Origin of the sequence: Cupriavidus sp. CuC1, from assembly GCF_044627735.1 — a bacterium.
In the GTDB taxonomy this organism is placed as follows: domain Bacteria; phylum Pseudomonadota; class Gammaproteobacteria; order Burkholderiales; family Burkholderiaceae; genus Cupriavidus; species Cupriavidus ulmosensis.
Map to the genome: position 1 here is coordinate 1 of NZ_JBIUHC010000067.1, position 55513 is coordinate 55513.

Here is a 55513-nt window from a genome sequence, read left to right on the forward strand (position 1 = left end):
GACCCTCTTGTAGTGGAGCGTTTTGCACTCCGCCCCAATTAAATCAAAGACTTACACTTCTAACTGTCGAACTCGGGAGGCCGCGCATTCAGATGCTGCCCGGCTTTGCGCTCGGGCACTTCGGTGCCTCGCTGGCGGAATTCAATCGGCGCTATCCGGCCATCCAGCTCGATGTGATCGTCAATGATCGAGTTGTCGATCCCATAGAAGAGGGTTTCGATGTTGCATTTCAGATCATCGCGCCTATTTCCGAATCGCTGATCGAGCGGCGTTTGTTCCCTGTGCGGCGCCTCTTTTGCGCCGCGCCTTCGTATCTGGACAATCACGGCACGCCGCAGCACGGGACGCAACGTTGGTCGGGCACTCGATCGGCGGTGGCGAGATCGCGCGCTACGTCAGTCGTCATGGCGGCGGACGTGTCGCGAAGGTGATTCTGATCGGCTCGGTAGCCCCCACGACCGCTGGCGTGCCCATGGAAATATTTGACGGAATCCGGAAGGCACTGGCCGACAATCGCGGGCAGTTCTTCAAAGATCTCGCTGGCCCGTTCCTTGGTATCAATCGTCCGAACGCCAGTGTTCCCCAAGGCACTGTTGACGCATTCTGGTTGCAGGGCATGTCTGGCGGCATCGTGGGGCAGATCGACTGCATTCGGGCATTCTCCGAGGTCGACTATACCGGGGACATGAAGAGGATTTCTGTGCCGACACTGATTCTCCACGGCGACGACGACCAGAATGTGCCAATCGAGATCTCCGCGCAGCAGTCAGTGAAGCTCATTCCGAACGCAACGCTGAAGGTGTACCCGGGCGGCTCGCATGGCATCGTCATGACCCATGTTCATGAGATCAATGCCGATATCCTCGGTTTCCTGAAGACCTGATCGCTTCCGATACGGGCGAGCGGCTCGAAGGAGACGGGCGCCTGGTTCCGGTTGTGGATAGCGTTTCCTTTGGCCCGCGCAGCGGATGCACATCGTCGACTGGAGTCGGCGGCCAATGTCGGCAGGATCATTCTGACGATGGACTCGGTAATCAATGGATCCCAAGCACGCGCCAGGTCAGGTGCAAGGGGATATCAGCGGGGGAGGGCTTCCCCCCGCTGACCGTACGATCAAGTGATTAGCGTCTGTGCGACAATCGCCGCCACCGCTACGCTTGAGGTGCTGATCGCCAGCCAGCATCCAAGCAGCAGGGCGCCATTGACCACGCTTCGAGCTGGTTTCATGTTGTGTGCTCCCGGGATTGACTGACGGTGCGCCTGAATCAGCGTTCGATGACCGGCGCGTGCACGGGCGCCAGCGATTCGTGCGGGGTTGCCGTGCGTTGCGCGGCCTTGTGGACCATCGTGTAGGCGTAGTCGACGCCCATGCCATAGGCGCCCGAGTGCTCCTTGGCCACGGCCATTACCTCGTCGTACGTTTCGCGGTTCTTCCAGTCGCGTTGCCACTCCAGCATGACCTGTTGCCAGGTCACGGGCACCACGCCTGCCTGGACCATGCGCTGCATGGCGTAGTCATGCGCTTCCTTGGTCGTGCCGCCCGAAGCGTCGGCCACCATGTAGATCTCGTAGTCACCTTCCAGCATCGCGCACAGCGCGAACGTGGTGTTGCAGACCTCGGTCCACAGGCCGGCCACCACCACTTTCTTGCGGCCATTGGCGGCCAGCGCGTCGCGCACCTTCTGGTCGTCCCAGGAGTTCATTGAGGTACGCTCCAGCGTTTGTTTGCCGGGGAAGACGTCGAGCAGTTCGGGGTAGGTGTAGCCCGAGAACGATTCAGACTCGACCGTGGTGATGGTGGTCGGCACCTCGAAGATCTTCGCCGCCTTGGCCAGGCCCACGACGTTGTTCTTCATGGTCTGGCGGTCCATCGACTGCACACCGAAGGCCATCTGGGGCTGGTGGTCGATGATGATCAATTGGCTGTTGCGCGGGGTCAGGACTTCAAGCTTGGCGTTCGACATGGTGCTCTCTCGGATGAAAATAATTCAATGATTTTGCGTTTGGAAATGGCAGCGCTTTGTTTGCTCGGTGGCGTTGTCGCGCTGTCCATGTGCAGAACTATAGCGATCGGAAGTGCGCGACAAGCCAGTCATGATTGTCAGTGTTGTTCAAAAAAATTGATGTTTCGGAGGTGAGGATGCGGGCGGGAGACTGGCATGAAGCATGGCCGCTGCCAGGCGCTGCGTGACAAGGACCATCTGCATGATCCGTGCTCCCGCCGCCCACCGCGCTCAGACAAGTGCCGGATAATCGGTGTAGCCAACGGTTGTTCCGCCGAAGAACGTGGCCGGATTCGGCGTGTTGAGCGCAGCCGAGGTCCTGATTCGATGAGGCAGGTCGGGATTGGCGATGAACGGCCGTCCGAATGCGATGATGTCGGCACGCCCGTCGGCAATCGCCTTTTCCGCGGATGCGCCGTCGTAGCCGCCCGCCAGCATCAGCACACCCCGGAATGCCGCACGCATCGTGCGGATCATGCTGTCCCAGCGCGGATCGGCGACTTCGTCCTTGACCGTGCCGACCATCGCGGGCTCCACCAGGTGCAGATACGCCAACGACCTGTCGCTGAGACGAAGCGCGATGTAGCCGAACGTGGCTTCTGGGGTGTCATCGCCCATACCCATGAAGCGGCCCATCGGCGTAAGCCGTACGGCCACGCGATCGGCGCCAATCTCCGCCGTCACGGCGTCGACTACCTCGAGCAGCAGGCGCGCGCGGTTCTCGATGCTGCCGCCGTAGGCGTCGGAGCGATGGTTGCTTTCCGAGTTGATGAATTGATCCAGCAGGTAGCCATTCCCCGCATGTATCTCCACGCCGTCCATGCCCGCGTCGATGGCATTGCGCGCGGCCTGACGGTAGTCCTGCACGATCTGCGCGATGCCCTCGACGGTCAGTGCCTGCGGCGTCGGGATTTCGCCCCACACGCCGTTGCCGTCCGCGTCGACAATGAACGTCTTGCCGGGCACCGGCAGCGCGCTGGGCGCTACCGGCAGCGCGCCGCCGGGCTGGAACGATGGGTGGGAGACGCGACCCACGTGCCATAGTTGCAGGAAGATCCTGCCGCCTTCGGCGTGCACGGCGTCGGCCACGGCGCGCCAGCCATCGATCTGCTCCGTCGTATGGATGCCGGGCGTCCACGCATAGCCCTGACCTTGTTGGGAGATCTGTGTGGCCTCGGTAATGATCAGCGCGGCCGAGGCGCGTTGCCGGTAGTACTCCACGTTCATGGCGGTGGGCACATTGCCCGGCTGGCCTGCGCGCGACCGTGTCAGCGGCGCCATGCCCACCCGGTGGTTCAGATGCAATTGCCCGATCTTGATGGGAGCAAACAGTTGGGATGTCATGACAAGGACTCCTGTTGACGGATTTCGATAAGGAACGGTCTTAGCGTCGGGAAGCCAGCGCCAGGGCTCCCAGCGATACCAGGGCGAGACCACTGCCAGTCGCGACGACGCCGGCCCAGCCCATATGCGTGTAGAGCGCGCTGGCAACCGCCGACCCCACCGCACCACCGGCAAAGATGGCCGTCATGTACAGGGCGTTCAGACGGCCGCGGCTGTTGGCATCGAGTGCGTAGATCGCACGTTGACCCAGCACCATGTTCATCTGCACGGCAAAGTCGAGCACGATGCCGGTCAGTGCGAGCAGATACAGACCGCCAGCGCCACCGACAATTCCCGGGATAAAACTAACGGCTGCCGCGATCATCGCAACGTATGAGGCGATGCGTGTGTGCCCCGCGTCAGCCAGCCGGCCAGCGATCGGAGCCGCCACCGCGCCGAGTGCCCCGACCAGCGCGAAGATGCCGATCTGCGATTGCGACAGGCCGTAGTGGCTCGTCAGCTCCATCGGCACTGCAGTCCAGAACAGGCTGAATGCGGCGAACAGCAGCCCCTGGTACAGCGCCCTCTGACGCAGTACCGGGTAGCGCGTGAACAGATGCCACAACGAGGCCAGCAGGTTGGCGTAGGTAGTGCGATGCTCCGGCACCCGGCGCGGCAGCGTCGTGGTGATGATCGCCACCGTGGCCAGCGTCATGGCGGAGGCGATGTAGAACACCGCGCGCCACCCGAAGTACTGGGCCAGCATGCTCGACAGGGGGCGCGACAGCAGGATGCCGGACAGCAGGCCGCCCATGATCGTTCCTACGGTACGCCCGCGGAGCGATTCGGGTGCAAGGTGTGCCGCGAGCGGAATCAGGATCTGCACGCTGACCGAGCTCAGGCCCAGCAGCAGCGACACCAGCAGGAACACGCCTGGCTGCGACGAGGTGGCGGCTCCCGCGAGACTGATGGCTGCGGCTACGCCGCTGATCGTCAGCAGGCGACGGTTTTCGAGGAGGTCGGCCAGCGGCACCAGGAAGAACAGGCCGACGGCATAGCCGATCTGGGTCAGCGACACGATCACGCTGGCGCTTTGCGCGGACAGGCCAACGGCCGGTGCAATGAGCTCGATGATCGGCTGGGCGTAGTAGAGGTTGGCGACCAGCACGCCGGCGCACAGCGAGAACAGCGCGATCAACGCACTGGACATCGGCGCCGCGGCATGGCCGACCTTGTTGAAGACGGGGGAGCTTGTGGTTTCCATGGCTATGGCTTTGGGTGTCAGGTTGCGATGTCCGAAGCTTAGGCGCTGGAAAGCGCAAGTTGAATCACAACGGGATGCAAGTCAGCGTTGCATGCCACGCAACGCCTCCGCCCCGATTAGGCTTGATTTTCGATCGATAAATGCAGCACTCGCCACGCCGCAGGTCTCTCGCTTTACCATTCCATGTGGGTGGGATGGCGACAGGCCATCGACGAACTGAACGCCGTGGCGCCCGACACGCCCGACGCCCAATCCGCTGGGCGGCGAGATCGTTCCAGAAGAACTCGACGCGCCGTTTCATGCGCGAGGTGAACCGCCTGGGCGTGACGGGCGTGATCGATGCCGGCGCCGGCTACCAGAACTACCCTGAGGACTACAGCGTCATCGAAGCACTGCACAAGGAAGGTCATCTCACGGTGCGCCTGGCCTACAAAAAAGGTTCATCCGACTTTCGTGTGGGTCAGCGCAGCCGGATGTAGGTTGAGACCACCGCAGTGGAAGTAGACGGCGATCTTGAAGTGGTCCGGATTGCGTGCGCGCGGCTTCGACAAGCCGGTCATTTTCATAACGGGCTTTGCCGAAGAGGGATCCGAGGAACGTGCCATGGCAGCCGGCGCGGCTTGCTTTCTAAAAAAGCCGTTTCAGGATACAGACATCATCCGGTGCATCGAGCAGGCCTTGCAGGTACGCCAGGGCGAGTCTGCCCCTTAGGCAGGCATAGAGGCAGGCCGAACTGGTGTCGACGGCCTGGGCATCGGCATCGACCTTCCGTGGCTCGGACAAGCGGGGCGGGGCCAACGGTGCCCGCATCCGTCTGGCGCCGCAAAAGGCATGGGCTGCCAACCAGCCTTCGCAATTGGCGAACGTGCCGAAGGTCCTGGAAGGCATCCAGTCCGAATTCAACGACGCCCAGTCGGGGAGCAGGAAGATCTCCTTGGCGGATCTGATCGTGCTGGCCGGTGGCACGGGCATCGAGCTCGCGGCGGAACGGGCTGGCCATCGGGTGACGGTGCCTTTCTCGCCGGGACGCATGGACGCGTCGCAGGAACAGACCGACGTGCAATCCTTCGATGCGCTCGAGCCGGTTGCCGATGGATTCCGCAACTACCTCAAGGGGAAGAACAGCATTCCTGCCGAGGCACTACTGATCGACAAGGCGCAATTGCTGACGCTGACCGCGCCCGAGGTGACAGCTCTCATCGGTGGGTTGCGCGTCCTGAACGTTCACGCGGGGGAGGGGGCTCACGGGGTCCTGACTGATCGGCCGGAAACATTGACCAATGACTTCTATCGAAACCTGCTCGACATGCGGACGCAATGGAGGCCCTTTTCGCCTTCCGGCGAGGTGTTCGAGGGATATGACCGCAAGACCGGTGAGCGGAAATGGACAGGTACGCGCGTCGATCCGATCTTCGGTTCGCATGCACAGCTTCGTGCGCCTGCTGAAGTTTACGCAAGCGACGATGCCGCGGAGAAGTTCATTCGTGATTTTGTCGCGGCATGGGTCAAAGTGATGAATCTTGATCGGTTCGACTTGGCTTGACGATTGGAAGATTCGTCATCCCTGTCACTCGCGCAGGCGCTCTAATTGTGCGCGGGTGGCAGGGTGAACTGAAAGACGGAGCCGAAAGGCGCATTCGCGCTTGCCCACAGTCGGCCTACGTGCGCTTCGACGATCATTCGGCAGATCGTGAGACCCATGCCCAGGCCTTCCGTCTTCGTTGTATAAAAGCCGTCGAAGATTCGGTCCTCAGCCTGTGGTTTCAGCCCGATGCCTGTATCGTGAACCGAGACCAGGGCGGCTCCGGCCGCGTCGCACCGGGACTGAATCAGCAGCACCCGGGGGCGATCGGTCACGTCCTTCATCGCCTCGATGCCGTTCATCAAGAGGTTTAGCAATACTTGCTGCAACTGCACCCGATCTCCCACGACCTGCGGGAGCTCGGCGGCCAGATCGGTCTGGACCAGGATTTGATGACGGATCACCTCGCAGTGGACGAGGGTTCTGGTCTCTTCGATGAGTCGGTTCAAGTCCAGCGCCACACTGACAGCGGTCGTCTTCCTGAACAGTGCACGCATCCCCCCGATCACCGAGCCGGCGCGATGCCCGGCCTGGACAATGCTCTCCACCGCATCGTGCACTTCCCCAAGATCGGGAGGCTGGCGGGCGAGCCAGCGCAGAGCCGAATTGGCGTTGGTGATGATGGTGGCCAGTGGCTGGTTGACCTCGTGGGCGATCGATGCTGTCAGTGCGTTCAACGTTGTTACCCGCGTGACGTGAGCAAGCTGGGCCTGCGCATGATGCAGAGCTTCTTCGGCGCGCTTGCGTTCAGTCAGGTTGAGCACGAAGGAGACACCCTGATCCTCGCTCTCTTCGAAGCTTGCGGACCCAATCAGCACGGGTACGCGGCTGCCATCCTTGCGGTAGAACTACTTCTCGAACGGCGGCGGCACGCTCCCGGTCAGCCTGAACTCCTGCGCCAGCCTGGTGTCGCGCTCATGCCATTCCGGAGGCGTCAGGTCCGCCCAATTGAGCCTGGCCGATACGAGATGGTCGCGGTGGTAGCCAAGCATGTGAAGGAACGCGTCGTTGGCCTCAAGAATGCGGCCGTCGAGGTGCCAGATGAAGATGCCTATGAAGTTGGCGTCCAACAGGCGTTGGAACTTCGCTTCGCGTTGTGCGAGATCGCGATACAGATGGGCGTTTTCGATCGCGGTTGCAGCTTGCGATGCGAGCAGCTTCAGTACCGCGGTCCGGGCCGGCGCAAAAACGCGCGGGGCAAGGTTGTTCTCGAGGTAGAGTACGCCAATCAGCTTGGCCTGAGTCAGCAATGGCAGGCACAGGATCGAACGGGCGTGTCGCCGCTGGATGTATGGATCGTCAGCGAACGCGTTCTGGGTAGTCGCATTGTCAAGGATGATGTTTTCTCGGGCGCGCAGCACATAGTGAAGCATCGATACAGGCAGCACCGCCGCGGAAACGCTCTCGTCGAGCAGTTGAACGGTGACTGCATCGCCGCGGGTTGTGGCTTCGGCAACGACGCGCAGATCGGTTCTTCGGGAAAGGACCAGCACTCCGCGCTCGGCGCCTGCCTGTTCAAGCGCCCTGCGCATGAGCGTGTCGAGCAGTTTGTCCAGCACCACTTCGCCCGAGATCGCCTGGGACACGGCAATTACCGTAGCAAGGTCCAGGCGTTCCAGCGGCAGGCCAATCGTCGCAGTCGGCGCAGGCGCGCTCTCTTCGCCGCAAAGGTGTGGATGGAGCCCGTCAAGTTGCCGAACCTTGCCGTCGGCGCCCCAACGTAGATAGCCGTGGCGGGCATCCTGCAGGTAGACCCTGGCGATCTTCTCAAAGCCCCGCACAGCGTAGAAGCGCGCTGCCAGTTCGTTAGCGAGCGCCTCGTTATGGATGAAATCACTGTCTCGCGCGCTGCGGATCGCCTGTTCGTAGAGGTTCATCGCATCGGTTTCGCGATCTTCGAGGCGTGCGAGCTCGGCACCCACCAATGCGGCGCGGGTCTGGAAATTCTCCGGACAATGTTCCGCCCAGAGCAGGAGTTGGCGATGGTGCTCGCTGATGATCCTTATATGCCGGATCCTTTCTGGCTCCGCGAGCGGGATGTCGTGAGCGGCGCGCGCCAGCGCGGCGTAGAAGTGGTACTCCGCTTGCTCGAAGAACGATGGACACGTCCACAGCAGCTGCTCCGCCCGATCTGCCGCCGCCAATGCGGTTGCATAATCGCCTGCAAGATAGCGAGCCTGCAGCTTGCGGACCCAGTACCAGCAGGTGGCGAGCGTGGGACCCGGAGGCTCATCAAGATATCGCTCGTATGACTCCTCATGGAAGCCGGCATCATTCAATGTACCGAAGACCGGAGTTCGTCCGCGCAGCGAGCGGGCCAACTGGAGCTGGGGCGTGACCCTGTCCACAGCCAGGCTGAACCTCGCCTTGTACGCAAAGTCGATCATGGCCTCGGCTTCGCGCTGCACCTCGGCGAGCGGCTCGCCAATGGCGAGCATCTGGGTAATGTGATTGTTGCGCGCGAAGGACGCATAGGTGAGGTCGCCGAGCTTGCTCGCCACGTCGAAAGCACGTTGCACCAGGCTGCGCGCGGTCCGAATCGGACGAGTCCACTGCATGACGTGGCCCCCGAACGCCTGGTAGACGCGGGCCTTGAAGCGGTCCAGTCCGTGCTGCTCCACCAGGTCCACGCCTAAACGGCCGAAGCGGAATGCGGCATCGTAGTCGCCGGATTGCGGTCCCAGGAGCAGGCCGAGCCAGGCATAGTTCAGGCACGATGCGTCGCAGTTGCCATGTTCAAGACTGAGGTTGGTCATCCGGCCGATGATGAGGGAGCCCAGGTCAACGTTCGTGTACCAGGCTGGCAGCATGAGCGCCGTCAGGACATCCATCGTGCCCCTGGAGACCTCATCCGTCATCAGTGGCAGGTCGCGCAGCGCCTCGATGGGGCGGTTGCCAATCAGCTGCCACATCTGGCCGTATTCACGCAGCACGTCTTCCTTGCTCGGTTGTGCCGGACAGTGGATATCGGCACGGCGCAGGTAGTCGAGGCCCACGTCGACGGCGCGCGCGCGTTGGCCGCAGGCCAGGAACAGCTCCAGTTGAAGCTGGGTGACGTGAGCCAGGTCAGGAAGGCTGCGGGCTCGATCCGCGAGGTCGGCAAGGCGCGCTTGCGCCACGGGCAAGGCGCCGGTCAGGAACTCACATTCGGCGCGGTGGAGATCGAGCGCAAAAGCCAGCTCGGGTCGGCGCTTCCAGGCGTCTCCCCGCAGGAGGGCAGCTCCGGCGGCAAGGCAGCTCAGCGCCGAGGCGTAGGCTGTTGCTGCCTTGGCGCGTTCGCCAGCGAGCAGGTTCAGCTCGGCCACTTGCTCGCGCTCGCTGGTAGTGTGAATCAGGGCGGCGCCGCGATTGAGTTGGCCGACGATCTCGAAGATGCGGTCCGGGACTGCCTCTGGCGGCGTGCCCGCGGCCAGTCGCCGGCCGATTTCAAGGTGTGCCGCCGGCCGCGCACCCTCGGGGATCAGCCGGTAGGCGGCCTCCTGGATGCGGTCGTGCTGGAAGCGGCAAGTACCCTCCTGGCGCACCACGAGCCCAGCGTGAATCGCCGGCCAAAGCGCTTCCTCAAGGAGAGTCTGGTCTCCTCCATGAACTATCGTCAGCAGCGCGGTCGCGGCCTCGTTGCCAAGACAGGCCAACAGTTGCAGTGCATCCCGTGTCCCCTCTGGAAGGCGCCCCAGTTTGCTGAGCATGAGGTCTGCCACATTTTCGGTGAACCCCTTGGCCAGAAATCTGCTCAAGGTCCCAGGACCAGCCCGCGACCCGTTGATCGAAGGCGAGCAACTCCTCGTCCGCCAGGGCCGTGAGGAACTGTACGGCGAAGAACGGATTGCCAGCGGTCTTGGCCTGTACGAGACCAGCCAGGGCAGCAACGCGCGCCGGCGGGCAGCGTAGGGCATCGGCGATTAGCCGGCCGACGTCGGTCACCCCAAGCGGGGCAAGCTTGATGTCACGCACCTGCCCACCGGCCTGGCGTATGGCCGACAATCGCTGTAGCAACGGATGGCTGGGCTTTACCTCATTGCTACGATAGGCGCCGACGAGCAGCAGATGGCGCATCTCTGATTGAGTCGCGAGGTATGCGAGCAGATCGAGCGTTCCCGTATCCAGCCACTGCAGATCGTCGAGAAAGAGCACCAGGGGGTGCTCGGCCCGGGCAAAGACGCCGAGCAGGCACTGGAATACCTGATGGAGGCGATGTTGCGTGTCCCTTGGCGGCAAGGCTGCTACAGGCGGCTGCGGCCCCAGGATCAACTCGAGTTCTGGAATGAGGGGCGCCAGTAGTGCGCCATTCGGCCCCAGCGCCGTGTCCAGTGCCTGGCGCCATGGCTCGAGCTCTGCCTCGCTCTTGCCCAGCAGTGGGAGAATCAGGTTCTGCAGCACCTGTGCCAGCGTGGCATAGGGGATGTCTCGCTTGAATTGATCGAACTTGCCCGATGCAAAAAGTCCACAACGGGATACCACGGCCTGGCGCAATTCATGTACGACCGAAGTCTTGCCGATCCCGGAATACCCCGAAACCAGCACAAGCTCCGGCGCGCTGTCTGCCATTACCCGATCATAGGCAGCAAGTAACGCCTGTATTTCGCGCTCACGTCCATGGAGCCGCGACGGGGTCATCGGCCGCTCGGGCACGTCATGCGCGCCAAGCGGGAACGCATCAATGCGGCTCCGGTTCTCCCATTCAACCTGACAGCGCCGCAGGTCAGCTTCCAGCCCTGCCGCCGTCTGGTAGCGTTCCTCTGCTGGTTTGGCAAGCAGCCTCAGCACCAGGTCGGAGAGCAACTCCGGGATACCCGGTATCCGCTGCACTGGCGGCATCGGTTGCCGGGCCAGGTGGCAGTGCACCAGGCCCATCGGGTCGTCGGTAGCGAATGGCAATACGCCAGTCAGCATTTGATAAAGGGTGACGCCGAATGCATAAAGGTCGCTGCGGGCATCGATCGGCCGGTTCATGCGCCCGGTTTGCTCGGGGGCCATATAGGCCAGCGTGCCGGTAATCTCCTCGGCCGGACCTGGTGCGTGGCGCTCGCGTGCCAGGCGCGAGGCAAGGCCGAAGCCGGTGAGCCGGGCCGACCCAAGGTTATCGTTCACCAGGATGTGGGCTGGCTGAGGTCCTTGTGAATCAGGCGTCGCCGATGGAGCTGGCTCAGGGCCGCGGCGATGCTGATGGCCAGGCGCAGGAAGCGGCCCAACTCCATGGGAGAACCCAGCAGCCCGGCTAGCGGCTCGCCACCAAGGTCCTCGAGCAGCAGTGCTGTGTGACCGTTTTCGCACACAAGCTCCAGCGGTCGGGCCGCCCATGTCCCATCCAACTCCTCCTTCAGCCCATATTCGTGCGTGAGGCGGGAGAGATTGGAGGAAGTCGGGCGCTCGGTAGCGGGCCAGACCCGCCAGAACAGGCGTTTGCTGGCCGTCGAGTTCGATGATCCAGCGGCCGAGAACGCGGTCGCTATCCTTCCACAGGACCCGGGAACGGACATCCCCCTCGGCGCAGAAACGGAACGATGGCTTCATCTGCCGTGCCCCACCTTTAGTTCGGTAGCAGATGCGGGCATGCCGCCACGGTGCGCCGGATAGCCTGCGGCAGAAGGTTTGCTTTCGAGGCGGGCGGCGCTGAATAGATGGTTGCAGACGGAATGGATGTGGCACTCTCGTGCGGCTCGTGCCCCCATGCTTCCAGCAATGGCGAGGACCCGGGCGAACGTCGCTAGCATCGCAGTCATGCTTGGCCCTCCCCTTGGCATGCGTGACGCGCGCCAGCCGAATCTACTCAGTGCCGGAGGAACGCCGCGTCAACGGCAATGTACGTGGGGTGCCAGCCCGCTGGCTTGAATTTCTGTGCTCTTCCTTGTTCTATTGTGCGCAAGACAGCGGTAATGGAGCCCAGAGGGGAAAATCAGGGCACCAGGTCCTGCTGCGTGCGTCGCCAGTTACCCGGTGTCAGGCCAAGACTCTTGGAGAAGCTGCGCGTGAGATGACTTTGATCGGCAAAGCCACATGAAGCGGCGACACCTGCGATCGGAAGCTCCGTGGTGCTAAGGAGCGCCGCCGCGCGCTCGAGGCGACGCTCCAGCAGCCATTCATGCGGCGTCTTGCCAGTACTCTGGCGAAACGCCCGCGAAAAATGGCTTCGGGACAATTGACAGGCATCGGCGACTTCGGCAATGGACACGGTGCTGTCGTCCAGCCGTGCGGCGAGATACTCTTGCGCCCGCGCCAGTATGCGGGAAGAAAGCCGGCCCATTGGGCGAATGCGCCCGGGGTTGACAGCTCCATAATACTCGACCAGATGTGTTCCGATCGCGTGTCCGAGTTGATCGATAAACAATCGGCTTGCACCGTGAGCGCCTTCGAGAGCCGGCAGGAGTGCCTGGGCGAGATGCGCCAGCACAGGGTCGCGCAGCGCCGCGGCGTGACGCAACTCGATACTTGCGGGGCAGCCCAATTCCAGGGCTGTCCGCTCGATGAACAGGGAGGGGAGTTCGATCAGTACGAAATCGAAGGTGCCGGAGAGATCGGCCTTGTAGTCATCCTGGAAGTTGCGCAAGTAAATGGAGCCTGCTTCAAACGCATGCGTGCTTGCGCGATTCTGATGGAAGATGCGTCGGCGATGCCCATCCATCAGCGACACGCCTGCCAGAAATCCACGTCCGGAAGCTGGCGTCACCACCTGACTTACGTGCTCGACCGCCGAGCTTTTGCGAAAAAAGCAAAGATCTCCGGCAGCGAGCGCCTGATCGTGGAGCAATGCTTGCGCCATGCAGCCCAATGAGTCGCGCTGTATGGCCCGCTCGGCAGATTCTTGGTTGGAAATGGGCAATCGCATGCGGAGAGTCCAGGTCATTGCACCAAGTCAGACACGACAAGGCGTCTGGCTTTACTAACAATGCATCGATGCCGGCTGGCTATCGATTTGCGGGTCGTCAGCAATCAGGAAACGCTCTGGACGTGGATACTATCACCGGCATGCTTGTTCTGCATACATTGTCACCGGGGCGATGCGGCAGGGCGGGCAGGCATCCGGGCCGCAGCGTACAAGGATGTCTGTACCCAACTGGGGTAATTCGGGTTTGACGCAATTTATTGGTGTGGCTTGCGGGATTCCGGCAACAATTCTGCCAATCGGCGCAAATCTGGGAAGTAACCGAGCGTGTGCAGCGTCATCGCGACGAAATCCAATCACCCAATTGGCATCTGCAGGGCTGATCAATGACAGCCCTGGCTGCTGTATGCAGAAATCTGGCGCTTTGGTGTAGAACGCCCTAAGCCCTGCGACCCGGCAGGGAGTCTGCCAAGGCTGCGGGGGATGTCAGCGGGGGAGGGCTTCCCCCCCCCCCCGCTAACCGTACGATCATGCGATCAGCGTCCTGGCGACGATCCTGGGAGTGACTGACGGTGCACCTGGTTCGGCGCTCGATGACCGGCGCATGCACCGGTGCAAGCGATGCATGCGGCGCGGCAGTGCATTGCGCAGGCCCAGCAGGCGGCGTCGCATCAGGAACGGCAACAACTAGAATTAAGTTCGGAACTCCCGCCCGCAAGGGCACTCCCCGGCCGAGGAAAATCATGACAAGAATTCTCGCGGCAGCGATTCTCAGCGCACTGACTCTTGGCGTGCTGGGCTGTGCAAGTCATGTTGTAAGCGCCGAACAATCGCAACGATTCTCGAGCGATCCGTATAACTATGAGCTGAGCAAAAATCTCTAGCGTGCGGCCCTGAAGGCCGCACCTGCTTGCTCTTCGCGGGTCCTTGCGGTCTGCGGGGGGGATTTGCTTGCCAAAAAGTGCCGGGCGCCGCCCCAGAGCCGGAGTCGAGATTGGCCGTTCACCAACCGGTGTCACACTGCTTGCGAAAAACGCAACTAACGTCTTCGCTGGGCTTCTTGCGTGCCCCAGCGCCTTTCCGGACTTGACTGCAATTGGCGGGACGATTGGGTTAATACTTCCTTTCTTCTTGCTCGTACCCTTGCAGCGCGGCAATTGACCGCGCGAACTACCACACCGCTGCGCACGGTGGATGGGACAAGGAGAGAGCATGAAGAAGCTGGGAGCATTTTTGTTGGCGGCAGCAGCTGTCACGCCGGGTTTGGCAAGCGCACAGAGCGGAGTCACACTCTATGGCGTGGCCGATCAGTACATTGAGTACGTCAAGTCTGGCGGTAAGCACGCCGCGCGCGTGGAGGACGGCGGCCTTTACCAATCCCGCTGGGGCTTGCGTGGCAAGGAGGATCTGGGTTCCGGCGTGTCTGCCGTGTTTACGCTGGAGACCGGGCTCGCGTTGGACTCGGGTACCGTGCAACAAGGTGGCCGGCTGTTTGGCCGGCAGGCCTGGGTAGGCCTGAGCAGCACGCAGTGGGGGGCGGTGACATTGGGCCGGCAGAATACCCCTATCTACTACATCGAGGGGCAGGCGTCAGCCTTTGGCTTCTCGCCGTATGGCCCGCTTGGGCGTTTGCAGAACAGCGGCCCCGCGGGCAGTAGCCTTACTGCCCGCGCCGACAATTCCATCCGGTATGAGAGCCCCGACCTGGCGGGCTTTCAAGCTAGTCTGATTTATTCGCTCGGGGCCGAGCGCACGGCGCCACCGCGCGACGCTGACTGGCTGAAGGCGGTGGGACTTACCTATGGCAGAGGGCCGCTCTGGCTCGGCCTGGCCTATGAGAGCGGCGTCGCGGATGCCGATCGGGACGAGCGTGCAATCGGGGGAACGTATGAGTTCCCGTGGTTGAAAGTATTCGTAAACGGGCGTCAGGCAACACGTTGGAATCCGGGGCAGGCTACGATCAAGGACCGCGGCTACCATGTCGGCGTTTCCGTACCTGTGGGTCCAAGCGGGCTGGTGCTGCTGGCGTATGGCATGCAGCGCACGGTTGGTACGTCGAACCGGGGCGACCAGGCATCCCTGGGCTACCAACATAATCTGTCCAAGCGCACGACACTATACGCAAATGCCAGCAAGATCTGGAACAAGGGTCAGGCCAACTACACGTTCTCAAACTTCCCCAATGACGTTTCACCCGCTGGTGCATCCAACCCGCAGGGCGTGATGTTTGGCATGCGCCAACTGTTCTGATGCAAAGATTGGACGATCTGATAAAACACTGTTCGCAGCTGGGGCGATAGTTTGCCCTGGCGTGGCCGACTGGGCGATACCTCCTGCAGCCGCCCATTCGGCCTTTGCGAGTTCTTATGCTGGTCGGCTGCTCCCTTCTGCAGCCTTGCCCGTTGGGGAAGACGAACGATGCGATACCTAGTGCTGGTGGCGGCTGCATTGCAGCTGTGCGGCTCCCTTCCGGCTTGCGCAGAGCAAGCAGTACAAGGAAAGGGACTTGGCCTGGAAACAGCCAGTCATCTCGTTAGTGCCGCGGCGCAGTTCGCCGGGCAGAAGAAGACACCCGTCAGCATTGTCGTCGTGGATGCCGCAGGCCACTTCGTGACTGGCGTGCGGATGGACGGAGCCCCGTTTGCGACATTCGATGTCGCTCGCGGCAAGGCGTTGGCGACAGCGGCCACCGGCGGAGCATCTGGTGCCGAACTGGCCCAGCGCTATCGAGCCAATCCTATTGTCTTCGGGCAGATGAGTTCCCTCGTCTATGGTGGTCCTCTTTTTCCGTCGCAAGGCTCGCTCGGGATCTATATCGGCGGTCAATTGGCTGGTGCTGTTGGCGTCAGCGGGGGGCCGTCAGACATGGACGAGGAGGCGGGCAGGCGTGGCATCGCCGCGATCGGTGCAACGGAAACCCCATAGGGGCAGACGTTGCGAATCCCGTCTTCGGGTAAGTCGCCGGCCGTTCAGTGGCCGGCGCTTCTCGCCTCAGATCCTGCCAGCCAAACCGGCAAGAAAGCCCTCGACTCGCGTGGCCAAATCGACTGGCGCTTCGTTCATGGGGTAGTGACCCGCATTACCAATGACCTCGATTTCCGCATTCAGAAACAACCTGCCGTAGGTCTCTTCCATTAACGCCGCGGTCAGCGACGGATCATGTTCCCCGACCAGCACCAGTGTGGGAATTTCGATGCCCGCAATTCGCCCCGACAGGTCGGTGTCTGCCCATGCCTGAAAGTAGGCGGCAAACGCCGCGACCTCGGAGTGCTCGATGGAATCCTGTGCCATTCGCGCGAGCCATGCCCGCCCAAGCCGGTTACCCGTGGTGGTATCGATGATCCCGATTCTGGCTTCCACGCTGCGGGCGGCGCTCTCGAACAGCGTTCGCGTGGAAGCATCGAACTCGACAGGTGTCGGTGGAACAGGTGTGATACCCACCATTGCCGTAATGCGCTCGGGGGCAAGGACGGAGACGGCCTGCATGGCCTTCCCACCCATCGAATGGCCGAGCAATGCGAAGCGGTCCCATCCAAGCCCATCTGCAAGGGCCAACGTGTCCTTGGCAATTTCGCCAATGCTGAAGGTGCCTTCACGATCGCGACGGGATCCATAGCCCCGATAGTCGATGAAAGCATAGGTGAAGGTCTCCACATCGATTTCACCTGGAAAGTTTCCCCAGCTTCGCGCATGACCAAACCAGCCATGCAAGGCGATGACATGTATGGGTCCATGGCCAACTAAAACGAGGTCTTTCGTATCCATTTATCTTCCCTTTCTTGATGGACGGATCTCAATCCTGCACCAGGAGTCGTTGCATGCGATCGCACCCGACGCATTTTGCGGAGGATTCGGTAAATGTCCGGGACAGCCTGCCAGGCAAAAATGATGGACTTCCTGGTAAATGGCTAGTCGGTAAGGAAAACGCCATTCCGTCGGATCGGTAAAGTAGGGAGCAAGACGTAACCGGTGCGTACTGGCATCACGAAATCAAGGAGACATGATCATATGTTGAGTCTTAATACCCCGGCGCTTCGGGTGGCATCAGCCAGGCTAGCCATACTTGCAAGTCTGGCCGCCGCAATGCTCGGAGTCCTGCCTGGCAGTGAGAGCGCGGCATCAGCGGCCGAACCTGCGTCGGCAAGCTGGAAGCCTGCAAAGCCCGTTACCTTCATCGTTCCCTTCCCTCCAGCCGGCATCAATGACGTGCTGGCCAGAACGCTGGCGCAGCGGTTGTCGAATGTGCTCGGCCAACCCGTCGTGGTTGAGAACAGGCCCGGCGCAAGTGGAAACATCGGTGCCGAGGCAATCGTGCGAGCCGCACCAGACGGGCAGACGATTGGAATTCTCAACAGCATTCATGCGGTCAACGCCGCCTTCTACAGGAAGCTTCCATATAACGTCACGCGTGATCTGACACCCGTGGCCCCGCTTGGGGAATCTCCGCTGGTACTGGTGACCAATCCACACACGCCATACAAGTCTGTTCCCGAGCTGATTGCGTTTGCCAAGGCAAATCCAGGCAAGGTGAATTACGGAGGACCCACGAGCTACCCGCTCGAGATGATCAAGACGATGGCTGGCGTGGACATCACCAATATTCCGTACAAGGGTAGCGGTCCAACCATCAATGACATGATTGCAGGCCACATTGATCTGGCAACCGGCCCGTTGCTGGAGTACATGCCGCATGTGAAGTCCGGCAAGTTGCGGCTGCTCGCAGTCGGGACACCAAGTCGCCTGAAGTCCATGCCTGATGTGCCGACGATTGCCGAAGCCATCCCGGGTTACGACATCACGGTCTGGTATGGATTGTTCGCGCCCAAGGGTACTCCCGCGCCGGTCATAGAACGGTTGCGCGACGCAACCAGGAACGTCATGAATGATCCTGAAGTTCGCAAATACATGGCTGAACTGAGTGTGGACATCACTTTCAGCCAGTCTGGCTCCAACGCCTTATCCAGTCGCTTGTCCAGCGAGACCGAGCGCGCCAGGGGAATTGTCGCCAAAACGGGCGCCTATCTGAATTGAGCCAGTCAATCTTCCGAGGGGACATCATTGTGAGACGCCGTCCGACACGCCGAACCCACGCTGCCTTGATCGCGGCCTTGCTTGTGCTCATCTCACAGGCCCGGGGTGAACCTGAATCCGGAGCACGGGACCTGTCGGATGCACGGCGTGTTGCAGAGATATGTGCGGCGTGCCACGGCGTCGGCGGTCAAAGCAACCAAGGGGCGTATCCCAGCCTCGCGGGACAGAATGCGGACTATCTGCTTAAGCAGATGCGGCAATTCAAGGGGACCGCTGGTGAGAAGCCGCTACGTAACAACGAAGTGATGCGCGCAGTGATGGAACCCTTTAATGACAATGAAATGCAGAATCTCGCCCGCTATTTCAGTCATCGGCCGCCAGCACGAAGCCAACCAGTCTCAGCGGACCTTGTCGAGCCTGGTCGCGTGATCTATTGGAAGGGTAATCCAGCAAATGGATTGCCGGCGTGTGTCTCTTGCCATCGGCCCGGCGGTGAGGGTATTGCTCCCGATTTTCCGAGGATCGGTGGTCAGCAATCCGAGTACGTGGAGAAGCAGCTGCATGCATGGAGGACGGGCTTGCGAGGCGGACCGGGGAAGTTGATGAGCCTGATCGTGCCATTGATGAGCGATGGAGAGATCGAGGCTGTTGCTCAGTACGTCGCGCAACTTCAATGAGCCGGAAAGCCGGCGATCAGGTGAAAACCAGAGATTCAGATTCTCAGAAGGAGGAGCACAAAAGATGTTGATCGACAGAAGGCAACTACTGAAGGCGGCAGCCGTCGCAGGAATCGGTGTGGGATCGGCAAAGACAATGGCCCAGGCATCCGTCACAGCGCCGCCCGAGGGAAATGCGTTGGCGGACAATGCGGTTGGTTCCCCACTTCCGGTACGCAAGCCAGGCAGGATTCATCGTATCGTTTCGACATCGGAGACCGTGAGAGTCGGCATACTGGATCCGAAGGTCGCGCCAGTAGCAACAGTCGAATCGGGTGATCTGGTCGCATACCCGAATACCTGGGTGAACTGGGCCAATGGCGCCAGGTACGGCATGAGCTTTGAGGAGCGGGAACCCGTGCGCAAGCGGTTTCCGCAAGGACCCTACTCGAACATTGGTCCGGTCGAAGTCAAGGGGGCCATGCCTGGAGACGTGATTGAATGTCACATGGTCCGGTTGCGCCCGATTGGGTGGGGCTGGAACTCGGCGCCCAAAGGGGTAGGCGCGCTGCCGAACGACTTTAGCAAACCATACCTGCGCTACTTTGAGTTTGACGAGTCGCGCAAGTACACAGAATTCGCGCCGGGCATTCGTATCAGGCTCGCCCCGTTTCAAGGCGTCATGGCAGTCCAGCCCGCTTCAGACGAGCCCGTCAGCGGTATCCTCAGCGGACCGTATGGCGGCAACCTGGTGTTGCGAGAACTCGTCGAGGGAACCTCGTTGTTTTTGCCGGTGCAGCGCCCGGGCGGGATGGTCTGGACAGGAGACTCTCATGCGGCGCAAGGCGATGGCGTAGTCAATCAGACTGCGATTGAAACCGCGATGGAGGACATGCAGATCCAATACTTTCTGCACAAGCGAAATGCCCTCGCCCTGCCAATGGCAGAGACGCCTTCACATTGGATTGCGTTGGGATTCGGCAAGAACCTGGATGATGCCCTGACGGCGTGTTTGCGACACATGATCAGCTGGTTGAGCGAAGCTTCCGGCATGGACACGCAGGATGTCTACTCGCTCGCCAGTATCGCCGCGAACTTCCGGATTACCCAGTATTCGAACCAGACGGCTAGCAATTACACTTCCATCCCGGCCAAGACCGTGCATGGGATGCTTCCGAAATCCGTGTTCGAACCCCGAATCAGGCAGAAGATCTCGGATTCACTGCGATCCTGACAGCCTGTTGCAGATGGCTGGCGTGCACTACTGCCCGGACTGCACGCCAGCGACAATGCCCGTACGACGGAATTCCGACGGGCTGATCCCCAGATGCTGGACGAAGAAGCGCGTGAAGTGGCTTTGTGCGCTAAAGCCCAGCTGGTGCGAAACTTCGCCGATGCTCGTGTGACGCTCTGTCAGCAGCCGGGTGGCAAGGCCCACGCGAACCCAGTCGAGGTACTGCTGGGGCGAGATCCCCATGCAAGCCTTGAACTGATCAAACAGACGGCTTCGCGACATGCCCACTGCATTCGCCACGGTTTCTACATTCGGGTTCTCCCATGCATGGTTCCGAATGAACTCCGCCGCGCGTTTGATTCGATAGTCAAGCGGCTTTGATGTGGCCAGGATCTCGGTCATGGAACGAAGCTTGGCATATCGTGCCGAGATTGCTCTTACCAGTTGGGCCACGGCCTCCTCGCAGCTTGTGGTCGCATTGGTTTCACCGTGCGTGAGGCAGCCGCTGAGCGCGGCGAGTGCCGTCGCTATCTCGCCATCCACTCCAGCGGCGAGCTCCCTGAACTGCAGACCGGTTGCTGCGTTCTCAATATCCAGGGTGGTTCCAAGCCAGCCGGGGTCGAGCAGGAGCGCCAGCAGGAGGGACCGTTCGGGGCCTTGATCCAGTTTGGCGTGTGTCGACCATGGATTGATCAGCAGTGCGCGGTCGTCAGACACCGTGACCGTGCTGTCGTCCACCTTGAAGAGAGCGTCCGAGCCGCCCAGCTTGAAAATCAGATGAAACTCGGCGTGAGCGTGTGCGACAAGCGCCTCTTCGATCAGATGAAGCGTGGCGCGTCCGAAACTGCCATGAACGATGCGAATGAGCCGGTCCTTGGCCATTGATGTGTCTCCTGAATCCTCGTTGGTGTGCCTTCGCCATCTTGGGACGATTGGGTAACCGGGGGGATGCTTTGGTTATGCTGATAATTTAGTGTGCGTTTAAAGTTTAACCGTCGAAGCGATTCCTGGGCAAGACGGAAATAGTAAGGCTGTTAAATAGATAGAGCATTACGGATTGTGCGGTATTTAAAAATGCGTTATTAATTGGAGGAACTATGTTTCAGTATTTTCCCGGCAACTATATGTGGTCGCTCTCGGTGCTGCGCTGCATGGCGGGCGGTGGCATCTTTGGAGAGATAGATTGGGTCTGCCGCAATCTGCACGAAGCTTCGAAAGCCGGTGCCGCGGGTGATACCGAGGCGTGGCACAAGGCGTGGCACACGCTTTCCGAACAAGTCGAAGGCGTAGCGCGGGATGCGGCGGGCAAGGGGCACTCGGTCACCGCGCGGGAGGCTTATTTCCGCGCCGCGCAGTACTACCAATGGACGGAAGCGTTCCTGGATCCGGACGATGCACGTGCGCCAATTTATTATGGCAAGCATCTTGATTGTTTCAGGGAATTTGCCGAGCTTAGTTCCCCGCAGGTCGAGATTCTTGATATTCCGTTCGAGAATTCGGCTATCACGGCATACTTCGTCAAAGCCCAGAACGTGACCGGTCGGGCGCCCACGGTGTTGTTGCACGACGGCCTCGACGGCACCAAGGAGGAAATGTTCTACGTTGCACGTGCGCTCGCTGCGCGCGGCATCAATTGCCTTGGCTTTGACGGCCCGGGTCAGGGCGCCACCCTTCGGGTGAAGGGTCTCGTAGCGCGGCATGACTCCGAAGTGGCCCTGTCGGCAGTGGTCGACCATGTATCGGGCAGGGACGATGTGGACGCGGATCGCATCGGGTTGATGGCGGCCTCGATGGGAGGCTACTACGCTCCGCGCGCCGTTTGCTTCGAGAAGCGGATCAAGGCTTGCGTGGCATGGGCGGCCATCTATGACTACTACGCTTGCTGGCAGCGCCGTGTCGGATATGAAAAGGGCGCCGGCATCCAGCAACTCGATGCCAATGCCGCGCTGGGCACCACCGGCAAGCATTTCCTCCGGATCATGGGCGTGCAGACCTGGGACCAGGCCTTCGAGAAGCTTGAGAAGTTCCGCCTGAAGGGGGTCGCCTCCAACATTACTTGCGACTTCCTGATCGTTCATGGCGAACACGACCGGCAAACGCCACTCATCGAGGCGCAGGAATTGTTCGCCGAGGCGAGCTCCCGCCACAAGGAGCTGCGCGTCTATACCGAAGCAGAAGGCGGCGCCGCGCATGTCCAGCTCGACCGGCCAGAACCTGCCCTGAGCTTGATCTGCGACTGGTTTGTCGAGCGGCTTTGAGCGCGATCCGCGCTTCGGCACCCCTCGCCTAGCAAGCCTCACGAGCCGGCATACAGGCCATGTATGCCGGCTCCAAGCGCCCGGAGCGGACCGCACGCACCTGCGATGCCAATGCGCGGCGGGGCTGGCGGGTGGCCACGGATGCGCTATGTATGAGGACTTACCCATGAGGCGGTTACCTTAGTATTGCAAACGTTTGCAAAGAGGCCATGATACCTTCGGATTCGCTGGAGTGTTCTGGGGTAAGCACTAGTTGCGGGCACATTTGTGGATCCGTCGACACTGCGCCGACCAGCTTCCGAAGCGTTGTCCCGGCGCATTGGCGAGATCGGCTGCAACTCTCCGGCCACAGAGGTGCTGCATCGGCCACGTTTGGCGCGGGCAGGTGACCCCGGCAGCCATTCACACATTCCCGGCTTTGGCGGCCGCGGCCTGCAACACCCTGGTGAAATTCAGGTGGTTGACCGCCGCTCACGCGATGCTTGCCAATGACGACCGAAGGCACCGAGTGGATGCCGTCCGGCTGTGCCTGCAGTTCCTGCGCTACGACCTCCGCTTCGTCCGCCGTGCCGCTCAGGTATTCGCGTACCTGTTCCAAGGCATGCGACGAGCGGCAGGGGAGTTCTGCGTCTCCATGACCATCGCCTTTCAAGCGACGGGAGGTCAAGTCTGCGCTCCTCTGCATGGTCGCTGTCCGACCCTAAAGGCTCTAAAGGGACATTCCGCTTTCTGAACAGCGGACATTAGTAGAGGTTATTTACAACTGCGGAATCGAGGACAGCACCTTCGTCATGCGGGTATGCGGACCACTCACGCCGACGTAGTTAGCGTTCCGATTCGCACACGAATCTCGCGTAAAGCCGATTGAAAGAGGGGGTGGCATAGTTCGGGAAATTCCCGCTGCAGCGGGTGCCAATAAAATTCAAACATGTGGCCGCCGTCGTCGCTAGTCTCGAAGGTCCACTCGTCACGCAATTTCGCCCCTGACTCGCACAGTTGGAAAGACCAGATTTGTTCCTGATAGGAAGCGTTCCAAAGACCGAGATCTGAAACCACGTGAGCGTCGCAAATCCCTGACTCTTCACAGAGCTCGCGAATTGCCGCCTCCGGCGGAGACTCACCCTGCTCAATGGTGCCCTTTACCAACTGGTAGCCTGCGGCGGGATGCTTGAATGCGAGGATATGTACGATACCGTGACGACTGCGCAAAACAATCGGGCACGCTTTTGTTGCGGTCATGTGGCTCCTTGAATAGATTCCTTAAGAAAACTTGCTGTGTCAACGCCGATCGCCAAACAGGGCAGACCTTGAACCGGTACTGGACACGATATCTTCGTAGGTACTCGCCGTGAGAGTCTTCTCTAACAGGTCGGGGTGAGATTGAAGAAATCCGGAAAGCTTGGCTGGATAGCTGCTCGTAAATCGAATCAGTTCCATGGTATTTGGAATCAGCTCGCGCGCATGGTGTACTTCATGCTGACCCGCGGTGAGGCCTTCGTCGACCGGGGCCAGCAGCACTACGAAGAACAGCAGCGCCAACGCGCCATCGCCGCGCTCCGGCGTCGCGCGACTGCCCTCGGTTTCCAGATCCCCCCAGCCGCTCAGCTAGCTTGAAAAACCGTGCTGCCCTAATTGTTTCTCATGAGTAGCGACGCCGCCTACCGATGTTGCGGCCCGTTACCTTCAACGTGACAGCGCCCCGACGAGATCTAGTGTGCCATCGATCAGAACGCAGACGTCGTTGGGATCGTCGTAGCCGCTGTCCGTATTTCCATGTCGATTGCATTGCGATACGCAAACAACGCCGGCGCACCTCCGGTATGCAGGAACAACACCGGGCCATCGCCGGTAAAGCGCCGGCGCGCGACACCATCGAGCAGGCCGGCCATCGCCTTCCCCGTATAAACGGGATCGAGCAACACCCCTTCGGTACCGGCCAGGATGCGGATGGCCTCCAGCCCAGCCTGGTTGGGTTCACCATAGCGAGGCGCGAAGTACTCGTCCCACAGCTCGACTTTCAGCCCTGCCGGCACCTCGACATCGAGCAGCGCAGCAGTACCTTCGATCAGCCCAGCCACCTTCGGCGTTTGCGCCGCGACGCTGCGCGACACGGTAACGCCGACGACCGGTGTATCCGGCATCGCGTGTGCGAGCGCTAACGCAAGCCCGCCATGGGTTCCGGCACTGCCGGACGCTAGCACGACCGCCGAGAATGCAAGACCCATCGCTTCGGCTTGCTGGGCCAACTCCAGGCCGGCACGTACATACCCCAATGCCCCCAGCGGATTGGACCCGCCGATTGGAATGACATAGGGCCTGTGCCCCTCGCTACGCAGCCGTTCCGCAAGGGCTTGCAACTGTGCGTCGGCGTTATCGAGACTCGCAACTGGCTCGGCCTGCGCGTCGAACAGATCGAGCAGCAGGCGGTTGCCGCTGTGCAGGTAGTCGCCGTCTGCCGTGCCGGTCGGGTTTTCCAGCAAAGCGCTGCAGCGTAGCCCAAGACGGGCCGCCAGCGCGGCCGTCTGCCGGACATGGTTCGACTGTATGGCTCCGGCCGTTACCAGCGTATCGGCGCCCTGGCGCAAGGCGTCAGCCGCCAGGAACTCAAGCTTGCGCAGTTTGTTTCCGCCAAACGCAAGTGGCGTGGTGTCATCCCGCTTGATGTAGATATCGCGCCCGAGCATCCCGGACAGGCGATCAAGCTTTTGCAGGGGCGTGGCCGCGCCGACCAGATCGAGGCGGGAAAAGGAGGCAAGGTGATCCGAGATCTTCATGATTTCGACTTTGGGGGAGGTGGACCAAGACGGGGCGGCGGCGGGCGTTGTCAGCGGGGACCTTGATCGCCTTCGACTTCCCCCGCCTTCATGCAAGGTGGTGTGAGTCAATGCAGAATCTTTGCGAGGAATTCCTTCGCCCGGGCCGACTTCGGGTCGCCGAAGAAGGCTTCCTTGCCGGTATCTTCGACAATGGCGCCGTCATCCATGAAAATCACGCGGCTGGCGACCTTTTTCGCGAACCCCATTTCATGGGTGACGCAGATCATCGTCATGCCCTCGCGTGCGAGTTCGACCATGACGTCCAGCACCTCATTGATCATTTCGGGATCAAGCGCCGATGTCGGTTCGTCGAACAGCATGGCGATCGGATCCATCGACAGCGCGCGCGCAATCGCAACGCGTTGTTGTTGCCCGCCCGAAAGCTGCCCGGGGTATTTCCGCGCATGCGCTTTCAGGCCGACGCGCTCGAGCAGCCGCATTCCGTTCTCCTGTGCCTCCTCTTTGCGGCGTTTCAACACTTTGACCTGCGCTAGGGACAGGTTGTCGAGAATGGACAGATGCGGGAACAGCTCAAAATGCTGAAACACCATGCCAACCCGCGCACGCAACTGGGCGAGCTCGATCTTCGGATCGCCGACCATCACACCGTCCACACTGATCCGGCCCTGCTGAAACGGCTCGAGGCCGTTGACCGTTTTTATCAGCGTGGATTTTCCTGATCCGGAAGGGCCGCAGATGACCACGACCTCGCCTTTTTCTACCTGGGTGCTGCACGCATCAAGCACCTTGAACTGACCGTACCACTTCGATACGCCTTCGAGCGCGATCATTGTTTTGTCTCCTACTTGCAGATTGCTTTCTTCGGGGTTCCGACCCGTTAAATCAACGCGTCACTGGCAGTGTCAGACGCGCCTCGAGGCGACGCTGCACCCATGACAATCCGGTGCTGAACAGCCAGTAGATCGCTGCTACCGACAGATACAAGGGAAGCGGCTGGAACGTTGATGCGATGATTTCCTGGGACGACCTGAGCAACTCTGTCACGGTGATGACGGACACCAGCGACGTATCCTTGATCAGGCTGATTAGCGTGTTGCCGAGGCTTGGCACGGCAAGCCGCAAGGCCTGCGGGCAGACGATGTAACGCAGCGTCTGCAGATGGCTCAGCCCGAGGCTGTGCGCTGCGCTCCATTGCCCTCTGCCGATACCGAGAATCGCGCCGCGCATGCTTTCCGACAGGTACGCGCCGGCATTGGCCGTGAGGGTAAGAATGCCGGCGCTGGTGGGATCCAGGGAAATGCCGAGGTCTGGCAGGCCATAGTAGACGACAAACATCTGCACCAGCAGCGGAGTGCCGCGCATGACACTGACATAGGTGCGGGCAATGCCGCCAAGGATTGGACTGGTGCTGATACCCATGATGGCGACCACGATCCCGACCAGCAGGCCGAACACCATCGACGCCAAGGCAAATTTCACGGTGATCGCCGCTCCGTGCAGGAGTACAGGCGATGCATGAATAACTAGATCAAGAGATTCCATGATTCAATCCGTAGCAGTGGCCGCGTGGCCGGCCGGGCCCATGCCTGCAGCGATGGAGCGAGCCGGCCGGCGTGGCAGCGATTACTGGGCGATGGGTCTGCTGGCGTCGGTAGCCAACCACTCGATGGACAGCTTGCGCAATGTGCCATCCTGCTGCAACGCGTTCAGTGCGTCGTCAATGGCTTTGGCAAACTTGGGATTGCCCTTGCGGAACGGGATGCCCATCTCAAGCTTCGTGCCAGCGAGCAGCGCGCCGGTGCGTAGCGGCATCTTGGAGTTCTTGATCAGGTACGGCAGCATCAGGCGGTCATTGAGGGCGGCATCGATGCGCCCGGCCGCTAGGTCACGCAGGTTTTCCGACGTACCCGGATAGGTTTGCACCAGGATACCCGGCACAGATTTCGCCAGTTCGGCATAATTGCTGCCCAGGGTGACGCCGACGGATTTTCCCTTCAGTTCTTCAAGCGAATTGAACTCGCGCTTGTCATTGCTGCGCTGAAGTACCTGGACCGCGGAATAGACGTATGGCTGGGTAAAATCCAGAGCCTGGCGGCGCGCCGGCGTGATGCCCACCTGGTTGACGATGACGTCGAACTTGCCGGCTTGCAGGCCGGCAATGATGCCACTCCACTCGGTGGTGATGAACTGGACCTTGAGCCCCATCTTGTCGGCCACGGCTTTGGCCACGGCCACGTCAAAGCCGTCGAGCTGACCGTCGCCATTGCGATAGCCAAAGGGTGGGTAAGTGCCCTCCATGCCGACTTTCAGGACACCGCTGACTTTGACCGAATCCAGCAGATCTTCAGCGTGCACGGCGGGCGCCGTGACATTGAGGAGGGTCGCGATGCACGCGCTTTGCAACAGCAACTTCAGGGATTTCATGCCTTGTCTCCAATGTAGGAATCGATATTTTTTTGAAGGGCAACGCTATTGCCCGACAAGTCGGTGGAACGCGGCTTCCAGATCGGCGATCAAATCCTCCTTGGCCTCAAGGCCCACGTGCAATCGAAATGCCTGGCCGGCATACGGCCAGGCGGCTGCGGGGCGCTCCTCCTTGGGATCGAAGGGCATCACCAGACTCTCGAATCCGCCCCAGGAAAAGCCCAGGCGGAACAGCTTCAGGTCGTCGATGAAGGCGCGGAACGCCTCACGCCCATATCCGGGCTTGAGTACGACGCTGAACAATCCTGAAGCCCCCGTGAAATCCCGACGCCAGAGTGCGTGGCCCGGCGCACCAGGGAGCCCAGGGTGCAACACCTGGGCCACCTCCGGGCGGCCCGCCAGCCAATCGGCAATGGCCAGTCCGCTACGCTGATGCCGCTCAAGGCGCACGGCCATCGTCCGCAAGCCTCGCTGCGCGAGATAAACGTCGTCCGGGCCTGCGTGCTGACCAGTGGCGAAGACATAGTCGCGCACCGTGTTCCATGACTCACGGTTGGTCGTGATCACACCCATCAAAGCGTCCGAATGCCCAACGATGTATTTCGTCCCCGCATGCACGGAGACATCCACGCCGTGCTCGAATGGCTTGAAGAACAAGGGCGTGGCCCACGTGTTGTCGATGACGACGACCGCGCCATGCCGGTGCGCGACCTTCGCAATGGCAGGAATGTCCTGCATTTCGAACGTCTGCGAACCCGGTGACTCGGCGAACACGAGGGTCGTGGCCGGACGGAACAAGGCCGCGATGTCGGACCCAAGCGTGGGGTCGTAGAACGTCGCCGACACGTTGCAGCGGCCCAGTACCGTTTCGACATAGTGGCGCGTCGGGCCATAGACGCTGTCGCTCACCAGGATGTGATCGCCGGCTTTGACGAACGCCATGATCGCGCTCGTACACGCCGCCAGGCCCGACGGCACCAGCAGCGAACGGTGCCCGCCTTCGAGTTGCGCCAAGGCATTCTGCAACGCGAAGGTGGTCGGCGTGCCTTTGCGGCCGTACCACATGACATCCGTGTCGGCGCCCGACATGGCGCGCCCGCGCGCTTCCATGTCGTCGAGATTGCGAAACGTCACGGTTGACGCATGGAAAACCGGCGGATTGACGACGCCGCCGAAATCGTCCGGATCGATGACGCCGTGCGAGAGGTAGGTATGGGGGGACATCCGGATTACCCTCGCCTGGCGCTGTTGACCATGTCGCCCAAGCGCTCCAGTCCCATGCGGAGATTAGACTCGGGCGGGCCGAACGAGAAGCGCACCCAGCTTGCGTCGATATACTCGGTCGCTCGCTGCTTGCCCGGATTGACGTCGAAGAACCTGCCGGGCACGGTCATGACCTTGCGCTTGAGACCCTCGGTAAAGAAGGTGTCCGCGGTGTTCAGCGGTGCGGGCAGCCGATGCACTCGGCCCCACAGATAGAACGTGCCGTTGCCGGGGCAGGGGATTTCGACACCCATTTCGGTCAGCGCGTCGAGCATGATGCGGCGCTTCCTGGCGAATATTTCCCGCAATGCGGACGTCTCCTGATCCGCACGGTCGCGTTGCAGCGCCTGCACGGCAAGCCGTTGCACGATCGTCGGCGGGCCGCCGTCGATGGCGCTTGCCGCACGGCTGATCATGTCGATCACGTCGGTCGGCCCCACTACCCAGCCTACGCGCAGGCCGGGGTAACGATGATTCTTCGTCAGGCCGTCGACGATGACGACCGGGTCCGTCTCCACGTTCTCGACGAACTCGGCGGCAGACACCGGCTGGTCCGCGGGGGCGTGGTCATCTTCGAACACGAAGTGCGAATAGAATTCGTCGAGCAGCATCCAGCAGCCCGTGTCGCGCGCCACCGCCACATACTGCGCCAGCGCTTCACCACGCACCACGGCGCCCGTGGGGTTGTTGGGATTGCTCCACAGCAGCGCATCCAGTTCTTCCCTGGCGATCAATCCCTCGAGCGCCGGCGCCGGGATGGCAAAGCCGTCTTCGGGCCCCACCGGCAGCGTGACCGGCGTGAAGCGGTGGCGGTGGTAAGCGATCAGATCTTCGTAGGCGGTGTAGTCGGGCACGACATGGCCCAGACGAATTTCTCCAAGGGTGGCGAGCAGGCGCGACAGCGCAAGCCGCCCACCGGACGCGATCGCGACATTGTCCTTCGTGTACTGCGATGCCTTGCCGCGACGATAGCGACGGTTGTAATCGTCCGCGACCGCCTGACGCAGGGCATCGATGCCGCCGACCGGCCCGTAGGCGCAATCGGCCACGTCGAACTGCAGCGAAGCCAGCCGTTCCGGCGCGCCTGCCATGGGCCCGATTTCAGGCTGCCCCTGGCCGAGGTTGCACCAGTCGGGATGACCGTTCCGGAAGCCGAGCTTGACGGCTTCGTGAACGACGTGGATCACGCCCATATAGGGGACCGGGCGTAGCAGGGAAGACACTAGTGAGCTTGTCATGTTGTTGTCGAAGGGGGGGATTGCTTATCGGTGACGCGACGCCATCGAAGCGAACAGCAGCGACGCGCCAAACGAAAACGGTGACGACATATGCCACGGATAGCGCTCGCCTACCGATGCGGGATGCGCCTTGAAGAGCCGGAATATTGTTCTCATGGTGGGGGCGTGATCTGGTATTGCGCGTCGTCTGGTCCTGAATTGGAAAGCCGGTTTCGCGCTGTTTGTGAGAGAAATCATAGTGTTAGACTCCCGCAAAATGCTTCCAAAAACTCCCACGATCGCGCTTCTAATTAGAAGAATTTTCTACTGGGATGGAGCCATGAAGAAATGCAGGCCCCGGCGTACTTTCCAGATATCGCTGCGCATCGAGCGCGGCCATGCAGCCCGTGCCGGCGCTGGTGATCGCCTGCCGATAGATGTGGTCCTGCACGTCGCCAGCCGCGAACACGCCCGGCACACTCGTGCCCGTGGCGTTGCCGCAGAGGCCGCCGTTGGTGATGATGTAGCCGTTCACCATCTCGAGCTGGCCCTTGAAGAGGTCGGTGTTCGGCTTGTGGCCGATGGCGATGAAGACGCCTTGCAGTGCGAGTTCGCTGGTCTCGCCGGTTTGCGCATGCCTGATGCGAAGGCCGGTCACACCGGCCCCATCGCCATTCACTTCGTCGAGCACGTGGTTCCATTTGATCTCGACAATACCTTGCTTCGCCTTCTCAAGCAGACGATCGACCAGGATCGGCTCGGCGCGGAACTTGTCGCGGCGATGGATCACCGTGACCTTCTTCGCGATGCCAGCCAGATACAGTGCTTCCTCGACTGCCGTATTGCCGCCGCCAACCACGGCCACATGCTGCTGCTGGTAGAAGAAGCCATCGCAGGTCGCGCAGGCGGACACGCCGCGGCCCATGAAGGATTCCTCGGACGGCAGGCCGAGATACTGCGCGGATGCGCCGGTCGCGATGATCAGTGCGTCGCAGGTGTACTCGCCGGATTTACCGATCAGGCGGATCGGCTTCCCGTCGAGCTTTGCCGTGTGGATGTGGTCGAACACGATCTCGGTGTTGAAGCGCTCCGCGTGGTCGAGAAAGCGCTGCATCAGCTCTGGGCCCTGCACCCCCGTTGCGTCCGCCGGCCAGTTTTCGACATCGGTCGTGGTCATCAGCTGGCCGCCTTGCGCCAGGCCAGTGACGAGCACCGGCGACAAGTTGGCGCGCGCTGCATAGACGGAGGCGGTATATCCGGCAGGGCCGGAACCGAGAATCAGGACCTTGGCATGCTTGGGCGAAGACATTGGAGAATCCGTAGCTTATTCAAGAGACTTCAGGCGATTGCCTGAAGCGATTACCGAACAGGGTCGAAGTCGAGGCCCGCCACGCATGGGTACCGCAATGTTGCGGTAGACGATGCCACCGATCGCAATGGTTGCGATGGCGCGCCGGGGCTGCATGGAAGGGCCTCTTCACGCATGAACCGGGTTGGGCTGTAGTCAGGAGGCGGGACGCGCCACACCGTACTGCGACGACAGGTATCGACGGATATGGTCGGGCGAATCGATAAAGCGCGTCTGACCGTGTACGTGAATCGCCACACCGTCATCGACCGGCGCGCGCCCGGGGCCGAGCACCAGGACGGGGGCGGACTGGTTCGCCTCGCCGATCAGTTCGACAATTGCCATGCGAGGGCGGGGCGCATCGATGTATTCGACATCAACTTCATTGCGCAACTGCGGGAAGAAACCGAGCAGGCCTTCAACGGCAACGGAGTCTCCACAATAGAACGGACCTTCCGAGCCTGAAAAAAAGCCGGGGCGAAGCATGAATAGTTTGTCTTTCACTTTCACTCTCTCTGCGGGTTGAAATTGCTGGCGGACGCGCGTCGCTTGCCGTACCGCGAACCACCGACCACAGGATATGCGGTGCAAATTGAACCCACTAGTGGCGCGAACGACAATTTGCGTAAAGATCGTGCCAACTTGAGGGGAGCGGTGGCGATCAGGACCGCAGCACACGCAACAGACACGGGGGAGAGTCTTGCGAGACGTGGAGCAGATGGGGCAAAATCAATCGCTAGTGGCATCAAAGCCAATTTCCGTCCCTATCATGCCAAAGACCAAATCACAATCGTCTGTCAACGCAGGACTGGTTGTCGTCGTCGTGTATGACGGCCTGAGCCTCTTTGAATATGGCTGCGCCGTTGAAGTGTTCGGTCTGCCAAGACCTGAAATGGGCGAGAGCTGGTATCGCTTCATGACCTGTTCCGCCGAATCCGGGAGGTTGCGCGGTTCGGGTGGCATCCAGGTACAGGCTGACGGTGGCCTCGAACTCCTGGCCAAAGCGAAGACCATCATCATCCCGGGGTGGCGCGGTATCGAAGCGGACGTCCCGCCGGAACTTTGCCGCGCGTTGAGGAAGGCGAACAAACGCGGGGCGCGCGTCATGTCAATCTGCACGGGCGCCTTTGTCTTGGCAGCAGCAGGGTTGCTCGACGGAAAGCGTGCGACTACGCACTGGCGTCATGCCGCAGCACTCGCGGCGCGATATCCGGAAGTCCACGTGGAAGCGGACGTGCTCTACGTCGATGCCGGCGATGTCCTCACGTCTGCCGGCAGTGCGGCGGGAATCGACTTGTGCCTCCACCTGATTCGCCGGGACCTTGGCCCGCGCGCAGCCAACCAGGTCGCACGCCGACTAGTCATGCCACCCCACCGCGAAGGCGGGCAGGCCCAATATATCGACGAGCCGGTCTCAAAGCGTAGCGGCTCTTCGCTGGCACCCTTGGTGGACGCGGTGCGCGCAACATTGGACGAGGGCTGGTCGATTGTCAGAATGGCAAAGCAAACGGCGATGAGTGCCCGAACCTTTCAGCGGCACTTTGTCAGTACGATGGGGATGCCGCCAGGGGAGTGGCTGCTTTCCGAGCGCCTGGGCCGGGCCAGGGCATTGCTCGAAGAGACCGGCTTATCCGTGGATGAAATCGCGGTGCAAGTCGGTTTTGGTGCTGCAGCCACCTTGCGCAATCATTTCAGGACTCGGCTTGGAACCAGTCCGGGTTACTACAGGCGACGGTTCAGCGCATCCGAGGCACACTGATTACCTATCCGAGTTGTAGCGAGAGATCGTGAGCGGAGCGCAGCACGATTGTCCTCGCCAACCGCGGCTTTCAAACAATTTCTATAGGGCAATCACGCAGTTGCGACCCTCGTCTTTCGCACGGTAAAGCCGCTCGTCGGCCGCGCGAAAGATCGCGTCGATCGTGTTGCCGTCGCGCCCAAATTGGGACACCCCAATGCTGACCGTGATGCCAACACTACGCCCAATCTCGCTGTCAAAGACAGCGTTCTCTATGGCTGACCGAATTCGCTCGCCAATTGAAAGGCCTACATCAAGCGGGGCCTTGGGAAGCAAGACCATGAATTCCTCTCCCCCAACTCGCGCTACGCCGTCATAGGGGCGAATCGCTTCGAGGCATTTGTGCACGAACCCTTGTAGTACCTCATCGCCAACTTGATGCCCGTAGTGGTCATTGATTGATTTGAAATGGTCCAGATCGAGCGCAAGGACGGAGAACGGCGCCCCGTCCCGCTTTGCGCGCGCAATCTCAGTTTCGACAAGCTTGATGAATTGGCGTCGGTTCACTGCGCCAGTGAGCGGATCAGTGGCGGCCAGATACTCCAACTTTTGATTCGTTCTTTGCAGTTCTTGAAGCGCACCTTCTGTTCGTGCCATGGCAACCGCCAGGCGAGCCATCATTTCCTCCTGACTGTAGATCGTCGCGAACGAGCGCGTTGTGTGAAACGCCTGGATGATCCCATAGCTCAGAAAGAAGAAGCCGCCGGCAAAGATCGCGTGGGCAAGCCACCACATGTGATTCCAGGGGCGACCGAGGATAAATGCGAGCGAAGATAGCGCGAACGCAGTAATCGAAATGCCAAAAATCAGCATGAGTGGCGAGCGGATTCGGCGAATCAGCAGGACCACGACGTTCAAGACGGAACAGACTAGCGCGCCCCCTTCCATCGACAGTCGCACCCACAGGCTGCCCGCAATGGCTGTATTTGCCAAGTAGGCGACCGCTATGTCAATCAAAAGAAACGCACCAATCCACTTGCACCAGTACTTTAAGTTCGAGCGTTTCTCGACGGCATCTGGCGATCGTCCGAATGAAATCAGGCCGATAAATAACAGTATGGACATGACGAGACGTGAAGCTGGTCCATAGAGCAGGAAAAGCCAGATATTGTGGTGAGCCAAGCCGGTGAACGCCCCATGCAGAGTGTAGATCAGCACAAAGCCGAGAAAGCCCAAGGTCATCCAGCGCAACAAGGATTCCCCCGAGGACATGTAACAGCGCCATGTCACATACGTGACGAACAGGCCCTCGAGTGTTGCTGCAGCGATTGCGACTTCGTGAAACAGGTGGTTTTCGAACTTCAGCGTAGGATCTTGAAAGAAGAAAAGGTAGGCAACCAGACAGGCTGGAGCTAGTGCAAATATGAGGACGAGAAACCGTGCGTAGGTCTTGGTCACCAAGCGGATAGTTGCGCCTTGTTCATCGATTGTTGCGCTCACGTTCATGGACCTTCTCCAGGGAGGATCGGCTGGTCTTGTATGGCTCATGGCGATCCGCCTCCAGGGAGCGGTACGCGCATGCTTGACAATATATACTTGCAATTCCTCGGTGACCGAGCGTTAAATTAACGTAACATCAGATATTAACGAAGCCTCATCTCTATTACGCTTCCAAAGGAATGCCAAGGCTTGCTCAAAAAGCCAGCGTCAGTCGACGCTCCTGTCTCGACGTAGAGATCCTGAGCCATTCCAGTGTCGTCTACCGCTGTCGTCCATGAATGACTATTATGCTTCTTGCTGCACAGTCCCGTGACGTGATTGAGACGTGTCATCGAAATCCCAGCGAGGAGGTCCCGAATGACAACTGCAGGCTCAGAACGGTTTCAGATCTTGGCGCTGTCAGGCGGAGGCTTTCGCGGCCTGTATACGGCCAAGTTGCTGGCTGACTTCGAAGACGAGATTGGCGCGCCAATCGCCACTCGGTTCGATCTTGTAACGGGCACATCGATCGGTGGCATTTTGGCATTGGCCATCGCGATGGAAATCCCTGCGCAGCGCATTGTCGAACTTCTCGCCAACCATGGGGGAACGATTTTCAAGCGACGCTGGTCCCTGGCGGGAATATGGCGCGCACCATTTTCTTCCGCGCCGTTACAGTCGCTGCTTTGCGACAGCAAGATATTTGGCGACCAGGTCCTCGGAGCCTGCAGGCATCCGGTCATCATACCGGTAATCAATTACTCGACTGGCAGGCCGCAGATCTTCAAGACCCCGCATCACCCGGATTTCAAGCGAGATCATAAATGCCGGCTGGTAGATGTGGCCATGGCGACAAGCGCCGCGCCCGCATACTTCCCACGATATACGTTCAACAACAATCAATACGTTGACGGTGGTCTTTACGCCAATGCGCCTGGCATGCTGGCGGTTCACGAAGCGCAGTCTGCCTTGGGTCAATCGACCGACCGCATTCACGTGATGGCAGTCGGTACCATGTCATCGAAATTCACCGTCAACCCACGTCGAAACCGCGAGGGTGGGACATATGACTGGGGAGGCGTCAATCCGGCAAATATGCCAAAGAGAGTGTTTGGATTGTCGATATCGGTGCAGGAGGCGCTGAGCGATTTTATGCTTGCGCATCTGCTCTCCAAGCGCTATTTCCTCGTCGATGACGATCTCACCGACCAGCGCGCGCGTGCGGTCGCGCTTGATAGGGCTGACGGCGCTGCGAAGGAAGTATTGCTTGGCGCCGCGACTGAACGCTCCAAGATCTGCATCGGAAACGAAGATTGCCGATCCTTCCTCACCCATATAGCTCGCCTACCAATGTTCTACTACGGAGAACGTACCAATCAAACCACCTTGGCCGGGTGACAGCGGTGAGCCGGAAACGAGCAGGACGCCGCTGAGGTGGCATCCCATTTGATGACTTGAATGGTGGGCGAGGGTGACATTGCTCGGCGCGGGTCGATGGTTGATCTGCGCTACAGCCGTTCGCTCACTTCATGGGCAGCCAGCAACTGTGAAATCTCGGACAGTCCCATTGCCTCGGCCATCTCGCGTGGGGTTTCGCAGTCGTCGATGCGCGTCCGGCTAGTTGCATCCGCACCAGCCGCCAGCAGCATCTTTACCGCAGGAAAATTGCGCACGCTCACAGCCATGTGCAGCGCGCTATAGTCGTTGATGCCACGCTGCGCAGGATCGGCGCCAAAGGCCAGCGGCAGCCTGAGCACCTCGATCACATCCGTTCGTGCGGGTGCGCCTGGCCGGGCGAGACTACATGAAAGCGCCGCAATCAGCGGCGGAAAACCCGCGTGATCCACCGGCCGCGGATCCGCCCCAATCTCGAGCAAGGTGCGGATAAGGGGCAGCGGGCTATGGTAGATCGCGCACTCCATGCAAGGCCCAATCCCCCCGCGGCATGGGTCCGTTGGGAATGCAGGCGGGATCATCAACCGCCGCCCCCATCTGACATAGTGAGGTCTGTCAAGGGATCGAGTCGAGCTATTCTCGGGGCGAGGCATTGCTGCAGCGACGAGGAATTCATCTGCAGCGTAACGCTATATCGCATTGGTTGAGCGAGTTTGAGTTTCGCCGCCAATGCGATGCTCAGATACGTGTGTCGTTCCACTCACGGTAACGCCGCGTCAATTTGCGCGTCCGGATCTGGTCGATCACGAGACTGTAGACCGGCGAGTAACAGCGCCGCGGGTGCCCGCCTGCGGCGATTGCGCGCAAGCGACGCTTGACGAGCGCCATCGTCGCGAGTCCGGCAGCTGCCTTGTCCTGCCATCGGACCTGGACGATCGATGCGTCTACAGCCTGACCGTCGCGCCAGCGATTCGGTAGGTCCGGTACGGACGCCAGCGCGCTCGCCATCCCGGCGACGTCGACACCTTCGTGCAGTACCGCTTCCGCGATCGACTGCCGGCGAATGCCGCCCGTCGTCATCACCGGCATCGCCGCGATGGCGGCAACGTCGCGGGCGAACGTCAGGAAATACGCTTCGCGGGCCAGCGTGCGGCCGTCCGCGGTGCGGCCTTGCATCGCCGGGCTCTCGTAGCTTCCGCCGGACAGCTCGACGAGGTCAACGGCCTGGTCGTTGAGCCACAGCACGATTTGCCGGGCTTCGTCCTCGGAGAATCCGCCCCGCTGGAAGTCGGCGGAGTTGAGTTTGACCGCGACGCAGAATCCGGACCGAACTCGCGCACGTACCGCACGCACGACGGACAGCAGAAGTCTGGCCCGGTTTTCCAGCGAGCCGCCCCATTCGTCGTTGCGCCGATTGGTCAGCGGCGACAGGAACTGCGAAATCAGGTAGCCGTGTGCCGCGTGGATCTGCACCCCGTCGAATCCGGCCGTTTCGGCCGCCGCGGCCGTGTCGGCGAAGCGCTCGATGACCTCGTGTATCTTGGCCGTCGTCATCGCGCGCGGTTCGGCGAACAATTTGCTGTGCCGGCCGAGGTCGAGCGCAACGGCGGACGGTGCCCACGCCTGGTGACCCAGCGCTGCAAGAACCTGGCGGCCCGGATGATTGATCTGCATCCATATCCGGGCGCCATGCTGGCGAGCGGCGGCCGCCCACCGCTTGAACGGTTCGAGTGGCGTGTTCCGTTCCAGCACGACGCCGCCGGGACCAGTCAGCGCTCTTCCGTCGATCATCACGTTCCCGGTGATCAGCAGTCCCGCACCGCCGGCACCCCAGGCGGCGTAGAGACGCCACAGTGCCGCGCCGGGTAATTGACCTGCGTCGGCGAGGTTTTCCTCCATCGCGGCTTTCGCGATGCGGTTGGGCAGGGCGCTGCCGTTGGGCAGCGTCAGCGGAGTGAAAAGCGTAGTTGTCATCGGATAACCTGTTCGGCGGGTACGATGCGCCTATACTAACTTTCAAGCCTACTTTAAGGTCAAGCACGATGAAGATCGGCGAACTCGCGGCGCGCACCGGGATGACGACGTCCGCGATCCGCTTTTACGAACAGAGCGGGCTGTTTCCCAAGGCAGGCCGTGGCCCGAATGGCTACCGTATCTACGACGACGCCGCAGCGGAACGGCTGAGGCAGATTCAACTGGCGCGGCGGCTCGGTTTCTCGCTTGAGGAGATGCGCGCCGCGGTCGAGGCAATGAAAGGCTTCTCCAAGGAGGGGCTGCTGGAGCGAATCGACCAACGCTTGCGCGAGATCGACGAACTTCGCGCGAAGCTGGACGGGCAGTGCGCGGAACTGCACCAGATACGCGACGCGCTTCAGGCCGAATGGGCGGCGGGGCGGTGCTTCAAGGTCGACCAATTCGAATCGTCGGCGCCTGTCGCAGCGAAGAGCCGTCGCTCGAAGCGAACGGCTCCGACACATGATTTTGCCGGGCGGAAGCGGCCGGCGAGCCACGCTTAAATGCCCGAAGCGCTTGTGAGTAACTTTTAAGGCATTTTCAAGTGTTCAGGGCGCCCTCAGGGCTGAAAGGCTAAGCCCGCGAGTCCGCGGGCTTTTTTCATACCTGTTGATTTTGATGGTAGCGATGGTAGTTGAGAGTACAATTTGTACAAAACGTACAAATTGGAGGTGTCCATGCGAACCGTAACAGCGAGCGAAGCCAAGCAGGCCCTTGCTAGTGTGATCGAAGCGGCAGCTCGCGAGCCGATCGTGATTCAGCGACAGAAGCGAGACGTTGCCGTGGTCATGTCCATGCAGGAATATCAGCGCTTGACGCAGCTGAATGTGGCAGAGTTCCAAAGGTTTTGCGATGTGGTCGGGGCCTCGGCTGCCGCGGCAGGCATGACGGAGGAGAAACTGGCGGAGCTGCTGGCCAGTGATGAGTGATCGCCGATTGGTACTGGATACCAACGCGCTGATCAGGCGATTGCTCGCTCCCACTGGCGTGGCGGCAAAGGCGGTGGACCATGCGCTGGCATCAGGCGTTTTGTTGTTGTCCGGGGAGACGCTGGGCGAGTTGGCTGAAGTCCTGGCCAGGCCCAAGTTCGACCGCTATGTCTCTATCGCGGATCGCCAGCATTTCCTGCGGTTGCTGGGAGGGGTTGCGCGAATTGTCCCGATCAGCCATCGGGTCGCGGCATGCCGCGACCCCAAGGATGACAAGTTCCTCCACGTAGCGCTCAACGGCGAGGCCGAAGTCATCGTAACGGGGGATGCGGATTTGCTGGTCCTGCATCCTTTCCATGGCGTCGATATCGTGAGTCCGGCAGTGTTTCTCCTGCGGCCGTAAAAAATGCAGGAGCGGCGGTGCTATACATTGGCGACGAGCTCACCTGCGTGTTCGTCGAGCACGGTTCGAGGACGTTAGCAGGTCGGGCAAATGTCCGTACTGAAGATAGCCGAGCACGGCCAAGAGACTTCCATTACACCTCGCGAGCAGTAATTTTCCAGGGTGGTTCGCACTTTTGCGAACCTATTCCGCATTACCTATACTCATTCGAGAAGAACCACTTTAGCGTCACATCTAGCGCCAAAAAGCGCATTTCGAGTGCCCGGGGGGAAGGCTGCCAACAGTGCTCTCAGACGAGATGCCTGCCGGCACTGTTCAGGGGCGCGCAATGCGTTGGCGGTCCTCGCATTTGTCCGTGTTACGCCTGCGTTCCATTGCGATGGGACGGGGCGAGGCTTTGTCGCTTCACGTCATGCCGGCACGGGCGCAATCCCGCGACAGCGTTTCGGCTGCTGAACAGAGGATCGTTCCCACGCTTGCGCGTAAGACAAGAAAGACAAGGGTCAGCATCGGCCGCGACAAGCCCTGCGATATCGATGGCTTTAAAAAAGCCACCCGGCAACCATAAGGGAGACCGGGATGAGACGCATCATCATCACGCATCTATCCGGCTCGAAGGCCCATCAAATCGAGCAATTCGAGGTAGACCGGTTCGATAAACTGATTCTGGGTCGCGATCCGACCGCCACCGTCGTCTTTGATCCGCAACGCGACGATCTGGTGAGCCGTCAGCATGCTGCCATTCAAATCAAGAAAGACGATCCGGCCCGCTACATGCTGGTCGACCTGGGCAGCAGCAACGGCACATTCCTTAACGGCCGCAGGGTCGATGATGAGACGCTACTGGAGCCGGGTGACACCATCGAACTGGGCGAAGGCGGACCGCGTCTGGCGTTCGATCTGGAACCTCGGCCCGTTCCTGCTCCCGCACCGACACGCTTGAGCGCGAAAGCGTTAGCTGAAACGCGCATGGGCTCTCCCACGGCTGTGCCTGCCTCCGCCGTTCCCGCGACAGGGCGGGCCAGCGCGCACACGGGGGCAATGCAGGAAACCCGGGGCGGCCAGCCGCCGGCGGACACAGTCCGCGCGGAGCCGACTCCGGCCACGGATGATCGCGTGGGCAAAGAGACCGTGCTGCGGATGATGAATCAGGAAAGGCGCTCCACCGGGCGCAGGCTGATCATCGGCGCGGGCGTCGCAGCCGTGCTTGCAGCCATCGTCGTCGGCGCATTTGCGCATTTCGGCATTCTGTTTGGCAGGAGTCCTGAGGCGATCGTCGCAGAATTCGGCGAGGCAACGGTGGTCGTGGAGGCCCGCTGGCACATCGTTGACAAGAATACGGGCCGCCCCATTTATCAGCGTATTTGCATCGTCGAGAACCTGCGACTTCCCTGCTATCTCCAGATCGACAACAATCCGGTCCAGCGCTGGCTGACGACCGACGACGACGATCATCGCGGCATTCCGATCGAGGTAGGGGGACGTGGCAGTGGCTTTGTGGTCAAGGACCAGGGCTTCATTCTGACGAACAAGCACGTCGCGCAAGGATGGAAGGTGCCGGGCTGGATGGACTTCGACTCGAATGGCGGCATACTGATTCGTATCTCGACGGGCGGCCAGGGTGAAATCACCATGGCGCGAATCAACCCAAAGGCCTATCGACAGCTTAAAGGCTGGGATTTCGACCACGCGGTGAGGTTGATCAGGCCGAACTTCGCGGCACCAGGAGGCATGGCGCTCGGTACCATGTCCCTGGCCCTCCTCGAGGGCCGCAACGAAAGCTTGTCGGTACGCTTCCCCAATACGCGGGACAGCATCGAGGCGCGTCTTGTCAAGGCGTCGGCCGAAGCGGACGTGGCGGAAATCAAGATTGACGCTACGCGCAAACTACCCACGATCAACCTTGCATCGGTGGGTACACGACCGCGCGTGGGCGAGCGGGTGACAGTGCTCGGATATCCAGGCATATCCGAGGAAAAGCACGCGCTCGTTCAATCGAGCGAAGGCGGCAATATTACCAATTTCGTCGAACTGATTCCTCAGCCTACGGTCACGGAAGGCATCATCGCGAAGGTCGGCGACACGGTCAAGTCTGAAAAGAATGTCCAGACTTACGATGACCTGGGTGATGTCTACCAGCTTACCGTGACCGCGACAGGCCATGGCAATAGCGGCGGCCCCGTGTTCGACGGCGACGGCAAGGTGATCGGGCTGTTTACCTATTCCCGCTCGATGGGCGACGAACGGGTGACTTTCGCGGTCCCGATCAAGTACGGACTTGATTTGCTCCTTAACTGAGTCCAACGGGGAAGCTTGCCATGTGCGCCGACCAGGCTCGTAAAGCAGATCAATCCCGCCTCATGGTCAGGTGTGCGATGCTAAGCGACGTAGGTTGCGTGCGCAGCCAGAACGAGGACGCGGTTGGCTGCATGATTCCCCGCGAGGACGATCCGTTTGCGCATGCCGGCGCGCTGGCCGTGGTGGCGGATGGAATGGGAGGACATGCGGCAGGCGAAGTGGCGAGCCGGATTGCGCTGCGCACGGTGCTTCACGAGTATTACCGCGATCCGGGCCTGCCCACGGAGGCGCTGAAGAAGGCATTTGTCGTTGCCAATCAGGCTATTGGGGAGCATGTCGCCGCCGACCCGAGCTGCGATGGCATGGGAACCACCTGTAGCGCGGTTGCCATTGTCAACGACCTGGCCTATATCGCCCACATCGGCGATAGCCGGATCTACCTGCTGCGCCAACGCGAGTTTCGGCAATTGACGGAAGACGACTCCCTGGTCGGCGAGATGTTCCGCGAGGGTCTGCTCACGGCAGAAGAGGCAAACAGACACCCCGACAAGAATGTACTCCTGCGGGCACTCGGAGCGCCGGAATATGAACCGGCCGTTTCACCGGATGGGTTTCCCCTCGAACATGACGATGTCCTGATGCTATGCACTGACGGCATTAGCGACCAGATCGATGACGCGACGATTGCGTCGGTGATCATGCAGTTTGAGCCGGTCGACGCCTGTCAGAAATTGATTGAGCTCGCCCGCATGGCGGGAGGGCTGGATAACGCGTCGGTCGCCATCTGCAGTTTGCAGCGGCAACCGACGAGGCGTAGCGCGTCAGTTCGCTCAACGCGCGAGACCAGCGTCCCCCCGAACGTAACGGGTTGATGGATTCGCCATGTCAGTCAGGCAGATAGGCCACTACGAAATTCGCACCCTGCTAGGGCGTGGCGGGATCGGCGAAGTCTATGGCGCCTTCGATACCGAGCTCGAGCGTGATGTGGCCATCAAGACCCTGCGGCCTGAACTTAGCCTCGACAAGGGCTTTCTGGACCGCTTTCGCTCGGAGGCGACCAGCCTTGCCAAGCTGAATCATCCGAACATCACGACGCTGTATGCGCTGTTCAGGGATGGCGACACCACGTGCATGGTGATGGAGCTTGTTCACGGCCACACGCTTGAGACAATCCTGCAGCGCATTGGCAAGTTTCCCGTGCGGGATAGCCTCGCGGTCATCATTCAGGCCGTCATGGGTTTGCGCTACGCGCACAAGATGGGCGTGATTCACCGGGATATCAAGCCGTCTAACCTGATGCTCACGGAAAGCGGCACGCTGAAAATCATGGATTTCGGCATTGCGCGCATTCAGGGTTCGCAACGCCTCACGCAACAAGGCGATGTCGTCGGCACACTGGCTTACGCCTCGCCGGAGCAATTGCGCGGCCACGAGGGCGACGGCCGCAGTGACCTGTATAGCCTTGCGACGGTTCTGTACGAGCTGATATCCGGGCGACTGCCTTTCAACGCAACCAGCGACTATGAGCTGATCCGCGCGCAGGTGGAGACGGTACCGCCCCCTCTGGCCGCATTGTGTCCGGACCTCGATCCCGGCGTCGAAAACGCACTGATGCGGGCGCTTGCCAAGGTGCCTGAGGAGCGGTTCTACACGGTAGAGGACTTTGGCCGCGCATTGGGGGCTTCGCCGCTGCTTGCGGACGCGCCCGATATCGTGCGCGAAGGTGTGCTTCAGACGTACAACGGGCTCGATCTTCAGGCGACCCGTGTCGCAAGCGTGAACGCAGGCTCGAACACTGGCTTGAACACAAGCGCGAACCCGAGCGTGAACACGATGGCGAACCCGAGCGTGAACAGAGGCGCCCGACTGCGCAGTCATGTGGATTCCGCTAAAAGCACTGCCAGCACTGCGAGCACTGCGGCACCCCCAGCATCTGCGCCGGCTGCAAACGAATCGCAATCCCGACCAGTTGCGCATCCTCCAACCTACAACACGAACATCAAGCCGGATCCGGTGCTAGCGCGCCCACGATCACGCGTTATCGGCCTCGGCGCGGCTGCCGCCGGCCTGGTCATTGGTGCGGGCATACTCTTGATGGCACTCACGCGGCATCCGCAACCCTCGCCCGCAACGCCCTCGTCGACTGCAAATGTGCCGCAGCAGATTACCGTGCCCGAGCCACCCGTGCAGGAGCAGCCGATCAACCTGCCACCGATCGCTCTGATTCCAACGCCTCCGGCCCCAGCGAATCCGTCGTCCCCCCCGGCAGGACCGAACGGTAGCAATCCGCCATCGCGGCAAGCCAAGCCAGACCTTGAGGGAAATGTCGCCCAAGTGCTCGATTCGGGAGCCCTGATCGTCTCGGGAAAGATTGTCAACCTTTCCTCCATACACGGTGAAGACGGAAAGCCAGCCCAGGCCATGCAGCGTTACCTCAAGGGCAAGGGCAACCAGCTTCAGTGTTTTGCAAAAGACAAGGCTTTCCAGTGCTTCGCGGATGGAGAAGACATTGGCGAGCACGCCCTTAGAAACGGCTGGGCTCGCACAAGGGACGGTGCGCCGGCGCGATATGCCACTGCCGAGCAGGAGGCAAGACGCGCTCGCGCCGGTGTCTGGGCAATGTAGTCATTGGGAGCGATCTCGCTTGATTGTCGAAGGAAGAATGCAATGAACAAATGGACTATAGCAATTGGTTGCGCCGCGGCGACCAGCGCGATTCTTGTGGGGTGTGCGCAGGGCGATTCGACAGGCATGAACAAGACCACGTCGGGCGCACTGATTGGCGCTGGGGCCGGCGCTGCGCTCGGTGGCCTCTTCAGCCATGGCAATGCGGGCGCCATTGTCGCGGGCGGCATGGCCGGTGCGCTGCTTGGCGGCATCATCGGCAGGGAGATGGATGAACGCGACCGCGAAGCGCGCCAGGCCGCGCTAAGACATGCCTTGCAGACTGCCGAGAACAACCAGCCAAGGACCTGGCATAACGCAAAGACGGGGAACTCCGGCACCATCAAACCGCTCAGCGGGTATACGAAATCACCAACTGCCCAGACGTGCCGGAAATTCACCGAGACCTATGTGAAGGAAGGAAAGACGTACGAGCAGACTTCACGGGCATGTCGTAACGCAAGCGGTGAGTGGGAGCTTGCCAGCTAATAGTGATTTCCCGAATCTGTCCATGTACCGACGCGAACGCTCCTCACTGTTGTGCCTGCTATTGGCAATGGGGTCGATCGGCATCTGGCCTGCGTGCTGGGGAGCGGAGCGTACCGAGGTCTTCGATATCGGGCATCTCGGCGGCGACATGAAAGCTGCGGGCGCCCGAACGCATGCAAGCCGCGCCGCCGGAAAGGACAAAAGCCACGAAGGGATGCTTCGCAGTGGCACGGCGTTCTTTGTGACCCAGTCAGGCGAAATGCTCACCAGCGCGCACGTCGTTCGCGGTTGCCAGCGGATCAACGTCTGGCCACGCGACATGACGAGCGTACCTGCATCGCTGGTGGCAATCGACGACCAACTTGACGTGGCGCTACTCGCAACGAACCGCGCCGTGAAGACGGCTGCACGACCTCTCGCCATATCCGTCCATCAGGGCATGTCGGTCTATACGATTGGCTTTGGTCTCACGCCGTCGTCGCCTCTTGTGCCTGTCATGACGCGTGGATACGTGCGCGGCACCGCTCAGCCCAAGGGCCATCGTCTTCTGGTACTGCGCGCCGCCTTGCATGAAGGCAACAGCGGAGGCCCGGTTGTCGACGCACAGGGGGCACTGCTTGGCATGATCGTGGGCCAATACACGAACAACCCTGAACTCAGCGTCGCGGTTCGCGCTCAGGACCTTGCGCGGTTCCTCGACGCGAGGCCAGGCGCGCCGACGCCTCCCATCCTTCAGGCTCCGGAAATGAAGCCAGGCGCAAGGCTTCGCCAGATTTCGGCTCTCGTTCAATGCCTGGAATAGGAGTCCTTGACGGACCTGGAGCATCCTATTGGAAACCGATAATGATTGGCGCCGATCGTGATGGCGCGTCGCACTGGCGTGGAAACGCCCAAATACCTGGAGATCCAACATGGCAAAGATCACCCATGTCACTTTCGGTGTGCACCACTTGCTACGCATGTCGATCGCGGCGCTCTGCATCGTGGCTGCCTGGCCTGCCGCTCACGCCGGCGATAACATCATGCGGGAACAGGATATCAGCGAGGAAGCGATCACCAATGCCTTGACCCCGCAAGACGCAGCCGACAGGAATGAGACGCTCGGCATCATGCACCGCGATGTCTATGCGGCGCAGGAGGCCGGTAGCCCGACAAAGGATCCATCCACACATTTGCTGATCACATTCAACAGCAATTCGTCGAAACTGACCGAAGGTGCGCGGGCCGCGCTTGGCAAGGTCGCTCGCGGGTTGCAGTCAGTAAAGCTCTCGCCATACAAGTTTCGAATCGAAGGGCATGCGGACCCACGCGGCTCAGCAAATGCCAACCTGAAGCTCTCCGAGAGCCGTGCCGCGGCAGTGGTGGAGTACCTCACCCTGGAGGGGGGCGTTGCCACCGATCGTCTGACGCCGGTCGGCAAAGGCTCTACCGAGCCGCTGAATCTGCACAATCCCGCTGCGCCCGAGAATCGTCGCGTGACCATCGTCACCGTGAAGGATTGATCGCGAGGGATTTGGCGGCGCCTCAGCGATCGGAATACATCGGCTGAAGCCGGCTCCCGGCGTCGGTGGATTTGCCGGTCTATGTCGTGGTTTGCTTGTAAGCCCGGCGCGCTTGACTACGATGATTGCAAGGCACCCTCGGAAGCGATGTGGCGGCCGCTATCTGCCGCCCCCGGGCAGGCGCCGAGACAAGAAGGAGAAGACACATGAAGACGTGTTCCCTGCAGCTTGCGCCGCTGGCGGCGGGCCTGCTGCTTTCGTTGGGCACCGCCATGCCGGCATGCGCCGAAGAGCCTGCCATGGCCGGGATGGAGATGGTCAATCCATCCGTGATGAAATGGGGCGATGCACCCGAATCGCTGCCCAAGGGTGCCAAGCTCGCGGTGCTCTATGGCGACCCCGGCAAGGAAGGCCCGTTCGTGATTCGGCTCAAGACGCCGGCGGGTTACAAGGTGCCGCCGCACTGGCACACCCAATCCGAGTACCTGACTGTTATCTCGGGGACGCTCTATCTTGGCGCAGGCGACAAGATGGACGTTGCTCAAGGACATGCGCTGAAGACGGGCGGCTTCCATTATTTGCCGGGCAAGGCACACCACTACGCGTTCTCCAAGACGCCGACCGTCATCCAGATCCACGGTTCGGGCCCGCTCGACATCAACTACATCGACCCTAAGGATGATCCTGCAGCTAAGCGGTGAACGCCCCGGGCGCTGCGCCGGCGGTTTCGCTGCGCCCGGGCAACGCGATGAGCAGCTGGGTGCCTGGCGCGCTGCCAAGAGCGAGCATTCAAGCACGTCGGGCATCACCGATGGCCTCGACAAGCCCTCAAATCCTAATTCCTCGATTCCTCGATTCCTCGATTGTGAAGGAAGGCGACAAGCCCCGCTTCTTCCAAGGCAACGAAATCGACAAGGTTTGCGCCAATCTATCGATCCGGGTGCTAGGTGCGGTCAGATATCTCTCGATCTGAAAGAAGCGACACTCCGTCGCCCGCAGCGAGAGGGCACCTGGCAGTACGGAATCGAGTGAATCGAATATGTGTTGTAATGAGAAGCATTATCAATTATATTGATTTAAGGAACCTTTTGCGAGAACGGTATCGCTGCCTTTGTCGCTATTGCCTTTTGCACGGGTTGCGTGGCGTCTCTTGGGTACGCGCCGCCGGCGCTAGATGCTTGAGGGTGGCTCTCTGACTATGCTTTGCCAGCGCGGCGGCGCGCGTCTCGCGTTGGATTAGCGGGGCGATGGTCGTCATCCGTGTCGCATATGGAGCAATCTTGAATGGAAGGGCAGGACTATGAGTCGAGAGCAGCCGGAAATTGATCTACTCGAGATCAAGGCCGAGAGTGTCGAGTTGCAACGCGGCCTGATCGTCAATCTCGTGTCGTCAAGCTGCCAGACCGAACCTGTGAAGGCGGTTTCCTATCAACACCAGAGCGACTACATTCACTTCAATTACTTGATGCAAGGGCGGTTCGAGGCCAAGGTGAGGGACCAGACCATCGCGATGTCGCCGGGCGACTTGAATGTGGGGTTTGCGAATGGCGAACGGTTTGACATAGCGCATTGCTGCAGTTTGCTCAATGTCGAACTGATGGTTGATGTTGAGTTGCTCATGGAATTGGCCGGCGGCGACGGTCCGTTGCTGGACGACATCACCGTCGACCGCTTTTTCACCCGTAGCCGCCGCGGCTGCCAGCGTGTGAACGCGGCGGCGGGACAGTTGGTCCACTGTTTCCAACAGGCCCGAGATGCCAAGCTCTTGCTGTCTTCCGCCTCGCTCGAATTTCTTTATTGGCATCTGCAAGCCTTTCACGCAGACTGCCGGCATGGCGATATCTGCCTGCGGGAGCGCCGCAGACTGCTGGAAGCGAGGGACTATCTGTTGCACGATCTCAGTGCGCCGCCCACCATCGCCGAAATCTCCCGCAAGGTGGGGCTCAATCAATTCAAATTGAAGCAGGGCTTTAGGAGTCTGTTCGCCAGTAGCATCTACGCCTATTTCCAGGCGGAGCGTATGCGGCAGGCGAGGCAGTTCTTGCGCAAGCACAATGTCACGGAAACGGCGATGATGCTGGGGTATAGCAACGTCAGTCATTTCAGTTCAGCTTTTCGCAAACAATTCGGTATGTTGCCCAGCGCCGTGCGCAACGACTAGGCTGGCAAACGACCGCCAGCATTTCCGTCTCCTTCGCGCTTTAGCAGCGCTTTTCGTGACGGCCAGTTCATGGCGGCGGCGGACAGGCTTCCTCGGTCGCCGTGAGGCCTCGTGCTTCGGTATCGGCAAGCGAGGCCGTTTCGATGCGGACGCTGGCCCGTCCAGTTTGCATGGCGTGTCGATTGCGCATCGGTGTCAGCGGAGCATCATCCGCGCCCCGAAACGAGCGGGCGGCTCAGCGTGCGCGGCAGCGCTCAAGGCGCATCCTCGACCTCGGCGTCGATCTCTTCGCCATGCTGGCCGTGCCAGAGCCGTGCATAGAGTCCCTGCTTGGCGAGCAGGGCGTCGTGGCAGCCGGACTCGACCAGCCGGCCTTGGTCCAGCACCAGGATCTGGTCGGCGTGGCGTATGGTGTTGAGGCGGTGGGCGATCATGATCACTGTCCTGCCCTGCGCCAGCCGCGACAGTGCCTGCTGGATCTGGTACTGGGCTTCGGCGTCCACCGAGGCGGTGGCCTCATCCAGCAGCAGGATGGGGGCATCACGCAGCAAGGCGCGCGCGATCGACAGGCGCTGGCGCTCGCCGCCGGAGAGCCGCTGCCCGCCCTCGCCGATGCGGGTGTGATAGCCCTCGGGCAGGGCTTGCGCGAATTCCTCGCAATAGGCTTGCCGGCAGGCCTCGATGACCGCCTCATCGCTGGCATCGGAGCGGCCGATGCGCACATTGTCCAGCAGGCTGCCGTCGAACAGCTGTACGTCCTGGAATACCATGCCGATGCGCTGGTAAAGCGCCGCGCTGTCGAGTTGGCGCAGATCGACGCCACCGAGCAGGATGCGGCCTTGCTGCGGATCGAAGAAACGCGCGATCAGGTGGGCCAGTGAGCTTTTTCCCGCGCCGGACGGGCCGACGATGGCGGTGAAGCTGCGCTCGGGCACCTGAAACGAGAGGGCCTGCAAGTGCCAACGCGACGCGCTGGCCGGCTGGGCGTCCTGGTAGGCGAAGTCGACTGCCTCGAAGGCGATGTCATAGCGTGCCGGCAAGGCCAGTGGCGCTGCGTGGTCGGGCGCGGCCTGCGGCAGCGGCGGCTGTTCGAGCACGGCCTGGATGCGGGCTTCGCTTTGCGCAGCCATGCGCAGCACGGTCAAGTAGACGGCAGCATCGAGCAGCGGGTCCAGTAGCTTGTAGGCGATGACGAGGAACAGGAACCAGTGCAGCGTCGGCAGCGCGCCGGCACCGGCCAGGTAGCCGCCGCTCAGCAGCAGCGCCACCAGCCCGAACTCCAGGCAGAGGCGATAGAGCTGGACCGGACCGGCGCCCCAGGCTTCGGCGTCAAAGCTGCTCTGGCGCATGCGCTCGAAATGGCGGTCGAGCCGGGCGAGCCAGGGGCCGAACTGGTTGAACAGCCGCAAGGTGACGATGCCGGTGATGTACTCGACCAGCAGCCCGGACGCTTCGCGGAATTGTTCCTGCTTGCGCCGTCCGGCGCGCAGGAACAGGGCGCGCGCGCCATTGAGCAGCCACAGCGACAAGGGCAGCGCCAGCAGCAGGCGGGTGGCCAGACGCCAGTCCAGCCAGGCCAGCGCCGCCATTCCGAGCAGGGGCACGGCGAATGCCGTGACCAGATCGGCGGTGACGTGGGTGAAGATGCTTTCCACGTTCTTGATGTCGGCCGACAGCACTTCCGCCAATTGCCCGGCGCGCTGCTGCCGCAGGGTGTGCAAGGGCAGTCGCTGTACGGTGGCGAGCACATGCTCGCGGTAGCCACCCATTAGCCGGTAAGCGCCCAGAAAGCAGCATAACTGGCCGGCGTAGGCGCACAAGCACTGCGCGGCCAGCGCCAGCAGCAAGGCTAGGGCCAGCGCGCCGATGCTGGCCGGCGGTACCGTAAGGGCGCCACCGGCAATCGCGTCGCGGAACCAGGCGTAGCCGATCAGGAACGGCGTCAGCGCCAGCGCGCGTTCCAGCCCGCGCAGGCCAAGACCGAGATAGAAGGTGCGCGGCGAGGCGCCACTGAGCGCAATGACTCGCCGCAGCATGTGCAACAGGTCGGGCTCGGACTGGCGGGGGGAGGAGTTGGGGTCGTGCATTTCAGTCTCCCGCCGTGGCCGGCGTGACCAGGCTGCCGGCATGGTGCGGGAGCAGCCGCCAGTCTTCGCTGGCCAGATGGCGGCGCCACATGCCGCGGTACAGCAGATTGCGTTGCAACAATACCTGGTGGCGACCGCAGTCCTGGACCCGGCCGTCTGCCAGCACCACGATTTGATCGGCCGGCGACACAGCGTGCATGCGATGGGCGACGATGAGAATGGTCTTGTCGGGATAGGCTTGGTGCAGCGCCCGGTAGAAACGGCGCTCGGTCAGGCTGTCGGCAAAGGCAGTGGCTTCGTCCAGCAGCAGGATGGGGGTGGCGGCCAGTAGCGCGCGGGCGACGGCGAGACGCTGGCGTTCGCCGCCGGACAGCGTCAGGCCGCGTTCGCCCAACTCCGTATCGTAGCCGCCCGGCAGCGCCTGGATAAAGGTGTCGGCTTGGGCGATCCGGGCCGCCTGCCGTACCTCCTCGTCGCTGGCGTCGGCGCGTGCCAGGCGCAGGTTTTCCAGCAAAGTGCCCTGGAACAGAAAGGCCTCTTGGGTGGCGACGCCGATCAGTCGGCAGCGTTGCGCATCGGACAGCGTGTCGAGCGCGATGCCATTGAGCGTGATCGTGCCCTGCGACGGCTGCAGCAGCCCGCCCAGCAGATGCACCAGCGTGGATTTGCCGGCGCCCGAGGGGCCGACCAGCGCCGTGACGCTGCCCGCCGGCAACTGCAGATCGACCGTGTGCAGCACCTGGCGCGCGGCATAGGCGCAGGACACGGCGCGCAGTTCGACATTCAGCGGCGCCGGCAGCTCCTCCTCTGGGCCGGGGGGCACGGTTGCCGCATCCAGCAGCGGCAGGATGCGCCCCAGGCTGGTTCGCACCGCTTGGAAGTCCGAGAAAAACTGGGTCAGCTTGAGCAGCGGCTTGAGCATGCCGGCACCCAGCATCATCGCTAGCATCAGGCCGGCCAGATCGATATGACCCTCGCTGTGCAACCAGGCGCCCAGCGGCAGAATCAGGAAAGCATTGGCGCTCAACAGGACCGTAAACAGCGACCAGCCGGGTACGGTTTTGTGGGTCACCACGCGGATCAACGCGTAATAGTCGTGCAACTGTTGACGCAGCTGCTCAAAGCGCGTGACGTCCTGATTGAAGGCCTTCATTACAGGCATATTGCGCACATACTTGACCAGGGTGGCATTGAGCGCTGCTTCGGCACGGGTGTAGCGTTCGAAGTGTGCGTTCATCCGGCGCAGCGGCAGCGCCGAGGCCAGCGCCGCCAGCGGCACTGTGGCCAGGGCGGCTAGCGCTAGCCGCCAGTCGGTCCAGAACAGCAGCAGTGCGATGCACAGCGGCGTGACCAGCGCGGCCAGCAGTTCGACCGTATGGTGGGCAATGAAGGATTCCAGCTGTTCGACGTCCTGCAGCAGAATGCGCTTGAGCTCGCCAGAGCGAAAGCTCTGCAAGTCACGCAGTGGCAACCACGACAGGCGCCTTGCCAACTGCTGCCGCAGGTAGGCTAGCAACTGGTAGGCGGCTTGGTGGCTGAGGGCGTAGGCGGCGGTGTAGCACAGATACTTGCCGAGCAGCGCCAGCGCTAGCCAGGCCGCCAACTGGTACAGCGCGCTGGCCGCCGGCGCGTCGTCGGCCAGCAGCGTCAGTGCGATGGCGCGGTACAGTATCCAGTAGGGCAGCAGCTCCAGGACGGCGGCGGCTACCGTGAGCGGCAGGGCGGCGAGCAATCGTTTCTTTTCTGTACCCGCCAGGCAAAGCAGCCGGCGGAAGGGAGCTGCGGAGGTCGGCATTTGCGTTCTCGCGATAGGCGCGGGCAGGCCTGTTGGGCTTGCAGGATCAATGCCGGTCAGTCTGGGCCAGCCGCTGCAGGCCCGCTCCCCGCAACGGTAGGCTAGTGGCCGGATTGGGAATATTTGTTTCATCCGCGTCGATTTCTCGGGCCGCGCAACGGTGTTTTCGGGGGATTCGAGCTGGTTCGCCAAAGGTTCGGCATCAAGGTCGAAATCGTGCGGCGCCAGGATGGTGACAGAAACTATCCCTATTGCCTGCCGGCGGCCAGCGGCGCGCGCGTGAAAGAATCTCTGAAGGCGGCCTGGCGTTTCGCCGGAATAGGTTAATCTTCCGCGCAGATCACCAATCTCAACGTGCCGGCCGCTGGGACGTCCTCCGCCCCCGGCGCCGGCTCTCGAACCCCATGATGAACGAACCTTCTCGCCCGCAGCTCGTTGGGGAGCACCCCTCCATCGTCGCCCTGCGTGAACTGGTCGCCCGCGTTGGGCGCAGCCAGGCTAGCACCGTGCTGATCTATGGCGAGACCGGGACGGGGAAGAGCCTGGTGGCGCGCATGCTCCACGCGCAGTCCAACCGGGCCGGGCGCGAGTTCATCGACATCAATTGCGCTGCGATTCCGGCCCAGCTGCTTGAGTCCGAGCTGTTTGGCCATGAGCGTGGTTCCTTCACTGGCGCGGTCAGCAGGAAGGAGGGGCTGATCGAGGCGGCAAATGGCGGCACGGTCTTCCTGGACGAAGTCCGCGAGCTGGATCCGGTGATGCAGTCCAAGATCCTCACGCTGCTGGACACGCGGCGTTTCCGCCGGGTCGGCGCGGTGCGTCCCATCAGCGTGGACGCCCGCTTTATCGCCGCGACCAACAAGATCCTGTTGAGCGAGGTCAAGGCCGGCAAGTTTCGCGAGGATTTGTACTACCGGCTGCAGGTGATCGCCATCAATATCCCGCCGCTGCGTGAGCGCGGCGATGACATCTTCCTGCTCGCGAGCAACGCGCTGGCGAAGTACAACGCGCAGTACGGCAGCCATTTCCGGCGGCTGGATCCGGAGGTGGAGCGTATCTTTCGCGCGTACCGGTGGCCGGGGAATGTGCGTGAACTCGAGAACCTGCTGGAACGCATTTGCCTGCTCGAAGAAGGCGATTGCATCCGGCCGGATCATTTGCCGGCGCGCATCCTGCGGGACCTTGGTCGGCAATGTCGTGAAACCTTCTCCAGCCTGAAGAAGACTTGCCGCAAACTCGGCATCTCGTTTTGGGACTACCTGACCGATCGCATTTCCTGCAGCGATCACATCCCGCCTCTGCCCCATCTCATCGAACAGCGTATCGCTTCTCTCACGAGCACCACGCCCCCGCTCGCCCCGACTTATTGAGCAGTTACATCATCCTGTTCTAACTTATTGAAAAATAAAGGTATTTCTCTGCACTGCAGGATGGCATGCAACCTGCTCTAAGTGATCTGTCAAGCCCGGCTTGGGGAAGACACCATCTGGAGAACCCTGCATGCAGTCCCTGAAGATCATTTGCCCTAATGGCCATCTCGGCTTCGCGCCGTTGCGTACCGAGAGCTTTGGGTTGGGGGTGGAGGCGGGCCCCGACTACATCGCGGCCGATTCGGGAAGCGATGACGTGGGTCCGGTGCCGCTCGGATCGGACACCTCGACGAGTCCCGAAGCGTGGCAACGCCACGACCTGGAGCAAATGTTGCTGGCGTCGCGCCGACTCGGCGTGCCGATGATTATTGGCTCGGCCGGAGATACTGGCTCGAACAGCCGCGTGGACCTGTTCGTGCGGATCATCAGCGAACTGGCTGCCAGGCATGGCCTGAAGAAGTTCCGGGTCGGCTACTTCTATTCCGAGGTGGACAAGGCTTTCCTGCGCGAGACGATGCGGCGGGGAAGCGAGGTGAGCGGGCTTGACGGCTTTGCCGACCTGACCGAAAGCGAGCTCGACGCGACCGACCGTATCGTCGCCATGGCCGGTGTCCATCCTTATGTGGAACTGCTGCGCCAGGGCGCCGACGTGATCATCGGCGGGCGCAGTTCGGATGCCGCGGTCTTTGCCGCGCCGGCGCTGCACCACGGCTTTTCCGCCGATCATTCCTATTACCTGGGCAAGGTGCTCGAGTGCGCGTCGTTCTGCGCCGAGCCCTATGGCGGCAAGGAAACCGTGATGGGCGAAATCTCGTTTGAGGATGTCCGTGTCACGGCGATGCATCCCGAGCAGCGCTGCACCGTAGCCTCGGTATCCGGCCATGCGATGTACGAGCGCTCCAATCCGTATGAGGAGTTTGTCGCCGGGGGTAAGCTGGACATGACGCATTGCCGGTACGAGCAGGTCGGCGAACGCACCACGCGCATCACGGGTTCGCGCTTTATCGAGGCGGAAACGGTCCGGGTCAAGCTGGAGGGGGCGGGGAAGGTGGGCGAGCGCTTCGTTGGCCTGTGCGGCATCCGCGACCCCTACACCATTGCCAACGTGGACCGGGTGATTGCATGGGCGCGCGAGCAGGTGCGCGCGCGTTTCGGCGACAGCGGTTATCAACTGCACTACAACGTGTACGGCCGCGATGGCGTGATGGGCGAGCTGGAGCCGCTGCGCGACCGGCCGGGGCACGAGCTTTGCGTGCTGGTGCAGGGGGTCGCGCCGACCCGTGAGATGGCCGAGGAGGTGACGATGATCGGCTTGCGCCAGATGTTCTATGCGCGCTTGCCCGACGTGAAAGGCACGGCCGGTTCGGTGTCGTTCCCGCTGGATGAAGTCCTGCACGCCAGCGCGGCCTACCGTTGGACGCTGAACCACACGGTGGAAGTGCAAGACCCCATGGCGCTGTTCCCCACCCATCTCATTGAAGTTGGCGTCTGAGCCTGGAGCCGCATATGACAACGCATATGACAACGCAAATGACAACGCAAATGACAACGCAAAAGGCAACGCAGAAACTGCATCAACTCGCCAAGACGATCCGCAGCAAGAACGCCGGGGTCAACAAGATTACCTTCGACATCATCTTTCGCGAGGCGGCTGAGTACGAACGTGTCAAGCGCTCGCGCGTGCTGAGCCGGGAAAGCATGGCCGCGCTATATGGGATTCCGGTCGAACGGATCTCGGATTTCGTCGAGTACGATCCCGCGTACGCCATCAAGTTCACGATCTATCGCACCCGGCCCAGCGGCAGCGCCGGCGATGGCGACATCTTCGGTGCCCAGCAGTACGCGCCGCTGCTGGACCTTGATATTCCTGCCTAGGCCCAATACTGTTCACTTCACAACCACTTTGGGGGCGATTCGCTGATTCAGCGGCTCGGATCGCCGCCGGATTCGGAAATTCGACATCTTTCGTTTCACGCCGCGGGGATTG

51 protein-coding genes and 5 pseudogenes are annotated in these 55513 nt (G+C 61.2%); 31 read left to right on the forward strand and 25 right to left on the reverse strand.

Going from position 1 to position 55513, the window contains the following annotated elements; all coding sequences use genetic code 11:
* Positions 1 to 74 precede the first annotated feature (74 nt).
* From ACGLHR_RS26280 to ACGLHR_RS26290, 3 genes and pseudogenes are all read left to right on the forward strand, one after another.
* Positions 75 to 341 (forward strand): annotated as a pseudogene (locus ACGLHR_RS26280) (LysR substrate-binding domain-containing protein); the annotation flags it as partial.
* Positions 342 to 352: 11 nt separating this feature from the next.
* Positions 353 to 883, forward strand: a complete 531-nt coding sequence (locus tag ACGLHR_RS26285) for an alpha/beta fold hydrolase (RefSeq protein WP_400097010.1) — start codon at positions 353 to 355, stop codon at positions 881 to 883.
* Between the two features lie 38 nt (positions 884 to 921).
* Positions 922 to 1105, forward strand: a pseudogene (locus ACGLHR_RS26290) (zinc-binding dehydrogenase); the annotation flags it as partial.
* Between the two features lie 160 nt (positions 1106 to 1265).
* Here the strand turns inward: ACGLHR_RS26290 and ACGLHR_RS26295 are convergent.
* The 3 genes from ACGLHR_RS26295 to ACGLHR_RS26305 form a co-directional block, all read right to left on the reverse strand.
* Positions 1266 to 1964, reverse strand: coding sequence for a hydrolase (locus tag ACGLHR_RS26295; protein WP_318235125.1), 699 nt, complete (start codon positions 1962 to 1964; stop codon positions 1266 to 1268).
* Positions 1965 to 2234: 270 nt separating this feature from the next.
* On the reverse strand, positions 2235 to 3347 hold the full coding sequence (locus ACGLHR_RS26300) for an alkene reductase (protein ID WP_318235126.1): 1113 nt from the start codon (positions 3345 to 3347) through the stop codon (positions 2235 to 2237).
* 40 nt (positions 3348 to 3387) lie between these two features.
* Complete coding sequence (locus tag ACGLHR_RS26305) at positions 3388 to 4590, reverse strand: MFS transporter (protein WP_400097013.1); 1203 nt, start codon at positions 4588 to 4590, stop codon at positions 3388 to 3390.
* A 272-nt stretch (positions 4591 to 4862) separates the two neighbouring features.
* On the opposite strand from ACGLHR_RS26305, the pseudogene ACGLHR_RS26310 reads away from it, so the two are divergent.
* The 3 genes and pseudogenes from ACGLHR_RS26310 to ACGLHR_RS26320 form a co-directional block, all read left to right on the forward strand.
* A pseudogene (locus tag ACGLHR_RS26310) lies at positions 4863 to 5045 on the forward strand (amidohydrolase family protein); the annotation flags it as partial.
* Positions 5046 to 5103: 58 nt separating this feature from the next.
* On the forward strand, positions 5104 to 5301 hold the full coding sequence (locus tag ACGLHR_RS26315) for a hypothetical protein (protein ID WP_400097015.1): 198 nt from the start codon (positions 5104 to 5106) through the stop codon (positions 5299 to 5301).
* Positions 5302 to 5317: 16 nt separating this feature from the next.
* Positions 5318 to 6133: pseudogene (locus ACGLHR_RS26320) on the forward strand (peroxidase family protein); the annotation flags it as partial.
* A gap of 41 nt (positions 6134 to 6174) precedes the next feature.
* On the opposite strand, the gene ACGLHR_RS26325 reads toward ACGLHR_RS26320, so the two are convergent.
* The 5 genes from ACGLHR_RS26325 to ACGLHR_RS26345 all read right to left on the reverse strand — a co-directional run bounded on the left by ACGLHR_RS26325 (position 6175) and on the right by ACGLHR_RS26345 (position 12998).
* The gene (locus ACGLHR_RS26325; protein WP_400097017.1) at positions 6175 to 6990 is read right to left on the reverse strand and encodes a sensor histidine kinase; all 816 of its coding nucleotides are present in this window, start codon (positions 6988 to 6990) and stop codon (positions 6175 to 6177) included.
* Positions 6991 to 7020: 30 nt separating this feature from the next.
* Positions 7021 to 9084: a GAF domain-containing protein gene (locus tag ACGLHR_RS26330; protein ID WP_400097089.1), complete on the reverse strand. Its 2064-nt coding sequence runs from the start codon at positions 9082 to 9084 to the stop codon at positions 7021 to 7023.
* A 649-nt stretch (positions 9085 to 9733) separates the two neighbouring features.
* A complete protein-coding gene (locus ACGLHR_RS26335) occupies positions 9734 to 11263 on the reverse strand; it encodes an ATP-binding protein (RefSeq protein ID WP_400097018.1) in 1530 nt (509 codons plus the stop codon).
* Entirely contained in the window at positions 11260 to 11448 is a 189-nt protein-coding gene (locus ACGLHR_RS26340; protein WP_400097020.1) for a hypothetical protein, read from the reverse strand. The genes ACGLHR_RS26335 and ACGLHR_RS26340 overlap by 4 nt, the downstream gene beginning before the upstream one ends.
* Before the next feature lie 620 nt (positions 11449 to 12068).
* On the reverse strand, positions 12069 to 12998 hold the full coding sequence (locus tag ACGLHR_RS26345; RefSeq protein ID WP_400097022.1) for a helix-turn-helix domain-containing protein: 930 nt from the start codon (positions 12996 to 12998) through the stop codon (positions 12069 to 12071).
* 740 nt (positions 12999 to 13738) lie between these two features.
* On the opposite strand from ACGLHR_RS26345, the gene ACGLHR_RS26350 reads away from it, so the two are divergent.
* The 3 genes from ACGLHR_RS26350 (at position 13739) to ACGLHR_RS26360 (ending at position 15920) form a co-directional block, all read left to right on the forward strand.
* Positions 13739 to 13879 (forward strand): hypothetical protein, encoded by a 141-nt coding sequence (locus ACGLHR_RS26350; protein ID WP_267603282.1) that lies wholly within the window; start codon positions 13739 to 13741, stop codon positions 13877 to 13879.
* A gap of 328 nt (positions 13880 to 14207) precedes the next feature.
* On the forward strand, positions 14208 to 15245 hold the full coding sequence (locus ACGLHR_RS26355) for a porin (RefSeq protein ID WP_400097025.1): 1038 nt from the start codon (positions 14208 to 14210) through the stop codon (positions 15243 to 15245).
* A 168-nt stretch (positions 15246 to 15413) separates the two neighbouring features.
* Positions 15414 to 15920: a heme-binding protein gene (locus ACGLHR_RS26360; RefSeq protein WP_400097027.1), complete on the forward strand. Its 507-nt coding sequence runs from the start codon at positions 15414 to 15416 to the stop codon at positions 15918 to 15920.
* Positions 15921 to 15986: 66 nt separating this feature from the next.
* On the opposite strand, the gene ACGLHR_RS26365 is transcribed toward ACGLHR_RS26360, so the two are convergent.
* A complete protein-coding gene (locus ACGLHR_RS26365) occupies positions 15987 to 16760 on the reverse strand; it encodes an alpha/beta fold hydrolase (protein ID WP_400097029.1) in 774 nt (257 codons plus the stop codon).
* Positions 16761 to 17003: 243 nt separating this feature from the next.
* Between ACGLHR_RS26365 and ACGLHR_RS26370 the strand changes: the two genes are divergently transcribed.
* The 3 genes from ACGLHR_RS26370 (at position 17004) to ACGLHR_RS26380 (ending at position 19916) form a co-directional block, all read left to right on the forward strand.
* Positions 17004 to 18026, forward strand: coding sequence for a Bug family tripartite tricarboxylate transporter substrate binding protein (locus tag ACGLHR_RS26370; protein ID WP_400097030.1), 1023 nt, complete (start codon positions 17004 to 17006; stop codon positions 18024 to 18026).
* 83 nt (positions 18027 to 18109) lie between these two features.
* A complete protein-coding gene (locus tag ACGLHR_RS26375; protein WP_400097091.1) occupies positions 18110 to 18703 on the forward strand; it encodes a c-type cytochrome in 594 nt (197 codons plus the stop codon).
* Between the two features lie 64 nt (positions 18704 to 18767).
* A complete protein-coding gene (locus ACGLHR_RS26380; protein WP_400097032.1) occupies positions 18768 to 19916 on the forward strand; it encodes an acetamidase/formamidase family protein in 1149 nt (382 codons plus the stop codon).
* Positions 19917 to 19943: 27 nt separating this feature from the next.
* Here ACGLHR_RS26380 and ACGLHR_RS26385 read toward each other — a convergent pair whose 3' ends face one another.
* Positions 19944 to 20798, reverse strand: coding sequence for a helix-turn-helix transcriptional regulator (locus ACGLHR_RS26385; RefSeq protein WP_400097033.1), 855 nt, complete (start codon positions 20796 to 20798; stop codon positions 19944 to 19946).
* 215 nt (positions 20799 to 21013) lie between these two features.
* Here ACGLHR_RS26385 and ACGLHR_RS26390 point away from each other — a divergent pair, with 215 nt between their 5' ends.
* A complete protein-coding gene (locus ACGLHR_RS26390) occupies positions 21014 to 22174 on the forward strand; it encodes an alpha/beta hydrolase family protein (protein WP_400097034.1) in 1161 nt (386 codons plus the stop codon).
* Between the two features lie 810 nt (positions 22175 to 22984).
* Here ACGLHR_RS26390 and ACGLHR_RS26395 read toward each other — a convergent pair.
* Complete coding sequence (locus ACGLHR_RS26395) at positions 22985 to 23413, reverse strand: NUDIX domain-containing protein (RefSeq protein WP_400097036.1); 429 nt, start codon at positions 23411 to 23413, stop codon at positions 22985 to 22987.
* A gap of 207 nt (positions 23414 to 23620) precedes the next feature.
* Here ACGLHR_RS26395 and ACGLHR_RS26400 point away from each other — a divergent pair.
* Positions 23621 to 23788, forward strand: a pseudogene (locus ACGLHR_RS26400) (IS110 family transposase); the annotation flags it as partial.
* Positions 23789 to 23898: 110 nt separating this feature from the next.
* On the opposite strand, the gene ACGLHR_RS26405 reads toward ACGLHR_RS26400, so the two are convergent.
* The 9 genes from ACGLHR_RS26405 to ACGLHR_RS26445 form a co-directional block, all read right to left on the reverse strand.
* On the reverse strand, positions 23899 to 24948 hold the full coding sequence (locus tag ACGLHR_RS26405; RefSeq protein ID WP_400097038.1) for a D-cysteine desulfhydrase: 1050 nt from the start codon (positions 24946 to 24948) through the stop codon (positions 23899 to 23901).
* A gap of 107 nt (positions 24949 to 25055) precedes the next feature.
* A complete protein-coding gene (locus ACGLHR_RS26410; protein ID WP_400097040.1) occupies positions 25056 to 25781 on the reverse strand; it encodes an amino acid ABC transporter ATP-binding protein in 726 nt (241 codons plus the stop codon).
* A 52-nt stretch (positions 25782 to 25833) separates the two neighbouring features.
* A complete protein-coding gene (locus ACGLHR_RS26415) occupies positions 25834 to 26493 on the reverse strand; it encodes an amino acid ABC transporter permease (RefSeq protein ID WP_267603258.1) in 660 nt (219 codons plus the stop codon).
* An 81-nt stretch (positions 26494 to 26574) separates the two neighbouring features.
* Positions 26575 to 27375: a transporter substrate-binding domain-containing protein gene (locus ACGLHR_RS26420; RefSeq protein ID WP_400097042.1), complete on the reverse strand. Its 801-nt coding sequence runs from the start codon at positions 27373 to 27375 to the stop codon at positions 26575 to 26577.
* Positions 27376 to 27420: 45 nt separating this feature from the next.
* The gene (metC, locus tag ACGLHR_RS26425; protein ID WP_400097044.1) at positions 27421 to 28599 is read right to left on the reverse strand and encodes a cystathionine beta-lyase; all 1179 of its coding nucleotides are present in this window, start codon (positions 28597 to 28599) and stop codon (positions 27421 to 27423) included.
* A gap of 5 nt (positions 28600 to 28604) precedes the next feature.
* Entirely contained in the window at positions 28605 to 29831 is a 1227-nt protein-coding gene (locus tag ACGLHR_RS26430) for a pyridoxal phosphate-dependent aminotransferase (protein WP_400097046.1), read from the reverse strand.
* Positions 29832 to 29900: 69 nt separating this feature from the next.
* Positions 29901 to 30113, reverse strand: coding sequence for a DUF6356 family protein (locus ACGLHR_RS26435; RefSeq protein WP_400097048.1), 213 nt, complete (start codon positions 30111 to 30113; stop codon positions 29901 to 29903).
* A gap of 49 nt (positions 30114 to 30162) precedes the next feature.
* Entirely contained in the window at positions 30163 to 31164 is a 1002-nt protein-coding gene (gene trxB, locus ACGLHR_RS26440; RefSeq protein ID WP_400097050.1) for a thioredoxin-disulfide reductase, read from the reverse strand.
* Between the two features lie 195 nt (positions 31165 to 31359).
* Entirely contained in the window at positions 31360 to 31707 is a 348-nt protein-coding gene (locus ACGLHR_RS26445; RefSeq protein WP_400097093.1) for a DUF3088 domain-containing protein, read from the reverse strand.
* Between the two features lie 265 nt (positions 31708 to 31972).
* Here ACGLHR_RS26445 and ftrA point away from each other — a divergent pair, with 265 nt between their 5' ends.
* Positions 31973 to 32962 (forward strand): transcriptional regulator FtrA, encoded by a 990-nt coding sequence (ftrA, locus tag ACGLHR_RS26450; protein WP_400097052.1) that lies wholly within the window; start codon positions 31973 to 31975, stop codon positions 32960 to 32962.
* Positions 32963 to 33043: 81 nt separating this feature from the next.
* On the opposite strand, the gene ACGLHR_RS26455 is transcribed toward ftrA, so the two are convergent.
* Positions 33044 to 34447, reverse strand: a complete 1404-nt coding sequence (locus ACGLHR_RS26455; protein ID WP_400097053.1) for a GGDEF domain-containing protein — start codon at positions 34445 to 34447, stop codon at positions 33044 to 33046.
* A gap of 351 nt (positions 34448 to 34798) precedes the next feature.
* Between ACGLHR_RS26455 and ACGLHR_RS26460 the strand changes: the two genes are divergently transcribed.
* Positions 34799 to 35818, forward strand: a complete 1020-nt coding sequence (locus ACGLHR_RS26460; RefSeq protein WP_400097055.1) for a CBASS cGAMP-activated phospholipase — start codon at positions 34799 to 34801, stop codon at positions 35816 to 35818.
* A gap of 110 nt (positions 35819 to 35928) precedes the next feature.
* Here the strand turns inward: ACGLHR_RS26460 and ACGLHR_RS26465 are convergent, their stop codons facing one another.
* Together ACGLHR_RS26465 and ACGLHR_RS26470 are read right to left on the reverse strand one after the other, a co-directional pair.
* Positions 35929 to 36342, reverse strand: coding sequence for an ankyrin repeat domain-containing protein (locus tag ACGLHR_RS26465; RefSeq protein ID WP_400097057.1), 414 nt, complete (start codon positions 36340 to 36342; stop codon positions 35929 to 35931).
* 211 nt (positions 36343 to 36553) lie between these two features.
* The gene (locus tag ACGLHR_RS26470) at positions 36554 to 37789 is read right to left on the reverse strand and encodes an NADH:flavin oxidoreductase/NADH oxidase family protein (RefSeq protein WP_400097059.1); all 1236 of its coding nucleotides are present in this window, start codon (positions 37787 to 37789) and stop codon (positions 36554 to 36556) included.
* Between the two features lie 68 nt (positions 37790 to 37857).
* On the opposite strand from ACGLHR_RS26470, the gene ACGLHR_RS26475 reads away from it, so the two are divergent.
* The 11 genes from ACGLHR_RS26475 to ACGLHR_RS26525 all read left to right on the forward strand — a co-directional run bounded on the left by ACGLHR_RS26475 (position 37858) and on the right by ACGLHR_RS26525 (position 48274).
* Entirely contained in the window at positions 37858 to 38331 is a 474-nt protein-coding gene (locus ACGLHR_RS26475) for a MerR family transcriptional regulator (RefSeq protein WP_267603241.1), read from the forward strand.
* Positions 38332 to 38505: 174 nt separating this feature from the next.
* Positions 38506 to 38757: a type II toxin-antitoxin system Phd/YefM family antitoxin gene (locus ACGLHR_RS26480; protein ID WP_318237253.1), complete on the forward strand. Its 252-nt coding sequence runs from the start codon at positions 38506 to 38508 to the stop codon at positions 38755 to 38757.
* A complete protein-coding gene (locus ACGLHR_RS26485) occupies positions 38750 to 39160 on the forward strand; it encodes a putative toxin-antitoxin system toxin component, PIN family (RefSeq protein ID WP_400097062.1) in 411 nt (136 codons plus the stop codon). The genes ACGLHR_RS26480 and ACGLHR_RS26485 overlap by 8 nt, the downstream gene beginning before the upstream one ends.
* Before the next feature lie 579 nt (positions 39161 to 39739).
* On the forward strand, positions 39740 to 41458 hold the full coding sequence (locus tag ACGLHR_RS26490) for a trypsin-like peptidase domain-containing protein (protein ID WP_400097064.1): 1719 nt from the start codon (positions 39740 to 39742) through the stop codon (positions 41456 to 41458).
* Positions 41459 to 41478: 20 nt separating this feature from the next.
* Positions 41479 to 42330, forward strand: coding sequence for a protein phosphatase 2C domain-containing protein (locus tag ACGLHR_RS26495; protein WP_400097066.1), 852 nt, complete (start codon positions 41479 to 41481; stop codon positions 42328 to 42330).
* Positions 42331 to 42340: 10 nt separating this feature from the next.
* Positions 42341 to 44083 (forward strand): protein kinase, encoded by a 1743-nt coding sequence (locus ACGLHR_RS26500; RefSeq protein ID WP_400097068.1) that lies wholly within the window; start codon positions 42341 to 42343, stop codon positions 44081 to 44083.
* A 42-nt stretch (positions 44084 to 44125) separates the two neighbouring features.
* The gene (locus ACGLHR_RS26505) at positions 44126 to 44611 is read left to right on the forward strand and encodes an RT0821/Lpp0805 family surface protein (protein WP_400097070.1); all 486 of its coding nucleotides are present in this window, start codon (positions 44126 to 44128) and stop codon (positions 44609 to 44611) included.
* Positions 44612 to 44633: 22 nt separating this feature from the next.
* Positions 44634 to 45413, forward strand: coding sequence for a serine protease (locus ACGLHR_RS26510; protein ID WP_400097072.1), 780 nt, complete (start codon positions 44634 to 44636; stop codon positions 45411 to 45413).
* Between the two features lie 109 nt (positions 45414 to 45522).
* Positions 45523 to 46113: an OmpA family protein gene (locus ACGLHR_RS26515; protein WP_400097074.1), complete on the forward strand. Its 591-nt coding sequence runs from the start codon at positions 45523 to 45525 to the stop codon at positions 46111 to 46113.
* Between the two features lie 206 nt (positions 46114 to 46319).
* Positions 46320 to 46814: a cupin domain-containing protein gene (locus ACGLHR_RS26520; RefSeq protein ID WP_318237246.1), complete on the forward strand. Its 495-nt coding sequence runs from the start codon at positions 46320 to 46322 to the stop codon at positions 46812 to 46814.
* A gap of 599 nt (positions 46815 to 47413) precedes the next feature.
* A complete protein-coding gene (locus ACGLHR_RS26525; RefSeq protein WP_400097076.1) occupies positions 47414 to 48274 on the forward strand; it encodes a helix-turn-helix transcriptional regulator in 861 nt (286 codons plus the stop codon).
* 254 nt (positions 48275 to 48528) lie between these two features.
* Here ACGLHR_RS26525 and ACGLHR_RS26530 read toward each other — a convergent pair whose 3' ends face one another.
* Positions 48529 to 50361 carry an ABC transporter ATP-binding protein gene (locus ACGLHR_RS26530; protein WP_400097078.1) on the reverse strand — a complete coding sequence of 611 codons (1833 nt, stop codon included), beginning with the start codon at positions 50359 to 50361 and terminating at the stop codon, positions 48529 to 48531.
* A gap of 1 nt (position 50362) precedes the next feature.
* Positions 50363 to 52156, reverse strand: a complete 1794-nt coding sequence (locus ACGLHR_RS26535; protein ID WP_400097080.1) for an ABC transporter ATP-binding protein — start codon at positions 52154 to 52156, stop codon at positions 50363 to 50365.
* 123 nt (positions 52157 to 52279) lie between these two features.
* Between ACGLHR_RS26535 and ACGLHR_RS26540 the strand changes: the two genes are divergently transcribed.
* The 4 genes from ACGLHR_RS26540 (at position 52280) to ACGLHR_RS26555 (ending at position 55401) form a co-directional block, all read left to right on the forward strand.
* Positions 52280 to 52483: a hypothetical protein gene (locus ACGLHR_RS26540; protein ID WP_400097082.1), complete on the forward strand. Its 204-nt coding sequence runs from the start codon at positions 52280 to 52282 to the stop codon at positions 52481 to 52483.
* A 77-nt stretch (positions 52484 to 52560) separates the two neighbouring features.
* Positions 52561 to 53526, forward strand: coding sequence for a sigma-54 interaction domain-containing protein (locus ACGLHR_RS26545; protein WP_400097084.1), 966 nt, complete (start codon positions 52561 to 52563; stop codon positions 53524 to 53526).
* A 130-nt stretch (positions 53527 to 53656) separates the two neighbouring features.
* Positions 53657 to 55018, forward strand: coding sequence for an acyclic terpene utilization AtuA family protein (locus ACGLHR_RS26550; RefSeq protein ID WP_400097086.1), 1362 nt, complete (start codon positions 53657 to 53659; stop codon positions 55016 to 55018).
* Positions 55019 to 55068: 50 nt separating this feature from the next.
* On the forward strand, positions 55069 to 55401 hold the full coding sequence (locus tag ACGLHR_RS26555; RefSeq protein WP_400097088.1) for a DUF4387 domain-containing protein: 333 nt from the start codon (positions 55069 to 55071) through the stop codon (positions 55399 to 55401).
* The last annotated feature ends 112 nt before the right edge of the window (positions 55402 to 55513 follow it).

Coding starts and splice junctions, on each gene's coding strand:
- ACGLHR_RS26295 (WP_318235125.1), bottom strand. CDS start 1,964: ATGTCGAACGCCAAGCTTGAAGTCCTGACCCCGCGCAACAGCCAATTG.
- ACGLHR_RS26300 (WP_318235126.1), bottom strand. CDS start 3,347: ATGACATCCCAACTGTTTGCTCCCATCAAGATCGGGCAATTGCATCTG.
- ACGLHR_RS26305 (WP_400097013.1), bottom strand. CDS start 4,590: ATGGAAACCACAAGCTCCCCCGTCTTCAACAAGGTCGGCCATGCCGCG.
- ACGLHR_RS26330 (WP_400097089.1), bottom strand. CDS start 9,084: ATGTGGCAGCTGATTGGCAACCGCCCCATCGAGGCGCTGCGCGACCTG.
- ACGLHR_RS26345 (WP_400097022.1), bottom strand. CDS start 12,998: ATGCGATTGCCCATTTCCAACCAAGAATCTGCCGAGCGGGCCATACAG.
- ACGLHR_RS26350 (WP_267603282.1), top strand. CDS start 13,739: ATGACAAGAATTCTCGCGGCAGCGATTCTCAGCGCACTGACTCTTGGC.
- ACGLHR_RS26355 (WP_400097025.1), top strand. CDS start 14,208: ATGAAGAAGCTGGGAGCATTTTTGTTGGCGGCAGCAGCTGTCACGCCG.
- ACGLHR_RS26360 (WP_400097027.1), top strand. CDS start 15,414: ATGCGATACCTAGTGCTGGTGGCGGCTGCATTGCAGCTGTGCGGCTCC.
- ACGLHR_RS26365 (WP_400097029.1), bottom strand. CDS start 16,760: ATGGATACGAAAGACCTCGTTTTAGTTGGCCATGGACCCATACATGTC.
- ACGLHR_RS26370 (WP_400097030.1), top strand. CDS start 17,004: ATGTTGAGTCTTAATACCCCGGCGCTTCGGGTGGCATCAGCCAGGCTA.
- ACGLHR_RS26380 (WP_400097032.1), top strand. CDS start 18,768: ATGTTGATCGACAGAAGGCAACTACTGAAGGCGGCAGCCGTCGCAGGA.
- ACGLHR_RS26385 (WP_400097033.1), bottom strand. CDS start 20,798: ATGGCCAAGGACCGGCTCATTCGCATCGTTCATGGCAGTTTCGGACGC.
- ACGLHR_RS26390 (WP_400097034.1), top strand. CDS start 21,014: ATGTTTCAGTATTTTCCCGGCAACTATATGTGGTCGCTCTCGGTGCTG.
- ACGLHR_RS26395 (WP_400097036.1), bottom strand. CDS start 23,413: ATGACCGCAACAAAAGCGTGCCCGATTGTTTTGCGCAGTCGTCACGGT.
- ACGLHR_RS26405 (WP_400097038.1), bottom strand. CDS start 24,948: ATGAAGATCTCGGATCACCTTGCCTCCTTTTCCCGCCTCGATCTGGTC.
- ACGLHR_RS26410 (WP_400097040.1), bottom strand. CDS start 25,781: ATGATCGCGCTCGAAGGCGTATCGAAGTGGTACGGTCAGTTCAAGGTG.
- ACGLHR_RS26415 (WP_267603258.1), bottom strand. CDS start 26,493: ATGGAATCTCTTGATCTAGTTATTCATGCATCGCCTGTACTCCTGCAC.
- ACGLHR_RS26420 (WP_400097042.1), bottom strand. CDS start 27,375: ATGAAATCCCTGAAGTTGCTGTTGCAAAGCGCGTGCATCGCGACCCTC.
- metC (WP_400097044.1), bottom strand. CDS start 28,599: ATGTCCCCCCATACCTACCTCTCGCACGGCGTCATCGATCCGGACGAT.
- ACGLHR_RS26430 (WP_400097046.1), bottom strand. CDS start 29,831: ATGGGCGTGATCCACGTCGTTCACGAAGCCGTCAAGCTCGGCTTCCGG.
- ACGLHR_RS26435 (WP_400097048.1), bottom strand. CDS start 30,113: ATGATTTCTCTCACAAACAGCGCGAAACCGGCTTTCCAATTCAGGACC.
- trxB (WP_400097050.1), bottom strand. CDS start 31,164: ATGTCTTCGCCCAAGCATGCCAAGGTCCTGATTCTCGGTTCCGGCCCT.
- ftrA (WP_400097052.1), top strand. CDS start 31,973: ATGCCAAAGACCAAATCACAATCGTCTGTCAACGCAGGACTGGTTGTC.
- ACGLHR_RS26455 (WP_400097053.1), bottom strand. CDS start 34,447: ATGAACGTGAGCGCAACAATCGATGAACAAGGCGCAACTATCCGCTTG.
- ACGLHR_RS26460 (WP_400097055.1), top strand. CDS start 34,799: ATGACAACTGCAGGCTCAGAACGGTTTCAGATCTTGGCGCTGTCAGGC.
- ACGLHR_RS26465 (WP_400097057.1), bottom strand. CDS start 36,342: ATGGAGTGCGCGATCTACCATAGCCCGCTGCCCCTTATCCGCACCTTG.
- ACGLHR_RS26470 (WP_400097059.1), bottom strand. CDS start 37,789: ATGACAACTACGCTTTTCACTCCGCTGACGCTGCCCAACGGCAGCGCC.
- ACGLHR_RS26475 (WP_267603241.1), top strand. CDS start 37,858: ATGAAGATCGGCGAACTCGCGGCGCGCACCGGGATGACGACGTCCGCG.
- ACGLHR_RS26480 (WP_318237253.1), top strand. CDS start 38,506: ATGCGAACCGTAACAGCGAGCGAAGCCAAGCAGGCCCTTGCTAGTGTG.
- ACGLHR_RS26485 (WP_400097062.1), top strand. CDS start 38,750: ATGAGTGATCGCCGATTGGTACTGGATACCAACGCGCTGATCAGGCGA.
- ACGLHR_RS26490 (WP_400097064.1), top strand. CDS start 39,740: ATGAGACGCATCATCATCACGCATCTATCCGGCTCGAAGGCCCATCAA.
- ACGLHR_RS26495 (WP_400097066.1), top strand. CDS start 41,479: ATGTGCGCCGACCAGGCTCGTAAAGCAGATCAATCCCGCCTCATGGTC.
- ACGLHR_RS26500 (WP_400097068.1), top strand. CDS start 42,341: ATGTCAGTCAGGCAGATAGGCCACTACGAAATTCGCACCCTGCTAGGG.
- ACGLHR_RS26505 (WP_400097070.1), top strand. CDS start 44,126: ATGAACAAATGGACTATAGCAATTGGTTGCGCCGCGGCGACCAGCGCG.
- ACGLHR_RS26510 (WP_400097072.1), top strand. CDS start 44,634: ATGTACCGACGCGAACGCTCCTCACTGTTGTGCCTGCTATTGGCAATG.
- ACGLHR_RS26515 (WP_400097074.1), top strand. CDS start 45,523: ATGGCAAAGATCACCCATGTCACTTTCGGTGTGCACCACTTGCTACGC.
- ACGLHR_RS26520 (WP_318237246.1), top strand. CDS start 46,320: ATGAAGACGTGTTCCCTGCAGCTTGCGCCGCTGGCGGCGGGCCTGCTG.
- ACGLHR_RS26525 (WP_400097076.1), top strand. CDS start 47,414: ATGAGTCGAGAGCAGCCGGAAATTGATCTACTCGAGATCAAGGCCGAG.
- ACGLHR_RS26530 (WP_400097078.1), bottom strand. CDS start 50,361: ATGCACGACCCCAACTCCTCCCCCCGCCAGTCCGAGCCCGACCTGTTG.
- ACGLHR_RS26535 (WP_400097080.1), bottom strand. CDS start 52,156: ATGCCGACCTCCGCAGCTCCCTTCCGCCGGCTGCTTTGCCTGGCGGGT.
- ACGLHR_RS26545 (WP_400097084.1), top strand. CDS start 52,561: ATGATGAACGAACCTTCTCGCCCGCAGCTCGTTGGGGAGCACCCCTCC.
- ACGLHR_RS26550 (WP_400097086.1), top strand. CDS start 53,657: ATGCAGTCCCTGAAGATCATTTGCCCTAATGGCCATCTCGGCTTCGCG.
- ACGLHR_RS26555 (WP_400097088.1), top strand. CDS start 55,069: ATGACAACGCAAAAGGCAACGCAGAAACTGCATCAACTCGCCAAGACG.